Origin of the sequence: Streptomyces sp. NPDC048462 (genome assembly GCF_043200175.1) — a bacterium.
Classification (GTDB): domain Bacteria; phylum Actinomycetota; class Actinomycetes; order Streptomycetales; family Streptomycetaceae; genus Streptomyces.
Window position 1 is genome coordinate 1 of record NZ_JBICXG010000040.1, and the last position, 55,650, is coordinate 55,650.

The 55,650-nt window shown below is 68.1% G+C and carries 51 protein-coding genes and 4 pseudogenes; 28 read left to right on the plus strand and 27 right to left on the minus strand.

The annotated features are described in order from the left end of the window. Positions 1-193 precede the first annotated feature (193 nt). Positions 194-1,018: an oxidoreductase gene (locus tag ACGFU6_RS36555; RefSeq protein WP_393616879.1), complete on the minus strand. Its 825-nt coding sequence runs from the start codon at positions 1,016-1,018 to the stop codon at positions 194-196. Between the two features lie 182 nt (positions 1,019-1,200). Next, positions 1,201-2,196, minus strand: a pseudogene (locus ACGFU6_RS36560) (aldo/keto reductase). A 127-nt stretch (positions 2,197-2,323) separates the two neighbouring features. On the opposite strand from ACGFU6_RS36560, the gene ACGFU6_RS36565 reads away from it, so the two are divergent. Beyond that, positions 2,324-3,199: a helix-turn-helix transcriptional regulator gene (locus ACGFU6_RS36565; RefSeq protein ID WP_393616880.1), complete on the plus strand. Its 876-nt coding sequence runs from the start codon at positions 2,324-2,326 to the stop codon at positions 3,197-3,199. Positions 3,200-3,327: 128 nt separating this feature from the next. Then, the gene (locus ACGFU6_RS36570; RefSeq protein ID WP_393616881.1) at positions 3,328-5,163 is read left to right on the plus strand and encodes a Tn3 family transposase; all 1,836 of its coding nucleotides are present in this window, start codon (positions 3,328-3,330) and stop codon (positions 5,161-5,163) included. 99 nt (positions 5,164-5,262) lie between these two features. On the opposite strand, the gene ACGFU6_RS36575 is transcribed toward ACGFU6_RS36570, so the two are convergent. Further along, a complete protein-coding gene (locus ACGFU6_RS36575) occupies positions 5,263-6,072 on the minus strand; it encodes a DUF6461 domain-containing protein (protein ID WP_393616882.1) in 810 nt (269 codons plus the stop codon). An 80-nt stretch (positions 6,073-6,152) separates the two neighbouring features. Next, entirely contained in the window at positions 6,153-7,394 is a 1,242-nt protein-coding gene (locus ACGFU6_RS36580) for a hypothetical protein (protein WP_393616883.1), read from the minus strand. 401 nt (positions 7,395-7,795) lie between these two features. On the opposite strand from ACGFU6_RS36580, the gene ACGFU6_RS36585 reads away from it, so the two are divergent. Both ACGFU6_RS36585 and ACGFU6_RS36590 read left to right on the plus strand, forming a co-directional pair. Next, complete coding sequence (locus ACGFU6_RS36585) at positions 7,796-8,704, plus strand: recombinase family protein (RefSeq protein WP_393616884.1); 909 nt, start codon at positions 7,796-7,798, stop codon at positions 8,702-8,704. A gap of 149 nt (positions 8,705-8,853) precedes the next feature. Continuing rightward, positions 8,854-9,054 (plus strand): hypothetical protein, encoded by a 201-nt coding sequence (locus ACGFU6_RS36590; protein ID WP_393616885.1) that lies wholly within the window; start codon positions 8,854-8,856, stop codon positions 9,052-9,054. A 43-nt stretch (positions 9,055-9,097) separates the two neighbouring features. Here ACGFU6_RS36590 and ACGFU6_RS36595 read toward each other — a convergent pair whose 3' ends face one another. Next, positions 9,098-9,481: a DoxX family protein gene (locus ACGFU6_RS36595; protein ID WP_393616886.1), complete on the minus strand. Its 384-nt coding sequence runs from the start codon at positions 9,479-9,481 to the stop codon at positions 9,098-9,100. A 156-nt stretch (positions 9,482-9,637) separates the two neighbouring features. Next, positions 9,638-10,111, minus strand: a complete 474-nt coding sequence (locus tag ACGFU6_RS36600; protein WP_393616887.1) for a nuclear transport factor 2 family protein — start codon at positions 10,109-10,111, stop codon at positions 9,638-9,640. Between the two features lie 135 nt (positions 10,112-10,246). Here ACGFU6_RS36600 and ACGFU6_RS36605 point away from each other — a divergent pair, with 135 nt between their 5' ends. Further along, positions 10,247-11,137 (plus strand): LysR family transcriptional regulator, encoded by an 891-nt coding sequence (locus ACGFU6_RS36605; protein WP_393616888.1) that lies wholly within the window; start codon positions 10,247-10,249, stop codon positions 11,135-11,137. 268 nt (positions 11,138-11,405) lie between these two features. After that, positions 11,406-11,750, plus strand: a complete 345-nt coding sequence (locus ACGFU6_RS36610) for a hypothetical protein (RefSeq protein WP_393616889.1) — start codon at positions 11,406-11,408, stop codon at positions 11,748-11,750. A 459-nt stretch (positions 11,751-12,209) separates the two neighbouring features. On the opposite strand, the gene ACGFU6_RS36615 is transcribed toward ACGFU6_RS36610, so the two are convergent. Next, positions 12,210-12,464: a Txe/YoeB family addiction module toxin gene (locus ACGFU6_RS36615; protein WP_393616890.1), complete on the minus strand. Its 255-nt coding sequence runs from the start codon at positions 12,462-12,464 to the stop codon at positions 12,210-12,212. After that, entirely contained in the window at positions 12,461-12,742 is a 282-nt protein-coding gene (locus tag ACGFU6_RS36620; RefSeq protein ID WP_393616891.1) for a type II toxin-antitoxin system Phd/YefM family antitoxin, read from the minus strand. Before ACGFU6_RS36620 ends, ACGFU6_RS36615 begins: the two co-directional genes overlap by 4 nt. 397 nt (positions 12,743-13,139) lie before the next feature. Here ACGFU6_RS36620 and ACGFU6_RS36625 point away from each other — a divergent pair, with 397 nt between their 5' ends. Together ACGFU6_RS36625 and ACGFU6_RS36630 are read left to right on the plus strand one after the other, a co-directional pair. Beyond that, positions 13,140-13,415: a hypothetical protein gene (locus ACGFU6_RS36625; protein ID WP_393616892.1), complete on the plus strand. Its 276-nt coding sequence runs from the start codon at positions 13,140-13,142 to the stop codon at positions 13,413-13,415. Further along, entirely contained in the window at positions 13,412-13,819 is a 408-nt protein-coding gene (locus ACGFU6_RS36630) for a PIN domain-containing protein (RefSeq protein ID WP_393616893.1), read from the plus strand. Before ACGFU6_RS36625 ends, ACGFU6_RS36630 begins: the two co-directional genes overlap by 4 nt. A gap of 379 nt (positions 13,820-14,198) precedes the next feature. Here the strand turns inward: ACGFU6_RS36630 and ACGFU6_RS36635 are convergent, their stop codons facing one another. Continuing rightward, positions 14,199-14,792, minus strand: coding sequence for a TetR/AcrR family transcriptional regulator (locus ACGFU6_RS36635; protein WP_393616894.1), 594 nt, complete (start codon positions 14,790-14,792; stop codon positions 14,199-14,201). 129 nt (positions 14,793-14,921) lie between these two features. Between ACGFU6_RS36635 and ACGFU6_RS36640 the strand changes: the two genes are divergently transcribed. Next, complete coding sequence (locus tag ACGFU6_RS36640; protein WP_393616895.1) at positions 14,922-15,569, plus strand: peroxiredoxin-like family protein; 648 nt, start codon at positions 14,922-14,924, stop codon at positions 15,567-15,569. Positions 15,570-15,580: 11 nt separating this feature from the next. Here ACGFU6_RS36640 and ACGFU6_RS36645 read toward each other — a convergent pair whose 3' ends face one another. Further along, positions 15,581-16,543, minus strand: coding sequence for a helix-turn-helix domain-containing protein (locus ACGFU6_RS36645; protein ID WP_393616896.1), 963 nt, complete (start codon positions 16,541-16,543; stop codon positions 15,581-15,583). Between the two features lie 71 nt (positions 16,544-16,614). Here ACGFU6_RS36645 and ACGFU6_RS36650 point away from each other — a divergent pair, with 71 nt between their 5' ends. Beyond that, positions 16,615-17,442, plus strand: coding sequence for an alpha/beta fold hydrolase (locus tag ACGFU6_RS36650; RefSeq protein WP_393616897.1), 828 nt, complete (start codon positions 16,615-16,617; stop codon positions 17,440-17,442). Positions 17,443-17,552: 110 nt separating this feature from the next. Then, positions 17,553-17,798, plus strand: coding sequence for a hypothetical protein (locus ACGFU6_RS36655; protein ID WP_393616898.1), 246 nt, complete (start codon positions 17,553-17,555; stop codon positions 17,796-17,798). A gap of 81 nt (positions 17,799-17,879) precedes the next feature. Here the strand turns inward: ACGFU6_RS36655 and ACGFU6_RS36660 are convergent, their stop codons facing one another. The 6 genes and pseudogenes from ACGFU6_RS36660 to ACGFU6_RS36685 form a co-directional block, all read right to left on the minus strand. Continuing rightward, a complete protein-coding gene (locus ACGFU6_RS36660; protein ID WP_393616899.1) occupies positions 17,880-18,116 on the minus strand; it encodes a hypothetical protein in 237 nt (78 codons plus the stop codon). Between the two features lie 249 nt (positions 18,117-18,365). Beyond that, positions 18,366-18,776, minus strand: a pseudogene (locus ACGFU6_RS36665) (hypothetical protein); the annotation flags it as partial. Beyond that, positions 18,758-19,043, minus strand: a pseudogene (locus ACGFU6_RS36670) (hypothetical protein). The pseudogenes ACGFU6_RS36670 and ACGFU6_RS36665, both read right to left, overlap by 19 nt. A 657-nt stretch (positions 19,044-19,700) precedes the next feature. Continuing rightward, positions 19,701-21,385 (minus strand): annotated as a pseudogene (locus ACGFU6_RS36675) (N-6 DNA methylase). Further along, positions 21,382-22,884 (minus strand): restriction endonuclease subunit S, encoded by a 1,503-nt coding sequence (locus tag ACGFU6_RS36680; RefSeq protein WP_393616900.1) that lies wholly within the window; start codon positions 22,882-22,884, stop codon positions 21,382-21,384. The pseudogene ACGFU6_RS36675 and the gene ACGFU6_RS36680 overlap by 4 nt, the downstream one beginning before the upstream one ends. Then, positions 22,881-25,772 carry a DEAD/DEAH box helicase family protein gene (locus ACGFU6_RS36685; protein ID WP_393616901.1) on the minus strand — a complete coding sequence of 964 codons (2,892 nt, stop codon included), beginning with the start codon at positions 25,770-25,772 and terminating at the stop codon, positions 22,881-22,883. Before ACGFU6_RS36685 ends, ACGFU6_RS36680 begins: the two co-directional genes overlap by 4 nt. A gap of 194 nt (positions 25,773-25,966) precedes the next feature. On the opposite strand from ACGFU6_RS36685, the gene ACGFU6_RS36690 reads away from it, so the two are divergent. The 4 genes from ACGFU6_RS36690 to ACGFU6_RS36705 are packed head-to-tail and all read left to right on the plus strand — an operon-like array spanning position 25,967 to position 28,431. Next, positions 25,967-26,749: an AAA family ATPase gene (locus ACGFU6_RS36690; RefSeq protein ID WP_393616902.1), complete on the plus strand. Its 783-nt coding sequence runs from the start codon at positions 25,967-25,969 to the stop codon at positions 26,747-26,749. After that, on the plus strand, positions 26,746-27,336 hold the full coding sequence (locus tag ACGFU6_RS36695) for an AAA family ATPase (RefSeq protein ID WP_393616903.1): 591 nt from the start codon (positions 26,746-26,748) through the stop codon (positions 27,334-27,336). The genes ACGFU6_RS36690 and ACGFU6_RS36695 overlap by 4 nt, the downstream gene beginning before the upstream one ends. Beyond that, positions 27,333-28,127, plus strand: a complete 795-nt coding sequence (locus ACGFU6_RS36700; RefSeq protein ID WP_393616904.1) for a hypothetical protein — start codon at positions 27,333-27,335, stop codon at positions 28,125-28,127. Before ACGFU6_RS36695 ends, ACGFU6_RS36700 begins: the two co-directional genes overlap by 4 nt. Positions 28,128-28,167: 40 nt before the next feature. Next, positions 28,168-28,431 carry a DUF6000 family protein gene (locus tag ACGFU6_RS36705; RefSeq protein WP_393616922.1) on the plus strand — a complete coding sequence of 88 codons (264 nt, stop codon included), beginning with the start codon at positions 28,168-28,170 and terminating at the stop codon, positions 28,429-28,431. Positions 28,432-28,447: 16 nt separating this feature from the next. Here the strand turns inward: ACGFU6_RS36705 and ACGFU6_RS36710 are convergent, their stop codons facing one another. The 3 genes from ACGFU6_RS36710 to ACGFU6_RS36720 form a co-directional block, all read right to left on the minus strand. Continuing rightward, positions 28,448-32,842 (minus strand): hypothetical protein, encoded by a 4,395-nt coding sequence (locus tag ACGFU6_RS36710; protein WP_393616905.1) that lies wholly within the window; start codon positions 32,840-32,842, stop codon positions 28,448-28,450. Positions 32,843-32,927: 85 nt separating this feature from the next. Further along, on the minus strand, positions 32,928-33,458 hold the full coding sequence (locus ACGFU6_RS36715; RefSeq protein WP_393616906.1) for an NUDIX domain-containing protein: 531 nt from the start codon (positions 33,456-33,458) through the stop codon (positions 32,928-32,930). A gap of 1 nt (position 33,459) precedes the next feature. Continuing rightward, entirely contained in the window at positions 33,460-34,815 is a 1,356-nt protein-coding gene (locus ACGFU6_RS36720) for a tetratricopeptide repeat protein (protein WP_393616907.1), read from the minus strand. A 202-nt stretch (positions 34,816-35,017) separates the two neighbouring features. Here ACGFU6_RS36720 and ACGFU6_RS36725 point away from each other — a divergent pair, with 202 nt between their 5' ends. The 5 genes from ACGFU6_RS36725 to ACGFU6_RS36745 all read left to right on the plus strand — a co-directional run bounded on the left by ACGFU6_RS36725 (position 35,018) and on the right by ACGFU6_RS36745 (position 39,365). Next, positions 35,018-35,767: a hypothetical protein gene (locus ACGFU6_RS36725; RefSeq protein ID WP_393616908.1), complete on the plus strand. Its 750-nt coding sequence runs from the start codon at positions 35,018-35,020 to the stop codon at positions 35,765-35,767. 78 nt (positions 35,768-35,845) lie between these two features. Beyond that, on the plus strand, positions 35,846-36,757 hold the full coding sequence (locus tag ACGFU6_RS36730) for an aminoglycoside phosphotransferase family protein (RefSeq protein WP_393616909.1): 912 nt from the start codon (positions 35,846-35,848) through the stop codon (positions 36,755-36,757). Continuing rightward, positions 36,758-37,450: a class I SAM-dependent methyltransferase gene (locus tag ACGFU6_RS36735; RefSeq protein WP_327329718.1), complete on the plus strand. Its 693-nt coding sequence runs from the start codon at positions 36,758-36,760 to the stop codon at positions 37,448-37,450. Between the two features lie 15 nt (positions 37,451-37,465). Further along, the gene (locus ACGFU6_RS36740; RefSeq protein ID WP_327329717.1) at positions 37,466-38,050 is read left to right on the plus strand and encodes an HAD domain-containing protein; all 585 of its coding nucleotides are present in this window, start codon (positions 37,466-37,468) and stop codon (positions 38,048-38,050) included. 208 nt (positions 38,051-38,258) lie between these two features. Then, positions 38,259-39,365 (plus strand): hypothetical protein, encoded by a 1,107-nt coding sequence (locus tag ACGFU6_RS36745; protein ID WP_393616910.1) that lies wholly within the window; start codon positions 38,259-38,261, stop codon positions 39,363-39,365. 73 nt (positions 39,366-39,438) lie between these two features. Here ACGFU6_RS36745 and ACGFU6_RS36750 read toward each other — a convergent pair whose 3' ends face one another. The 4 genes from ACGFU6_RS36750 to ACGFU6_RS36765 all read right to left on the minus strand — a co-directional run bounded on the left by ACGFU6_RS36750 (position 39,439) and on the right by ACGFU6_RS36765 (position 43,810). Beyond that, positions 39,439-41,142 (minus strand): relaxase/mobilization nuclease domain-containing protein, encoded by a 1,704-nt coding sequence (locus ACGFU6_RS36750; protein WP_393616911.1) that lies wholly within the window; start codon positions 41,140-41,142, stop codon positions 39,439-39,441. Further along, positions 41,132-41,701 (minus strand): hypothetical protein, encoded by a 570-nt coding sequence (locus tag ACGFU6_RS36755; protein WP_393616923.1) that lies wholly within the window; start codon positions 41,699-41,701, stop codon positions 41,132-41,134. The genes ACGFU6_RS36750 and ACGFU6_RS36755 overlap by 11 nt, the downstream gene beginning before the upstream one ends. 315 nt (positions 41,702-42,016) lie before the next feature. Further along, positions 42,017-43,468 (minus strand): DUF3631 domain-containing protein, encoded by a 1,452-nt coding sequence (locus ACGFU6_RS36760; protein ID WP_327329714.1) that lies wholly within the window; start codon positions 43,466-43,468, stop codon positions 42,017-42,019. A gap of 147 nt (positions 43,469-43,615) precedes the next feature. After that, positions 43,616-43,810 carry an AlpA family transcriptional regulator gene (locus ACGFU6_RS36765; RefSeq protein WP_265693247.1) on the minus strand — a complete coding sequence of 65 codons (195 nt, stop codon included), beginning with the start codon at positions 43,808-43,810 and terminating at the stop codon, positions 43,616-43,618. Positions 43,811-43,930: 120 nt separating this feature from the next. Between ACGFU6_RS36765 and ACGFU6_RS36770 the strand changes: the two genes are divergently transcribed. Beyond that, complete coding sequence (locus ACGFU6_RS36770) at positions 43,931-44,431, plus strand: helix-turn-helix transcriptional regulator (RefSeq protein ID WP_393616912.1); 501 nt, start codon at positions 43,931-43,933, stop codon at positions 44,429-44,431. Between the two features lie 24 nt (positions 44,432-44,455). Continuing rightward, positions 44,456-45,574 (plus strand): tyrosine-type recombinase/integrase, encoded by a 1,119-nt coding sequence (locus tag ACGFU6_RS36775; RefSeq protein ID WP_393616913.1) that lies wholly within the window; start codon positions 44,456-44,458, stop codon positions 45,572-45,574. 108 nt (positions 45,575-45,682) lie between these two features. On the opposite strand, the gene ychF is transcribed toward ACGFU6_RS36775, so the two are convergent. Continuing rightward, entirely contained in the window at positions 45,683-46,771 is a 1,089-nt protein-coding gene (gene ychF, locus ACGFU6_RS36780; protein WP_393616914.1) for a redox-regulated ATPase YchF, read from the minus strand. A 357-nt stretch (positions 46,772-47,128) separates the two neighbouring features. Between ychF and ACGFU6_RS36785 the strand changes: the two genes are divergently transcribed. Further along, positions 47,129-47,674, plus strand: a complete 546-nt coding sequence (locus tag ACGFU6_RS36785) for a DUF6542 domain-containing protein (protein WP_393616924.1) — start codon at positions 47,129-47,131, stop codon at positions 47,672-47,674. Positions 47,675-47,808: 134 nt separating this feature from the next. Here ACGFU6_RS36785 and ppgK read toward each other — a convergent pair whose 3' ends face one another. After that, positions 47,809-48,546 (minus strand): polyphosphate--glucose phosphotransferase, encoded by a 738-nt coding sequence (ppgK, locus tag ACGFU6_RS36790; RefSeq protein WP_393616915.1) that lies wholly within the window; start codon positions 48,544-48,546, stop codon positions 47,809-47,811. A gap of 89 nt (positions 48,547-48,635) precedes the next feature. Further along, the gene (locus ACGFU6_RS36795) at positions 48,636-49,625 is read right to left on the minus strand and encodes a 4-hydroxy-3-methylbut-2-enyl diphosphate reductase (protein WP_185092206.1); all 990 of its coding nucleotides are present in this window, start codon (positions 49,623-49,625) and stop codon (positions 48,636-48,638) included. Positions 49,626-49,773: 148 nt separating this feature from the next. Between ACGFU6_RS36795 and ACGFU6_RS36800 the strand changes: the two genes are divergently transcribed. From ACGFU6_RS36800 to ACGFU6_RS36815, 4 genes are all read left to right on the plus strand, one after another. After that, positions 49,774-51,210, plus strand: coding sequence for an APC family permease (locus ACGFU6_RS36800; RefSeq protein ID WP_393616916.1), 1,437 nt, complete (start codon positions 49,774-49,776; stop codon positions 51,208-51,210). A 159-nt stretch (positions 51,211-51,369) separates the two neighbouring features. Further along, entirely contained in the window at positions 51,370-52,581 is a 1,212-nt protein-coding gene (gene xseA, locus ACGFU6_RS36805; protein WP_393616917.1) for an exodeoxyribonuclease VII large subunit, read from the plus strand. Positions 52,582-52,669: 88 nt separating this feature from the next. Further along, positions 52,670-52,933 carry an exodeoxyribonuclease VII small subunit gene (locus ACGFU6_RS36810; RefSeq protein WP_393616918.1) on the plus strand — a complete coding sequence of 88 codons (264 nt, stop codon included), beginning with the start codon at positions 52,670-52,672 and terminating at the stop codon, positions 52,931-52,933. A 159-nt stretch (positions 52,934-53,092) separates the two neighbouring features. Beyond that, positions 53,093-53,683 carry a malonic semialdehyde reductase gene (locus tag ACGFU6_RS36815; RefSeq protein ID WP_393616919.1) on the plus strand — a complete coding sequence of 197 codons (591 nt, stop codon included), beginning with the start codon at positions 53,093-53,095 and terminating at the stop codon, positions 53,681-53,683. 78 nt (positions 53,684-53,761) lie between these two features. Here ACGFU6_RS36815 and ACGFU6_RS36820 read toward each other — a convergent pair whose 3' ends face one another. Beyond that, positions 53,762-54,280, minus strand: a complete 519-nt coding sequence (locus ACGFU6_RS36820; RefSeq protein WP_393616920.1) for a DUF4245 domain-containing protein — start codon at positions 54,278-54,280, stop codon at positions 53,762-53,764. Between the two features lie 141 nt (positions 54,281-54,421). Here ACGFU6_RS36820 and glpX point away from each other — a divergent pair, with 141 nt between their 5' ends. Beyond that, positions 54,422-55,453: a class II fructose-bisphosphatase gene (gene glpX, locus ACGFU6_RS36825; protein ID WP_393616921.1), complete on the plus strand. Its 1,032-nt coding sequence runs from the start codon at positions 54,422-54,424 to the stop codon at positions 55,451-55,453. Positions 55,454-55,650: the final 197 nt, after the last annotated feature.

Consider the following 55,650-nt stretch of genomic DNA (forward strand, 5'->3'; position numbering starts at 1 on the left):
TCCACGGTCGAGTACCCACACCCTCACGAACGGCCGAATCATCACACCGGTTACGCCTCACCAGCCAACATCAACAAGATCGTGTTACGAGCTCTGAAGGCCGGCGAAAAGACGGCAGGTTCCGCCGCATTTCCCGAATCGGCCGGAAGCGGAACCAGGGAATCGGAATCACGGAACAGGAATACCGCGGGGCTCAGCCCCTGGGGAATTCTCCGCCGTCCACGATGAGATTGCTCGCCGTCAGCCACTGCGCCCGGTCGGAAAGCAGGAACAGCACCGCGTCGGCGATGTCCTCGGCCCGGCCGTCGCGCCCCAGCGGCGTGGTGTCGGCTGCGTTGGTCGGACCGGGCGCCCCTCCCATGCGCGCGGACACCTCCGCCCACTGTTCGCGGGTCGCCTCGCCGCCCGGAGTGGCGGTCCTGCCGGGCGACACGGCGTTCACCCGGATTCCGAACGGGGCCAGCTCCACCGCCAGGCCCTGGCTGTACTTCTCCAGCGCCGCCTTCGCCGCCACGTAGTGCAGGAACGGCCCGACCGGGGTGAGGACCGCCGCCGAGGAGATGTGCACGATCCGCCCCGAACCGCGGTCCCGCATCCCCGGCACCAGCAGCGAGTCCAGCCGTACCGACGCCAGGAAGTTCAGGTCCAGCGCGTCCTGCCACTCCTCGTCGGAGATGGCCAGAGCGCCTTCGTGGGGCCGCGCGCCGCCCGCGTTGTGAACCAGGATGTCCACCCCGCCGAGCACCTCCCGCGCCGTCGCGGCGAGCGCCTCCGCCCCGGCCCGTGTCCGCACGTCGGCCGCGACGAACCGGGCGCCGTCCGGCACGGTGCCCGTCGCCGACCTGGCGGTCGTCAGGACCTCGGCGCCCGCGTCCAGGAGCTGGCGCACGACGGCCGCCCCGATTCCGCGGGAACCGCCCGTGACCAGAGCCCGCTTTCCGGCGAGTTCCGGAGTCCCCGATCCGTTCCCGGATTCCTGCACGGATTCTTTCCCTGATCCATTCTCGACTGTGGTCATGCCACCGGCCCTCTCGATCGTTGGTGAGTCCGCTCGACGGGACGGTTCGCCGTGCGCAGGGCGCGAATTCCGAAGAAATGGCGGCGCTTATCCCGTCGAGCTGGTTCACGGTACGACCGAAATGGAGCGCGGGACAAAGACGAAAAGGCAGCAGACGCTATAGGGAATTCCTATGCCGCCTCTCAGTTGCCCGCGCCGAGGCCGGACATGAAGGCGGACGGGTACCGGTCTCCGCGGGCCGCGCCGAGCGGAACCGCCTTCTCGATCTCGGCGAGGTCGTCGGCGGTGAGGCGCACGTCGAGCGCGGGCAGCGCCTCGGCCAGCCGTTCACGGGTGCGCGCGCCGACCAGGGGCACGATGTCCTCACCCTGTGCGGCCACCCACGCGATGGCCAGCTGGGCGACGGTGCAGCCCTTCGCCCCGGCAACCCGGCGCAGCGCCTCGACGAGGGCGAGGTTGTGATCCACGTTGGCCGCCGAGAACCGGGGACTGTGCCCGCGCGCATCGCCGGGCCCTGCGGCGTGGCCGGCCGACCAGTGCCCGGAGATCAGGCCCCGGCTCAGAACGCCGTACGCGGTCATCCCGATGCCCAGCTCCCGCAGGGTGGGCAGGATCTGTGCCTCCACCGCGCGGGAGATCAACGAGTACTCGATCTACAGGTCGGCGACCGGGTGCACGGCGTGCGCCCGGCGGATCGTCGCCGCGTCGACCTCTGAGAGGCCCAGGTGGCGCACGTGTCCGGCGTCGATCATCTCCTTGATCGCGCCCACCGTCTCCTCGATCGGGACCTCCGGGTCCAGCCGGGCCGGCCGGTATACGTCGATGTGGTCGACGCCCAGCCGGGTCAGCGAGTAGGCCAGGAAGTTCTTGACCGCCTCGGGGCGGCAGTCCTGCCCGCCGAACGCCGGGCCGGGCCCGCGCAGCATGCCGAATTTGACGCTCAGCCGGTAGCTGTCCCGGTCACGGCCGCGCAGCGCCTCGGCGAGCAGCAGTTCGTTGTGGCCCATGGCGTAGAAGTCGCCCGTGTCGATCAGCGTCACACCGGCGTCCAGCGCGGCGTGCACCGTGGCGATGCTCTCCGCGCGGTCCGCCTCGCCGTACGCACCGGACATGCCCATGGCTCCCAGGCCCAGGGCGGAAACGGTCGGGCCGCTGTGGCCCAGGGTTCGCGTCTGCATCGCGCTCTCCTTCGTCGTCGGTCCTTCCTTCCACTGTGGGCGGGATCAGCCGTGCACGGGAGAGGAGCGTTCATCCAGGGAGCGGCGCTCCCTGGATGGTCTGCCGTCCGGGCGCGACCATGGAGGTATGCAACGTGAACAGCTCGCCGACTTCCTGCGCCGCCGTCGCGAGGCGATCCGTCCCTCGGAGGCGGGCGTCACCGCCGGCCCGCGCCGCCGCACCAGTGGCCTGCGCCGGGAGGAGGTGGCCATGCTCGCGGGCATGTCCACGGACTACGTCGTCCGCCTGGAACAGGGCCGCAGCAGCCAGCCCACGGTGCAGCTCCTGGGCGCCCTGGCCCGGGCGCTGCGGCTGTCCGATGACGAGCGCGCCCACCTGTTCCACCTGGCCGGTCACCAGCCGCCGCCCGCCGGCGGGGCCGACCGGCCGGCCCGCGCCGGCCTGATCCGCATGATCGATCTCCTCGGCGAGACCCCCGCCATGGTCCTGTCCGACCTGGGCGAGATCCTCGCCCAGAACCGGACGTCCGCCCTGCTCACGGGCGATGCCGATTTCACCGGCGACCGCCGCTACACCGTCTACCGCTGGTTCACCGACCCGGCCGCCCGTAGCGGCGCTCCGGCAATGGAACGGGAGCATCACGCCCGCCAGCTGGTGGCGGACCTGCGCGCCGCGGCCGGCCGCCGCTCCGGCGACCCGACGGTCACCGGTCTGGTCGATCGGCTGCGGGCCGCGAGTGCGGACTTCGGCCGGCTGTGGGACGAGCACGAGGTGGCGGTCCGGCGCGCCGACCGCAAGATCATCCTGCATCCCCGGGTGGGACCGATGCTCATGGACTGCGAGACCCTGCTCACTCCGGACCAGCGCCAGCAGCTGCTGGTCCTCACCCCGGCGGACCCCGAGACCCGCGAGCGGCTGGACCTGCTGCGGGTACTCGGCACCCAGTCGTTCCCCACCGAGCCAAGCGAGCACTCCGAGCGCACCGACCCGCCCGCCGGCTGACCTGCCGGACCGGTGACCGGCCGCCCGGTCGGAGCCGTACGCGCGTGCGCATCCGGGCCCGCATCCGCAACCGTGTACGGCTCCGTGGCCGGTGCACGACCTTCAACACCCCTACATTCCTTGGTTACTTGCTCGCACCCGACAGGCAGGGGTGCGCGCCCGCGACGCCGCTGATCGAGGCCCTTCAGATCCTGCGGGAGCTGAACGCCACCGGCGCCCGCAACGTCCCCGACGGCGCCCCGACGCTGTTCGTCCCGACCCGCTTTCAGGGCTACCTGGATGAGGCCGCGGCGAAGGGGGACGCGACCGCCTACCGGCACTACTGGGAGCTGTGCACGCTGCTCGCGCTGCGCGACGGGCTGCGCTCGGGGGACGTGTACGTGCCCGGCTCGCGCCGCTACGACAACCCGGCTGCCTACCTGTTCAAGCCCGCCCAGTGGGTCACGCACCGGGCCGAGTTCTGCCGTCTGGTCGGGAAGAGCCCCGACGCCTCCGAGGCGTTGCCGCTGGTGATGGACGAACTGGACGAGGCTCTCACCGACCTGGAGGGCACCCTCAAGCAGGGTGACGGGCCGGTCCGGCTCAACGACGCGGGCGAGCTGGTGATCTCGCCGCTCACCGCGGAAGACATCCCGTCCGAGGCCGAGGAACTGCACGGCGAGCTGGAGCGGATGCTGCCGAACGTGCCGATCGTCTCGCTGCTGGTGGAGATGGACCGGCACACCGGCTTCCTGGACTGCTTCACACACGCCGGCGGCAAGCAGGCCCGCTCGCCGCAGCTCAAGCGGAATCTGATCGCCTGCCTGATCGGACTGTCCACGAACATGGGGCTGCACGGGATGGCCTCCTCCTGCGGCATCCCCTACGACGTGCTGGCGTGGACCGCAGAGTGGTACATCCGCGAGGACACGCTGCGCGAGGCGAACATCTGCCTGGTCAACTACCACCACCAGCTGCCCATGACCGCGATGTTCGGCTCCGGCACCCTGTCGTCCTCGGACGGACAGAGGTTCCCCACCCGCGGCAAGTCGATCACCGCGCGGCACCTGAACAAGTACTTCGTGAACGAGGGCATCTCCACCTACACGCACGTCTCCGACCAGCACTCCACCTTCGGCACGAAGGTCATCGTCGCCACCCACCGCGAGGCCCACTACGTGCTCGACGAGATCCTCGGCAACGCCACCGACCTGCCGATCACCGAGCACGCCACCGACACGCACGGCGTGACCCTGGTCAACTTCGCCCTGTTCGACCTGGTCGGCAAGCAGCTCTCCCCGCGCATCCGAGACCTCGGCAAGATCACCCTGTACCGGATGGGCGGAAAGGACGACTACGAGGAACGCTTCCCCACTGCGGGGCCGCTGCTGACGAAGAAGGCCAACCTCGACCTGGTCGCCGACCACTGGGACGACCTGCTCCGCCTCGCCGGATCGCTCAAGTACGGGCACGCCACCGTCTCCCTGATCGTCGGCAAGCTCTCCGCGTCCTCCCGGCAGAACGCGCTCGCTGCGGCGCTCAAGGAGTACGGAGCGATCCGCAGGACGATCTACGCGGCGAAGTATCTGTCCGATCCGGTGTACCGGCGCAAGATCGCGAGGCAGCTGAACAAGGGCGAGTCGATCCACGCGCTGCGCCGTCAGCTCCACTACGCCCGCGAAGGCAAGGTGAGTCGGCGCCAGCCCGAGCAGCAGAACGCGCAGGCGTGGTGCCTGACCGTCGTGACCAACGCGGTCGTGTGCTGGCACACCGAGTACATGGGCCTGGCCGTGGGCGAACTGCGCGGTGCTGGCCGTGAGGTGGACGCCGAGGTCCTGGCCCACATCTCCCCGGCCCGCAGCTCGGCGGTCAACTACTACGGCTCCATCACCGTCGACTACGACCGAGAACTCGCCCAGCTCGACGACCAGGGCCACCGGCCCCTGCGGACCGTGTCCGTCGACGAGCCCGGAGCCGGGCTGTAGGGCGCATGACCGCGCACCAAACAGCGCCAAAGGCAGTCGGGTTGGGCGTGTCGGCGCCTGGGGAGCTGGCCGAGGAGCGAACGGACGCGTGAGCCAAGGTCAGTTCTTCCGTGCGGTGAGTACCGGCCCGAACCTGAGCCGGCGGCGCAGGGACCAGTCTTCTCTATTCCTCGGTCTTGGTGCCGTATGTGTGCTGAATGGTGGGGACGTTGGGGGCGCGCCGCATGGCAGGCGGCAGGGGCGTCCCAGGCAGGGCCGGTCGGCCCAGCATGCGCCCTGGCGGCCTCGGGGCTGCAGGGTGGGGACGGGGTGGGGGGTCGGGGGGTCGGGGGTTCGACTGCTGTCTTCGAGCCGCAGGGTGAGCAGCGGGCCGTTGACGGTGTCGGCGTCGAGTTCGGCCCCGGTGTGGTGGGCTACGGCTCCCAGTACGGGAACCAGGCCGGGGTACTCCTCGCTCGATGCATCGAGTCGTTCCTGCACCGCATCCCACCAGGGGTGCGGTGGATTCGGTTTGGTGTGGGTGAAGCCGGGCTCGAACCGCTCGGTGCACTGTCCGTCACGCCAGTGAGCGAAGCCGTTCATGCCGTCCCCGCCGAGCAGGACGCTGAAGGTCTCTGTGCGGTGGGACAGTGCGGACAGGGGGCCTGGCATTATGCCCATGACCCCGTAGTCCTCAAAGCAGAACGACCAGTTACCCAGCGCCCCGGCACGCAGAACTGATCCCTCCGGCAGGCTGCTGTCGTTCAGCTGGGCGGCTTGCTGTCGGGTGAGGACCTGGGCGGTTGGTGTGTCAGCCCCGTACCGGGCGAGCACGTCTTCCGGCGTGATGCCGCGGGTGAAGGTCACGCACCACATCACGGCGTGCGGATCTTTGGCCCATGCCCACGGCCTGGTCGTGGAGTCTTCCACGAGTGTCTCCTCTGGCTGCTACGGGTCGGGGCCCCGAGAGCCATCCTCGGGGCCCCACCGTGGTGGTGCTGTGAAGTGTGTCAGGCGACGATGTTGACGTTGTACTTTTCGGTGTCGAGGACGCGCTGGTTCTTGACGAACGCACCGTACTTGCCGCCAGCGGACTCGTTGGCGTCCAGGGCGACGTGGCCACGCACGCACGGCTCGGTGCAGGTGACCGGTTTGTCAGCGCGGGCCTCGTAGATCATCCACTGGCCGTTCTCGTAGAGCGGGAGGATGTCAGCGCACTGGGCACCGTCGGTTCCCCCCTCGAACGAGCCGGCGAAGGGGAATTCGTCACACGAGTCGTTCGGGACGTAGTCGGGCATGGGCACGAACGGGTCGCTGCTCTGGGAACCGCACGTGCGTGCACGGTTGGCGGCAGAGAGGCCATCTGCCCGGCTCAACGGGGCCCAGTCACGCAGGTAGCCCTGAGCGAAGCTGTAGACGGCGGCGGCCGAACCGTGCTTCGGGTCGGAGAGCGAGTACTCCAGGTAGGCCCGCCGCTCGGGAATGACGCAGCCGGGCGTGGACAACTCGGCGTCGCAGCGGAGCTTCGCCTCGGCCGGGCTGTCCCAGTTCACGTTCGGCTGCGTGGGGATGCTGCCGGTGGTGGTGACGTACATGTGGTACTTGGTCTGGAAGCTGTCCCGCGTACCCGATGCCACGTTGCTTTTGTAGGTCACCGAACCCGACGCTTGAGCACCGAGACCCAGCGTCTTCGCCCCGGCCCAGGGGCGGTTGCTGGTCGGAGAGCAGGCGGAGGTGCAGTTCACGTCGAAGGCGATGTTGAGGTTCTTCACCTGGCCGGTCACGGCGGTCACCTTGACGGTGAGCAGCTCGTTCCAGGTGGTGCTGGTGGAACTGAGGTCCATGCTGCTCTTGACATCCATCCGGCCGGTGCCGAGGACTGCGCCCTTGTCGCTGTAGAGCGTGTATGTGGTCTGCATACCGTTCAGACAGATCCCACCGGTCCGGGTCCAGCCCCAGTAGCCCGGCTGAGTGATGGCGCAGGCTTCAGCAGCGGCGACCTGCTCGGCAGTCCGCGCGGCGACGGTGCTGGCGCTCTCCAGCGGCTTGGTCTCGACGCATGCCTTGACCGCGCCGCCCAACGCAGCCCGGGCGGAGGACGCGATGGGGGAGCATGACTCGCCGGTGGAGACCTTCACTTGGTTCTGTTCAGGCTCCGCTGACGGGAGGTCAACAGGCTTGATCGCGCCGAGCGCCTGCTGTCTGTTCTCAGGCTGCTGCCCCTGGTCGGCGGCCGTGGCACTACCGGCCACGGCGAGGGAGGCTACTGCTGCCAGCGATGCGGCTGCCGAGAGTATTCGCCAGTGTGGCGATTCATCAGTTTCCGTCCGCGGAACAATGATTCATGTTATCCGCACAAATGTGCGGGCGTCGTGAGGGACCCTACGGATGGAAGTCGCATACGCGCGGGGACTGGCTGAAGGACGGCGCTCGACGTTCGATTCTTGGCCTACGTAACGGTCTTGCGGACAGGCGGTCCATGCGCTTTGCGAGTGTCGGCAAACGATCGAATGACGACAGGCCGGGTGTGCGTCCAATCGACCCTGGATTTTCTGGGGTTCGGGGCGGTGCGAATCCAATCGGGTCCGATGGCCGTTGATGACAGGGTTAGACGACAGGCAAGATCCGATCCACCGTATGGAAGGGCCCCAAGATGGCGAACCTGGTCTACAAGCGGGTCTCGACCGACCAGCAGTCGACCGACCGGCAGAACCTCGTCCTTACCGGGGCCGGGATCGACGAGCCGGTCGTCTTCGAGGAAGAGGCCGGCACCTCTAGCCGCCTCCACCCGCTCCAGCGGACGAAGTTCGCCGAGCTTCTGACGTACGCGCGGCCCGGCGATGTCGTCCACGTCTCCGAGATGTTCCGCCTCGTGCGCGGCACCGGCCACATCCTCGACGTGCTCGACGTCCTGCACCGCGAGCGCCTCGCCCTGCAGATCCACGACGGCGCGTTCTCCGCGATGGACCTCACCGCCCGTCACCCGCGCACCGGAGAATTGGTGTCCACGGTGAAGTTCATGGTGCAGACCCTCGCGGCCGCTGGCGAACTCCAGCGCGACCTGCAGAGGGAGCTGACCTTCGACGGACTGCGGGCCGCCGAAGCCAAGGGCAACAAGGGCGGACGCCGCCCCGTGGTCACCGCGGCGACGGCCGTCGCCGTACGCGCCGCCTACCTGGAAGGCCGGTCCATCGCCGCCCTGGCCCGAGACCACCACGTCAGCCGCGGCGCCATCCGTACTGCCGTCGCCGACCTCATGCCCGACCACACCCCCGACGCAGCGCCCGCCCCGGCTCCAGAGGTGCCGGTCACCCTCGACATGCCGGGCAAGGTCGCTGACTACCTCCGCGCCGCCGAACTCGACGACGCCGAGCGCGCCGCGCTCGACCAGGGCGTCGCCGTACGACGCGGCCAGGGCTACACGCTCCGCGTCCCCGCCGTGCCCGCGGTCCATCGCCAACTCCTCAGCCGCTGCCAGCCGCTCGACGCCCCGGCGTCGATCCCGGCCCAGCGCAAGGCCCGCCGCGAGTACGAGAACCGCGTCAGCACCCTGGACCGGTGAACAGCCCCGCTGCGGCTACGCTGATCTGCCGTCTGAGCTGGACCGCAGCCGCATAGCGTTGTTTTCTCCGCGAGAACTACTGGGACCCCGAGGAGGGCGCGCGGAAGCTGGTCGCGGAGATCCTGGCCGACCCGACACAGGACGACCAGATGGGCGGCGCGGGCCTCGTCTCGGACCTCACCGTCCTCACCGGCGTCCTCACCTTCCTCCGCCTGCACGTCAACTTCCGCTTCAAGCGCGACGACGGACGCAACACCGTCGAGTTCCGCCTCGAGAAGAAGCCCCTCACCGACGGCACCCTCACCGCCCTCGTCCGCACCGTGCTCAGCCTGATGAACCGCGAGCAGTGACGGGAGGCCCGTCCTCGTACCCGTCGGCAGCCGTCCCCCGCCCTCAGCCGCCGAAGGACCAGGGCCCGAAGCGTCCCCAGGCCGTGAGGACGGCCAGGGCGAGATAGACGGAGTTCAGCAGCACCAGCCCGGGCTGACCGAGGCGCCCGTGGGTGATCATCGCGCCGGTCATGAGGACGACCCAGCAGCCGGCCGTCACCGGCACCATCACCGGTGCCGTGTCGAGCGCGGCAGGCAGGATCAGGCCTGCCGCCGCCAGGAGTTCGAGGACGCCCAGGGTCTTGATGTAACCCGCGCCGACATCCCGCGTCCACTCCCCTCCGTGCTGTGCGGCCAGCCTGGCCCTGGGAACGAAGGTCTTGCTGATGCCGCCGGCGAGGGCGACCGCGGCCAGTAGTCCGGCGGCGATCCAGAGGGTGAGGTTCATGGGTGGACTCCTGGTCCTGTGTGACGGCCTTGCGGGAAGTGAGCGACGTGAAGCGGCTGCCGGCCGATGAACGTCGGCATCGACGCCGATGCCGATGCCGACGTCGGCATCGGCATCGGCATCGGCATCGGCATCGGCATCAAACGCAGGTGATCGTCAGAGCTGCCCGGGCTCGTGGCGCACGGGCCCGGGATGCGAAGCCGGCGCCCCTGTGAGCGGCGTGGCGTCGGCGTACCTGACCTCGTAGACGCGTTCGCTGAACTTCCAGCCGTCGGGGGTACGCCGGTAACGGTCGTGGTACAGGGCCCAGTTGCCGTGCGAACTGCCGTCACGCATCCGCCCGAACTCGTGGATGTACACGCGTCCCCGCGCGGTGTCGCCGTCGATCCGGACGGCACCGGGGTGGACGGTCTGCACGAAGAACTCCCACAGCCCCTGGCCCCACTCGATCGCCTCGCGGATCTCCTCGCGGCCGACGAACTCCTTGCCGATGTGCGGCCACCGCATGGCACCGTCGGGTGTGAACAGCGAGGCGAAGCGGTCGAACTCGCGCATCATCACCGCATCGGTGACCTCGGCGCACAGCGCCTCGATCTCGACTCGATCGGCGACCGCCTGCAGACTGCTCATCGGGACTCCCTGCCTCATCGATGCGTCGGCCAGGCGCCGTTCGCCTGCCCTGTGGATGGTGTGTCCAGCATCGATGCATGTCAGAGGCGGAACAAGGACGAGCCCGTGGGGCGGTCCATAACACGGGGGTTATGCATGGAGCTTCGGGACATCGACATCTTCCTGACGCTGGCCGAGGAGCTGCACTTCGGCCGCACGGCGCAACGGCTCCACGTTTCCCAGGCCCGCGTCAGCCAGGCCATCGGCAAACAGGAACGGCGCCTGGGCGTGACCCTGTTCGACCGCACCAGCCGGCGCGTGACCCTGACCCCGGTCGGCCGACGGCTGCGCGAAGACCTCCAGCAGGCCGTCGATCTCCTCCACGCAGGACTCGCCCGCGCCCAAGCGGCGGGCCTCGGCGCGGGCCGGACCCTGCGCCTGGGCGTCTTCGGCCACGCCGGACACGAACTGCGGCCCCTCGTGGACGCGTTCCGCGTGCGTCATCCCGGCTGCGACATCCAGTTCGGCGAGATCAACGGCAACGACGCGTTCACCGCCCTGCGCGACGGGAAGCACGACGCGCACGTGCTGTGGCTGCCCGTCGCCGAACCGGACCTCACCGTCGGCCCCACCGTCCTCACCGGAGGCCGCGTGCTGGCCGTGTCCGCAGACCACCCGCTCGTCGCGCGCGGCGCCGCGTCCCTGGAGGACCTCGCCGACAACCAGGTCGTCGACCTGGGCCCCGAGCCCCCCGAGTACTGGGTCGCCGCCATGGTCCCCCACCGCACCCCGCTCGGCCGCCGCATCCCCCGGGGCCCGGCCGCACGGACCTTCCACGAGATCCTCTCCCTGGTCGCCGCCGGGCACTGCGTCCACGTCCTGGGCGAGATCGCCGCCCGCTACAACAAGCCCCCCGGCATCGTCTTCCTCCCCCTCCACGACGCCCCCGCCCTCGAATGGGCGCTCACCTGGCGCACCAGCACCGACAACCCGGCCCTCCACGCCCTGGCCCGGACAGCGGCCGCCCTCGGCCCGACCGCGCTGTAGAAGGCGGAACGTCGACGCGGTGGAGCCTTCCCACGGCCGGGCCGCCCGTCCGACATCCCCCGGCCGGTCGTCCGGCACCGGCGTCCGATCGGCCGGACATCTGTGAGTTGCAAGTTCCACCCCCCCCCAACGACCCACTATGGGTGACCTTTTGCGCACCTGGGGGACACGCGGGGACATCTCGGAAGAGCCGTCAACACCTGCACGCTGTCCGGCGCCACGGCTCCGCGGTCCATCCCGGCCTCCTCCGTCCCTGAAAGGGTGGCTGGTGATCGAGCTCACTGATCCTCGGTTAACGACGTACGACATAGTCCTGAGCGCCGATGACCCCGCGCGAGGAACCGGACAAGGACCCGCGGAGGGCGCCGAGCCCGAGGCCCTCGCCGGCCGCTTCCGGCTAGGCGGACCGCACTCCGTCCGGCTGCCCCCCGACGAACTCGCCGCAGACCCCGAGCTCGCCCGGTACGCCGAGGAACAGGCAGCCCTCTACGAGCACCACCTGGTGCGGCTCTCCCTCACCTTCGTCCCCCAAGCGGGCGGCGCTCGGATCAAGTGCGGCGCCTCGGCCCGCAGCTCTCCCTGCTCGGCGCGGACGCCTCCCTCGGCGAGCTGACTCGGACGGTCGGCTACATCACCAATCAGCCACTCGTTCAGGCACTCGACCTCGGCGGATCGACCCCGGCCCGGGACTTCAGGGTCACGCAGAACTCGGAGGTCTGGGGTTATGCGACTGACTGGTGCGAGGCGGCCGGACGGCTCGTGGACCCTGCCCTGTTGCTCGGCCAGAGTCGGTTCGCACCGGACTCCGTGGAACGAAAAGCCTTTGGGGCATCCCTGTGTTTCCGTCACCGGGGCTGGACGCTCTCGTGACCATTGAGCCGTGCATGCACAGAGAGGGGCATTGGCTCGCATACAGGTTCCGCCCTGAGTGGGGGGAGGAGCTTCACGCCTGTCTCAAGCATCTGGACAGCAAGGCGGTCACGGAATTCGCCCGCACACTCGCCGCCACCTCTGCTTACTTGATCACCAACGCTGATCCTCATACCGAGTAGCGCTTGAGACCGTGCGGTACTCAGTAGTGGTAACGAGCTGCCAGAATCACGATCTCCTTGTCCGTGACCAAGTAGACGAGACGATGCTCGTCGTCGATCCGCCTCGACCACGCCCCGGGCAAGTGATACTTCAGCGGCTCCGGCTTGCCGATGCCCGCGAAGGGGTCGCGTTTGACGTCCACGATGAGCTTGTTGATCCGAGTGAGCATTTTGCGGTCGTTCTTGAGCCAGGACGTGTAGTCCTCCCAGCCCTGGTCCTCGAAGACAAGCCTCACTCGGCACCCGCATCAGAGTCCGCTGCATCCGGATCGATCAGCACGCGCTCCGACACGTTGACGTTTCCCAGGGCGTTCTCGTACGCCTTGAGCAGTCGCCGTGCGTTCGCGGGCGAGCGCAGTAGGTACGAGCCCTCGCGCAGTGCCGCGTAGTCCTCGGCCGAGACGAGCACGGCGTTCCCGTGCTTGGACACGATCTCGATGGCCTCGTGATCGTCGTTGACCTGCTTGATCAGCGGAAAGAGAGCCTTGCGGGCTTCGCTCGCGGTTATCGACATGACTTGACCCTTCCCATCATGTGGTACGCAATAACGTACCACTCTCGACGCCCTTCGGTGGGGCCTGGTAGCTGACGGGGTAACAAATCCCCCAGCGCCATCCCAGCCCGGGGAACGTCATGGGGTCGACTCCCGGAGGAGCCGACCCCATCTGACCTGCAGGCTTGCCAGGTCGCCGACGTGGTGTTATTTCATCCGCTCACACGTTGAAGCGAACTCCACCACAACAGCTCTGACCTGCGGTTATGTGGGCGCATCCCAGCACCATCCCAGCACGGGATTCACTGCAAAGTACAAGAAGATCCAGAAGCGCCAAGACTACGCGCCAGCGCCGCCCCGGATACAGGCCGCGCAGCACTCCAGACGCTGTAATAGTTCCTGTACTAGACTTACGGCCATGAAGTCACCTCGCCCCGGCGGCACGGAGAACATCTCCGTCTCAATGCCATCGGAACTCCTCGGTGCTCTGCGCACCCGTACCGGTAAGCGCGGCGTGTCCGCGTACGTGACGGCGGCGGTGCAGCATCAGCTCGCCATGGACGGCCTCGCCGAGATCGTGGCCGCCTACGAAGCCGAGCACGAACCGCTGAGCGAAGCCGAGATCCAGGCCGCGCAGCACGAACTGTTCGGTGACGCACCGGCGCCGTACGCGTCGAACGACAGCGCCGCATGAAGGATCCCGCGGCCAGGTCCCTGGTTCTGGACTCCCAGGCACTGTCGCTGCTGCTGCGTAACGACCGCCAGATGGCCACCCGGATCGAGGCCGCGCGGCGCGTAGGCGTGCCCGTCCTCGTGTCGGCCCTGACGGTGGTGGAGGCCGTCTACGGGAAGACGGACACCGCCCGGCTGCGCTGGCTTCTCTCCCGCCTTGAGGTCCGGGACGTCACCCAGGCGGACAGTCTCACCGCGGTGCAGCTGCTGAGCGACGCCGGCGGCCTGCACGGCCACAAGTACGCCATCGACGCCCTCGTCGCCGCGATGGCGCTCCGCTCCCCAGCGCCCGTCCTTGTGCTGACCTCGGACCGCGACGACTGGTCGAAGCTGTGCGGCGACCGCGTACAGATCAAGGATGTCTGAGCTCGGCGCCTACCCTTTGTCGGGTCGCGCAGCGGAGCTGGCTTCCCGGGACGTCAGGGATTCATATCCCGCCACCCCGGCAGAGAAACACCAGGTCAAGGGTCCGATTCGGAAACGGATCAGGCCCTTCCTGCGTCTCCGGTAATCGTTTGGGAGAAATCTGGGAGAAGAGCTTGGTCGGAGTCTTCCCGTCAGGAGGTCCGGGGTCGCCCTGCCCGGCCTGCCGAGCCCGCCCCTGAATGTGCGCGGCAGCGAATCCACGCCGCGCGGCGCCCCGACCCTGTCACCACTGCTCGTCGACGCGGGCGTGATCACCCGTTTCATCGGGCGGTCTCCGCGACAGCCGGCACGGCCACCGCGAAGTGAAGCCCCGGCGCTCTCAGCCCGGGGCTCGGAGCGAGTCGAGAGCCGCATCGACGGTGCGGCTCAGGGAACGCGCGTCGCCACCCGCCTGCGACCGCGTGTTCACCCCGTACGCGAGCAGCGCGAGCAGATCAGCCGCAGAGACCGGATCGACAGAAGGCGCCAACTGTCCATCTCTTCTTGCTGCTTCGAGCGCGGAGCGCAGCGCGGCGCACAGCCCTTGGTGGTGCCGGTCGAGGACAGCCCGCACGTCCAGGTCGCCGCTCTCCGCGCCCGCGTGCGCGTTGGACACCAGGCAGCCCCAGCGCGCGTGCTCTCCCGACGTGCGCGCGCTGATCAGGCTGCGGAAGAAGTCCGCGACCGCGGGCAATCCCCGCCTGTCCTCGGCGAGCTGCCGGAAAACGGGCTGCGAGCGAGCCGCCACATAGCGGTTCAGTGCGGCAAGGTACAGCTGCTGCTTGCCGCCATATGTGGAGTAAAGACTGGAGCGGTTGAGCCCCGTGGCGTTCACGATGTCCTGCACGCCGGTAGCCGCCACACCCTGCTTCCAGAACAGGCGGACCACTGCCTCCAGGGTCGCGTCCGGATCGAAGTGCTTGATGTCCGCCATTCCTCACCTCACCACCATCTTGGAACAGTGGTTTCAAGATACCGCCCCGACCGCTATCTTGAAACGACCGTTCCAAGTTCTCGGGGCGGGCTCTTCACACCTGCCCCCCACAGGAAGGACACCGCCCTCATGACTCTCAACGCAGAACTGCGCGCCTTCTACGACGCCCGCCAGCAACAGATCCCCGCCGAGGTACGCGAGATCATGCAGCGGGCCGGCGCTGAACTCGCCGCGTCCGGTCAGACCCACCGCGCCCTCGCCGCCGGAGCGCAGGCTCCGCGTTTCACGCTCGCATCCGCGACCGGCGAGACCGTCACCCTCGACCGGCTCCTCGCCCAAGGCCCGGTCGTGCTCACCTTCTACCGCGGCGCCTGGTGCCCGTACTGCAACCTCGCGCTGCGCTCCCTGCAGCAGCACCACACCGGCATCACCGACCGCGGTGCCCAACTCATCGCCGTCTCCCCGCAGATCCCCGACGAATCGCTGTCTCTGACCGAGAAGCACGCCCTCGACTTCACCGTCCTCAGCGACGTCGGCTCCGTCACCGCCAAGTCATACGGCCTCGCCTTCGACCTGCCGGACGACCTCGCCGCCGTCTACGACAAGCTCGGCTTCGACCTTCACCGGGTCAACGGCGGCCACCCGCGCACCCTCCCGATCCCCGCGACGTACGTCATCGACCAGAGCGGCACCATCCGCTGGGCGTTCGCCGACACCGACTACACCAAGCGCGGCGAACCGGCTGACATCATCGCCGCGCTCGACGCCCTGCACTGACGCGCCGTCCTTCAGGCAGCCGCCCTGGACTGGCTGAAGGTGCGCCGGTAAGCACCCGGCGTGGTGCCCAGATGCGCCCGGAAGCGGCGGCGCAGGTTGACAGCCGAGGTGAGGCCGACGCGGGTGGCGATGGCCTCGACCGGCAGGTCGGTCTGCTCCAGCAAGACCCGGGCTGCATCGAGGCGTTGGCGCAACAGCCACTGCCCCGGGCTGACGCCAAGCTGTTCGCTGAAACGCCGGGCGAGGGTCCGGCTGGAAAGACCGGCTCGTTCGGCGAGCCGGTCCAGGGTCAGCGGAGAGTCGAGTCGGGGCGCGACCCACTCAAGGAGGGGCGCCAGTGACTCGTCCGCCCTCGCCGGGGCGGGCTGTGCAGCGTACTGGAGTTGGCTGCCCTCCCGGTGCGGGGGCAGGACCATGTTCCGGGCGATCTGTGCGGCGTAGGCGGCGCCGCGGTCGCGGCGCACCAGGTGCAGGCAGAGGTCAATGCCCGCGCCGGTTCCGGCGCTGGTGGCCACGTCGCCGTGATCCACGTACAGCACGTCGGGGTCGACCTCGATGTGGGGGAAGGTGGCGGCGAGCCGGTCCGCGTGGCGCCAGTGAGTGCTGACACGGCGGCCGTCGAGCAGTCCGGCATGGGCGAGAACGAACGCCCCCGTGCAGATGGCGACGATCCTGACTCCGCGCCGGTAGGCGGCCTGAAGCGCCGCGATGACGGTCGGCGGCACCGGCGCACTGGGCGTCTGCCAGCCGGGGACGATCACGGTGTCCGCCTCCTCCAACACCTCAAGCCCCGCGTCGACGAGCATCGGGTAACCGACAGTGGTCCGCAGCGGTCCGGGGCGCTCGGCACAGATCTGGAAGCTGTAGCGGGCCGGTACATCCGGCAGGACGGTGCCGAAAACCTCGGCAGCGCAGCCGAGTTCGAAGGGCGACTGCGGCGCATTGAGCAGCGCCACCACCCGGTGAAGACTCATGGCAAGAATGTACCCTCAGATGTCTTTTTGGACTCTCGGCGGGAGAGATCCGCTCCGGCCACAGTGGTCCCATGAGTGAACCCACCGAAACGACAGTGGTCAGGAGCGCGGTCCAGGTCGACGGCGAATCGGCCAGCTATCTGACCGCCGGGCGGCAGGACGGCCGGCCCGTGCTGCTGCTGCACGGAACGTACTGGAGCCGGGTCTGGCTCCCGGTACTGGACCACCTCGCCGACGCGGGGCTGCGGCCGATCGCGGTCGACCTCCCCGGACTTGGGCGCTCGGGCGGGGAACTCACCCCGGAAACGGCCACGGTCCCGGCCCTCGCGGACTGGATGACACGGTTCGCGTCCGCGCTGAAGCTCTCCGGACCGATCGCCGTGGCAGCCCACGACATCGGCGGCGCCGTCGCCCAGTACCTCCTCGCCCACGACCGGCTGGACATCTCCCGATTCGCCTTGGTCAACTCGGTGCTCTATGACTCCTGGCCCGCGCCCCACGTGGGCCGGTTCCGGGGCGGGGACACCACCGAGGACGTCCTCACCAACCGCCGGCAGGCCGTGACGAGGGTGCTGGCTCGTGTCGTCACCGAGCCGCTGATCGCGGACTACGTGGACCCATGGACCGATGCGCGGGTTCGCCGCTCCTGGACGGCCCTGGCGGGCGCGGCCGACAACCGCTACACCCTTGACCTCATCCCCGCGCTGCGGCGGTCCACCACACCCAAATTGCTCATCTGGGGCGAGGACGACCTCCACGAAACGGTGGAGTACGCCGAGCGATTCACCTCGGAGATCCCGAACACCGCGCTCATCCGTATCCCCGATGCGGATCACATTCCCACCGAGAACGCTCCTGACCAGATCGGCCGCGCGCTCGCCGACTTCTTCACGGCGTAGCCCTTGGACCGCGCGCCAGCGACGCACCTACTGGTTCCAGGCTGGAGCCCCGAAGGGGCTACGAGAGCAGGCGAGGTGCCGTCCCCCGTGCGCCCTCTTCCCGGCCGACTGTGAGCCATCTCCTCATCACCGCCACCGAAGCACAAGGCCACAAGGCAGCGCTCGGAACCACACAAGGCGCGCCCCCGCCCCATCGGCGCCGCAAGGCGCCACCGCACTTCACCATCACCGCCCAAGGCGAAAGCAACGGATTCCTCGTCCTTCAAGAACAGGACCGCAGCGAACACGTCCCCACGGACAAGGAACTCGCCGACGCCAAGGAGTACTCATGGATGCGCATCGCCCGCTTCGACTAAACCCCCTCCAGCCGGCTGCGTTTCATGCTCCGCGACAGCAGCCCGCACCGTGCAAGCGAATGGGCCGACCTCCCCGACCGGCTACTGGAAGAACAACTCGCCGAGATCGTGCAGGAGGTCGGTCTCCGTGGCGAAGCCGCGGAGCGTAAACGCCTTGCAGGCCAGCAAGCCAGAGAGGTACATCAAAAGCGCTGGAAAGTCGCCACGCAGGAAGCCCGCGCCGCCTACGCCTACCGCGTCAAACACCTCGGAGAACAGGCAGACGCCTGGTACCAGGCCAGCCGCCTTGCCAAATACATCGCAGCAGTACGCGACCACGCCACATCACTGTCGCCCGGGCAGGAACGGACCGAGATCGAGGAGTGGCTCGCGTTCGCGAACACGTACCTCCAACACCTCACCGAATCGGCCTCAGCACCGAAACTGCCCGCACCACCGAAGCCCAGCGGGAACGATCTCAAGCCCCCTCGGCCACTGAAGCCCCTACGGGCCCCACTCCTACTAAGCGGCAACGTAGCGGGGATCGCCGGTTACCGAAACCGGCGATCCGACGAATACTGGCATCTCCACCGCCACGAGCCGGACCCGCTCGCCGCACAGCTTGGCCATGTCGTCGATATCGGAAGTCAGCATGACCACGGGGCGGCGCTGTCGCAGCGCGGCCTCGGCGACGGCCGCATCAATCGCGTACTTGTGTTCGTGCAACCCGGCATCCATCAGCAGCTTCGAGGCCGCCCTCGCCTCCTCATCACCGACCGGTACGACCCGCAGTCCGGAAAGCACCCAGCTCAGGCGAGACTTGTTCGTACGGGCGTTGACGGCTTCGATGATGGTGAGCGCACTGATCACGACCTCCATGCCGCGCGAGCGCGCCTCAGCAACCAGAGCCACCACCCGCTCGTCCTCGACGAGCAGCTTCAAGAGTCCCTCGCTGTCGAGGGCCAGCGTCCCCTCGTGACTCAGCCTGCGGCGGGCCACTCGGTCTCCTCGGCGAACACCCCGTCGAAGACCTGCCGCGCCCGCTGACGAGCCGGGTCGGAGACCGGCCCCTTGCGGCTCTCATAGTCCGCCAGGTACTCGTCCCAGGACCTGCCCGCGTAGCTCACGCTCGACCGCCTCGGCGATGAACACAGAGAACTCCCGCTTCCCCACCCGCGCCCGGATCGCCTCCGCAGTCCCCTCCGGCAGCGACAGGCTCACCCGCGTCGCCGGGCCTTCCCCGATGCTGTACGTCGCCTCAGCCATGCCCCGATTGTGTCAAATGAGTAGGAAAAGCGTCACGGATCGAATCCGCACGGACCCCGGAATCGTGAAGAAGTCGTGCGGATGGAGCCCCACCCGCCCGCCTGTCGTATCGGGAGATCGCCGCCCGAAACCCAGCACAGGCTCCTCGTCCCATCCCAGCACAAGCCCAGCACGGTACGGATGACCAGGGATGACGACAGGTGACGAGAGGTCAGCTATCCCAGCACCATCCCAGCACGGGAAAACGCAAAGGGCCCGACCCTGAAGAGCCGGACCCCATCTGACCTGCATGTTTGCCAGATCAGCGACGTGGTGATATGTCAGCGGCTACACGTTGAAGCGGAACGTCTGCGGGCCGTTCCTGACCTGCGTCGGAGATGTACGCAGCGCTCTGACCAGGTGTTTCTCCGTTGGCGTGCGTTGGATCCCGACGGTCGCTTACGGGTGTCCTGCGGACTCTCTGCGGACTGGCCCACGGGGTATTGACGGAGTCAAGGTGCCTGAGCAGCTCTGCAGCGATGTCTTCGTTGCCACCCTCGCTGGGCAGCGACCAAGGACCGCGCTCGCCCTTCGCAACAGCGAGGCTGCTCGCGAACCGCGCGAAGACGGCTGCTTCGCCCGCAGCCACTTCAGTCAGTGGCGTAGGCATAGTCGGGCTTAGGTATCGATGCCGTCCCGTCCCCTCGGGGCCGAGGTGGTTGCCGCGCCGTCCTGCATACCCGTGGCCCCGACTGAGGGTGAGGGGCTGCGCGCTTCAACTCGCTCCAATACCGTAGCGAGGTCGACGCCGAGATCCTTCGCGAACGCCTCGATCTCGGCCAGGGCCGAACGGAGGTCTCGGGCCACAAACCGGGTCAGTGCGTCAATGGATGCCGGGGGCTCCTTGGCCGCCGAGGCTTCGGGGCTGAGGCGTGCGATGTCCAGATTCACCTGCTTCCCGGCAAGGAGATCGGCCGCCCGGTGGCGACGGAACCGGTCGGACTCCTTACGGTGCCTGCGGTCCAGGTCGGATGGCGCAAATGCCTGTTTCTCGAAGTCGGCCAGATGCTCGGGCTTCATCGGGTTCTTCTTAAGAGTGAAGCGGCTATCGGTGCGGAGGTCGTACGTCCACAGGTCAGTGGTGTGCGGCGGGTCGTCGTCCACGCGATGTCCGGGGACTGCTTCGAAGAAGAGGACGTGGGCCTTCACCCCACCGGCGTAGAAGATGTTCTCCGGCAGACGCAGCATGGTGTGCAGGTTGTAGCCGGTGAGCAGTTCGCGGCGGACCAGATCGCCCACGCTGCCGGGACCACCCTCGTACAGCACGCCGTCAGGGACGATCACGGCTGCCCGTCCCCTGTCGGTGAGTTGGGTTCCGATGTGCTGGAGGAAGTTCAACTGCTTGTTGGTCGTGGTTTGCTCTCCCACCCAGAAGTCCGGGCGGTTGTACGTCACGTTGTCGCGGTCGTCCGCCTCGGCATCGGCTTCCTTGCCTGAGACATTGATGCCAGATCTGCGGCCGAAGGGCGGGTTGGCGAGGACCAGGCTGGCATGCCGCTGGGGGGCCTGGCCAGGGCATCGCCGACCTCGATGATCGGCTCCCCGGTCGGATCCCCGAGCGAGTGCAGGAGGCAGTTCATCGCGGCGAGGCGCGCGGTCGCGGGCACGATCTCGTGACCCCAGATCGCCTTAGTGCGCAGGCGGTGGAGGTCGTCATCCGGGAGGTCGTCGCCGTACTCCCGGGTGATGTATTCGTACGCGGAGATCAGGAAGCCGCCGGTGCCACAGGCCGGGTCGGTGATCGTGTCGTACGGCGTCGGGCGCATGCAGCGCACGATTGACTCGATTAGCGGACGGGGGGTGAAGTACTGGCCCGCTCCGGCCTTGGTGTCCGACGCGCTGCGGGCGATCAGGGCCTCGTACGCGGCGCCGTTGATGTCCGAACGGGAGTCGCGCCATTTCTCCTTGTTGATGAGGTCGGCGATCAGCCGGCGTAGGTGGGTCGGGTTCTCGATGTGGTTGCGGGCCCGGTTAAAGATCAGGCTGAGGGTGGTGTGATCGTCCTCAGCGCTGCGGCGGCCGAGGTCGGCGAGGAGCTTGCTGTACGCCTCCTCCAGAGGGTCGCCTTCGAGGTCGATGAGCTCGGGCCAGCCGCGGCCCTTCCACTCGGGAGCGGTTGGCAGCATGTGCTCGTGATCGCCCACCGGCCGGTGGGCGTTGAGCTTTTCCGTCTCATCGGCCATCTTGAGGAAGACCAGCAGACTGAGCTGCTCCAGATAGCTGGAGGCCGAGACGCCATCGTCGCGCAGGACGTTGCAGTAGTTCCACAGGCGGTCTACAAGCCGGCGGGCTTCCTGATTCACGAGTTGAACTCCAGTGGGAGGGTGGTCTGTTCGCCGTCGGTGAGGATGGTGTCGTCCGGCCTGGCAGGAGGCGGCGCAGCGGTCTCCGCTTTGTCCTTTCGGCCGGCCCGGGCTGCTTTGCGGGCCGCCTTCCGCTCGGCCTCAGCTACCTCGCGCTCGACACGGATCCGTTTGAGCAGTTCCTCCGCAGGCTCGTCCTCAGCGTCCTGGGGGACGAGGCGGCCCGAGAACGCTTCGGCGAGGAGGGTATTGCGCAGGGCAGTGATGTGGCCGAGAGCGGACGCGGCGGCGTCTCGCGCCTGTTCGAGATGCGCTCGGGCAATCTGGGCTGCCGTCACCAGCGCGGCCTGGTCCTCTCGCGTAGCTACAGGGAGTTCCAGCTCCTTGAGCTTTCGCGTGCTGAGCGTGTAGAGACCGCTGGTTGATACCGATGCCTTCTGCAGGCGGCGGGACATCGTCGGCGAATTCCACACGAATTCTAGATATTCCGGAAGCAGGTCGGCTCCATGGCGCACTCGGATCAGGTGGTTCTGGTGGACGCAATCCTTGATCTCGCTGCGCCAGATGGCAGCTCTTCCGATTTGGTCAGCGCTGCCGTTGCCCTCTACGACTAGCAGGTCTCCGTCTTCGAGGCGGTAACGGTCGATCTCGTCCCCGAAGAGCTCAACCTCGTGTACATCGGTGAGATCGAGGGTGCCGCGGCCTACGTTGGCAACGCGCAGGAATGGATAGGGATTGTCCGCCGGGCGTCGACGTGACTGTTTCTGAATTCCGCCGCGCACTTCGGCGACAGTCTCGACCGGGCGGTCCACGAGGGTAGAAGTAGCCACTCCCGGCATGCAACCGGTCGCTACTGCATCCAATACTGCAGCCCACGTACGGTCAACGTGGTCGAGCGTGACTCGCAATTTGGATTCAATGGCGTAGAGCCGGGCCATGCGGGTATCGAGGGCAGTGGCGATCCGGTGCTGTTCGGCGGTGGGGGGAACGGGAATCGGCAGTTGCTTGATCTTAGAGATGCTGATCGATGCCAGATTCACGCTCTGTTTGGCATTGGCTTCGAGCCAGGGGCGCGCAACGGAGTTGAGGTAGAGGGCAAGCAGCTTCGGCTCGATGGAAGAACCGGTGATACGAGCCCGGAACACATGGTTCTGATGGATGCAGGTGTCGATCTGCCCCTCCCAGATCCACCCTCGGCCGAGCTTGTCCCGGTCTCCGCCCTCGGTCATGAGGACATCGCCTGGCTGCAGTCGGTACCGCTCGACAGCTTCAGCCGGGACTCGAATCGTTGTCACCTCGGCGAGGTCAAGCCACATGCGCTGAACGTTCGCCACACGCAAGTACGGAACTCCGGGGAGCGCGGGGTCGCTCTGTCGCTTGGAGTCTTTGGTGACACCGCCCACGACCTCAGCCAGGTCGTCTAGCGTCGCCCACGCCCACCCCTCCGGCAGCCCTGCTCTGCCAACCCCGCCGCCGTCCTCAACCCTGCTCGCGCTCACGCACCCAGTTCCCTATCCAACTCGTCCACCAGCTCACCCGGTTTCCACCGGCTGTCCTTGAAAGCGGCCACGAAGTCGCCGTAGCCACCGGCCTCCGCTCGGCGGCCCACGTCCAGCGAGGCGACCGTCAGCGTGGCGTTGGCCGCCACCACGTTCACGACCTGTCGCAGCCATGTCCGCTGCCGGTCGTCGAAGGTGACGCCGACTGTCTCCTGGCGGGCGAGCCACGCTTCGAGACGGCCCTCCACCGTACTGCGATATGGCCGAAACTCATTCCCGTCGAGCCCCAGCTCATACCGCATCACGGACAGGAACTCGACCAGTCCGGCGTTCCGCCTTGCGGCACCCCGGGCGATATCAAGGTCCACGTACGCCTTCCAGAGCCTGGCCTCGGTCCATTCACGCTGGGTCGCCCGAACCTTTTCGATCAGCACCTTCAGCTCACGGAGCACCTCGCGGGGCGGCCGGCGCTCCTGGAAGGCGATACGCAGCGGCAGTACCTCGTCCGCGTGCTCGGCCAGGTATGCCAGCCAGTCGTCGACGACCTTTTGGGCCTCTTCGCCGTCACGCAGCCCACGCGCCGCGAGGAGCTGATCCCGACTGAGATGGTCGATCAGCAGCCAGCTGTCCCGGGCCACCCTGAGCAGCGCGGCGCGAAGCTCCTCGCTCGCGGCCAGCAGGCCCACGGCGTCGATGGTCCCCGCCTCCTCGTCCGGGGCACCGCTGTCGGCACTCACCACCGTCGGCTGCTCGGTGTCGGCGGCCCGGACCAGCGAGCGGACCAGCCCTTCATACGTCCGGCCGGTCTCCAGATGCTCCTCAATGGCTGCTCGGCCCCTCTCGTCCAGGCGGCGTCCGAGACGGCTGAGGCGGCCGGCGAGAGTGGCGATGTCGTCGGCGTGGAGCAGCTTGCCCTCCTCGCAGGCGCGCAGGAGCCGCTCCAGGCTCGGCACAGGTGGGGCATCGTCCCGCACCAGCGGGCGTGCATCGGTCTTCGGGTGCTCAGCGACGCCCACCGTATCGACGATCACGAAACGGTCCTTGTGGACTGCGTCCGCCGTGACCTTCATCAGATCGGGGTCCTTAACGGTGCGGGCCCCGCGCCCCTTCATCTGTTCGAAGTACGACCAGGTCTGGATGTCTCGCATGAAAACCAGGCACTCCAGGGCCGGAATGTCCGTGCCTGTCGCGATCATGTCGACGGTCACGGCGATGCGCAGGCCGCGCTTGTTGCGGAATTCGGACAGCGCCTCGTCGGGGCGGGAGGCCTGACTGGTGATTTTCCGGCAGAAGCCATCTCCGGCTCCCTCGAACGCAGTGCGTACGGCCTCGACGATCGCGTCGGCGTGCAGGTCGTTCTGGGCGAAGAAGAGAGTCTTGGGGACGATCTCCCGGCTCCGGATCTCGCCGGTCTCCTGATCGACGGTCGGCGGGAAGATATCGGTGAAGAGCTTGTCCCGGAAGGTCTCCACGACCAGGCGGATCTGGTCCTTTGAACGCACCCGCTGGTTGATTTCGGTGCGGACGTAGGGGTCGTCCTCCTCCATGCTCTGCCAGTGCTCGGCACGGGTCAGCTTGTGGACCTTGGCAATGACGGAGTTGACCTGCTGGATCGTTCCGTCGGGATGGGCCTCCGTGCTGAGCGCGGGAATGGTCGACCCCTGCCGGGTGATCCGTGTGTCGATTTTGTAGATGTCGTAGTCGACGTTGACGCCATCGGCGACGGCCTGTTCGTTCGTGTACTGGCTGACCAGGTTGTTGTCGAAGAAGGCAAAGGTCTGCTGGATCGGTGTTGCGGTCAGCCCGACCACATGGGCATCGAAGTACTCGAGGACCGGGCGCCACCGCCCGTAGATCGACCGGTGGCACTCGTCGACCACGATCACGTCGAAGAAGTCGGGCGGCAGCTCGGGGCAGTAGCCCACGGACGCCACACTGCCCGCCAGCCGGTCGGCCCGCTCCGTCTCGAAGTTCTCGTCGTCCTCGGCCGGCACCGGGATCCCTGTGAGTTTGCACCACAGCCGCTGGATAGTGGAGATCACGATCTTGTCCGAGTCCGCGACCGCTCCCTTGCTGAACAGGCGCAGTGGCATCTGCTCGTGCAAGGGCGTCCTGGCCCCCAACGGAACGAAGTCCCGGTACGCGTTGTACGCCTGCCTGCCCAGGTTATTGCGGTCCACCAGGAACAGCACCCGACGGGCCCCCGCGTGGCGCAGCAGGCGGTAGCTGCTCTGCACGACGGTGTAGGTCTTGCCCGCGCCGGTCGCCATCTGGATCAGGGCACGCTGGTCGTCGCGGGCAAGGGACTTCTCCAGCGCCTTGATGGACTTGTACTGCACGGCCCGCAGCCGCTTGTGGTCGAGGCGCGATGCGGGGAGCTTCCGCAGGCGGGCTCGGAAAGTCGGAGCGGTCGGCATCCGCTCGGCCTCCCGCATCCAGCGCTCCACCGTGGTGGGCTGGTGCGGGGCGAATACTCGACGGCTGCGGGCACCGCCCAGAGGGCTGTCGGGGGCGGGGGTGCCATCGAAGTGCTCAACGTCGAGCGCGTTACGGAACCTCCAGGTGACGCCATTGGTGGCGTACTGGAACGGCAAGGGGTGGGCGCCTCGCCACGCCCGCTCAGCGTGACGGCCCGCGATCCGTACGCCCTGTTCGGCAGCGGCATCGAGTAGGGCCTGTTCGTCGCCCTGCGAGGGACCGGCGGCGACAATCCCGCAGAGTCGGCGGTGCACGTACAGAGTGAAAAGGACCAGCTCCGGCGAGACCGGGGAGCGCACCGCCTCATGGGCGACACCCAGCTCTCGCTCCTCGGGTCCGTAGACCCGCCAGCCCGAGGCGGCCAGGGCCGCCTCCACCGTCTTGGCCCACTCCGGTGCGTCGCCGCTCATGGTCCCTCCCCAGCAGTTCCCAGTCCGGACCGGTCGATTGTCCGTACGCCGATTACAGCAGCCGGTGTACGCGGCCTGGGAGCATACGCAAAGATCAGGCCCGGGACTGCTGCTGTCACCAACGGTCCGTACAGTGGGCGACATCACACACGGCGCATGGAGCGTCACGCCGAGGGAAGGACGGGCTGGTGTATGTGACGGGGCTCGGAGTCGACGGGGTGCGTGGATTCCACGGACCACGCGCTTGCGACCTCGATTTCACCAGGCCCGGCGGCGGATACGCGGGCTGGACGGTGATGGCCGGGCGGAACGGCTCAGGCAAGACCACCCTGCTGCGCATGCTCGCGCTCGCCTTGACCGGGGGGCGCCGTGCACACCAGGTGGAACCGGAGCTCGAAGAGTACCTGGCCCACGGTGCCACCCACGGCTCGGTGGTCGCCAAGGTCCTCGCGGACCGGGCCGCCGACACGATGGCTCCGGACGGGTCCGGACCGGTGGAGGCGCGGCTCGACTGGCGGCCCGAGCAGGACTCCGGCCTCTTCGACGAGCTCGTCGAGGGCTTCGAGCCGCCCACCGAGGTAGTCTTCTCAGCCCCCCGGCCTCTCACCTCCGCTCTATGGTCCTCGGCCCCGCCGCCCGGCTGGTTCTGCGCCGCATACGGGCCCTTCCGGCGCCTCACCGGCACCGGCCTCTACGAGCGCACTCCGCAGCAACTCGACCGGACCGCCGCGCTCCGCACTCTCTTCGAGGAGCACTCGGCCCTCACCGAGGCCTTCGACTGGCTGCTCTCCCTCCACCTGCGCTCCCTGGAGGAGCGCCCCGGGATCGCCGAGCTCAAGGCCGGGGTGCTCAGGCTACTCAACGACGGACTGCTGCCCGGTGGCTACCGCATCGAGGACGTGGACTCGGACGGGATGTGGCTGCGGCAGCAGGGCGACAGCGGCCCGGGGGCGCCCGGATCGAACTGCGGCGGATGAGCGACGGGCAGCGGACCGTGATCGCCCTAGTCCTGGACATCGTCCGGCAGATGCACTCGGCATATGGGGTCCTCACGTTCGAGGAACGGGACGGAGGCACGGTCGCACTGCCGCACCCGGGCGTGGTACTCATCGACGAGATCGACGCCCACCTACACATGACCTGGCAGAAGAGCATCGGGCAGTGGCTCACTGCGCACTTCCCGGCAATCCAGTTCATCGTCACCACCCACAGCCCCTACATCTGCCAGGCCGCGGACCCGGGCGGGCTGATCCGGTTGCCAGGCGTGGGAGAGCAGAAGCCACCACAGGTGGTGGACGAAGACCTGTACGGACGAATCGTCTACGGGACGGGGGACGACGCGGCACTCTCGGACTTGTTCGGCCTGGACTCGCCGTATTCCGACGAGGCACGTGAACTCCGGGGCAGACTAGCTGAGTTGGAGTACGACGTCTTGCTCGGGCGGGCTGATGCCGGGCAGACCGAGGAATACCTGCGGCTGCGCGAACGCCTTTCCAGTTCGCCGGTGGCCCGTGTCGATGAAGTGATGGAGCGGTACCGGCTGTCCCGGGAGCGCGACGCGTGATCCCGATCCAACGTCTCGCGCTGCCCGAGGCCGTAACGGCACGGATGACGGTACTCACGGAACGGATCGGCCTCCGGGACACAGCGAGTGGCGCGCGCAAGAAGTACGCGGACAACCTGTGGAACGACGAGGCCGACGTCAAAAGGGGACTACGTGAAGTACTCCTCAAGATGGCCCCGGGCGTCCTCGGCTGCTGCATGTACTGCGGTGGCTTTACCGCGACCGACATCGAGCACTTCGAGCCACGGGAACACAACGCGCTCAAGTCCTTCTTCTGGCCCAACCATCTTCTGGCGTGCGGCCCGTGCAACAGCACGTACAAGCGGGACTGGTGGGAGTGTGACGAGAAAACCGGCGAGCCCCTGCTGCTCGATCCGACCCAGGACGACCCCTTCGACCACTTGCTGCTGAACCTCAGGGAGGGCGAGTATCGCGGTGAGACGGACAAGGGACGAACAACCATCAACGTGCTCGCCCTCAACCTCCCCGAGCGGCGTTTGGTGGCCGGCCGAAAAATTGCGCGGCTGAACATTCGGACCGTTTTGAGAGATTGGGGCCGGGCCCGGCAGCAGGAAGACGCGGAGGCCGAGCGCGATGCCCTTGACGTGCTGAAGGGGCAGCCATTCGCCGATGTGTGGCAGGCGATGCTGCGCCAAGCCGTGCTCCCGGGAGCCGCCTTGATCATGAGCGACGAGCCGCCCGAGATTCTCTCCCTCCTGCGGAACGAAGAACTGCGTGCGGCGACGCTAATCCGGTTCCCTCTGCAGCCGACACCGGCAGAGGGAACCTGAGGGCCTCCGGAGATCACTCGGCACGCACGCGGACGCCGAGATCGTCACCGCCTACCTCGAACGCAAACTCCCCCACACCGACCTCGCATACGCCCAGCTGGCCACCCTCGGCGGCCTCCTCCGCCTCGACGCCCACCACATCGACCGCTTCACCAAGCCGGACGGTCTCTGGGACCAGTGGGTGCAAGCTCTGCTTCACGTCCGGGACCAGCTCGGCCTCACTCCGGCCGAACAACACCGCTGGACGGACCTTTTACTGCCACTTCGCCAACGCCTGGTCTTGCCCGTAGCCGCAGCTCAGTAGGCGTCGCTTCGGGCTCCTACTTTGGCTTCTGAACGTTGAACGCCATGGGTCCGTCGTATCTAAAGGCGATCAGTACGGTGACTGGCTCATTCTCATCGCTTCCACGGAGCAGTCCCGAGGCCGAGGGGTTCATGAACACCTCCAAGCCGTTCGCGATGCTTATCGTGCCTGCGGTGGGCGTGCTAATCGACTTTACTCGGCCAGGAACTCGTTTCAGGATTGACGGTTCCGGGCTTCCGCTTCTGCGATCCCAGCCAGCAAGGTCCGAATGGTGAACCAGACCCGCGATCCCGTCGCCTTCTCCTAGCCATTCGTAAGGGAACCGCCTGTTACCAAACCACGCAGCGCGTTCGCGGCTTCGGTCAAGCTTGCGCTGATAGTCGGCGACGGCCGCACCTTGACCCGACATAGCCAGGAGGAACGACATGACATAGTCATAGAAGAGCGCCTCGCGGGTTCCCTCGGAGCTGGCCCAGCCGCCTACCAGGTCGGCGGCCTGATCCAGAGAAGCATCAGTAAAGCGGGCGGACCAGAGCCACTCCAAAAGACTCCGCGAATCTCGCGGATTATCCCGGAGATTCTCTTGAAGCAACCCCACAGCCTGCTTGACATCCTTAAGCGGCGCCTTGCGCCAAGAGCCCGCTCGATTCCGGTAGGCCCGTGCCAACCTACGACGGATTGGCGGCTTTGCCAGGTCAGCTCGCTCTAGAAGATTCCGCCACCCCTGGAGCAGCCCGGAATAATCGTCGTAAAGCTCCTTCAGCTGATTCTCCGCTCGTTCAGCAGAGACCGAAGCGCGATCGGATCCTCGGATCTCTCTAGCCGCTTCAAGGCTACCCTCGGCCTCGGCAAGAAGATCGCGGTAGATACCGGTCGACGGTCGCGCCAAGAATTGAGCATACTTGCTACATCCAGAAACTTCGTAGCCAAACCGGATAACAGAAATATTCGTCTGCGCCAGCGCAATGTGACCGTACTCAGTGGTGTCGTCAAGCTCGGACACGGCACGAAAAGCATCGCCGGCCGATTGGCCGAGACCGAGAACCTTCTCTTCTTTCTCCGCGCCGCTGACATTCCGGTCGCGAATACGCGCACGCATCTCGTTACGGAAAACCATTCCACGCATGTGGTGTAGCAGCGGATCCTTGGGTGAGAGCACAACCGCCCGATCCATTGCTTCAAGCGCTTCTATGAAGTCACCTGCATCGTACGAAAGAAGGCGCCCCAGATGCGCCCAGTAGTGCGGCTCATCAGGAAATGAGGAAACAAGCTCTCGGAGGATCTGGATCCGCCCCGGAGAGGATACATTCTGCATAAATTCGGTGTAGGTTGCGTTCGCCGGACTCTCAATTTCAAGCGAATCTCGACTCTCACGCGTCGTAAAGAGACGGTCCAGAATCACCTTCATATCGCTCGGTAGACGCTGACCGAAGATATCGGCAGTCAACTCGATGAGCTGAAGGCTCCAGGTCGGCAGAGCCGCCTTCCAGTCCTCGCGCCCGGGCGCCGAAATGGTCGGCGCGAGCAACTGCCGCAGTATTTCCTCGGCGATAAGACTATGCGAGGTGCGCCAAGATCCCTTTGGCTCCTCGACCAGGAGAGCAGCCAATGTCGAAGTAACTTCCCTCTCCAAGCGGACCGGCTCAGACAATGGCACATTTAGGCTCTCTGCGAAGAGTTCCGCCGGCACCGGAACGCCACAGAAGTGGTGAGACATGCTGATGAAGATCGCGATCTCGCGCTCAGCCTCGGACAGGTTTTCCATGAACTGCTCGACGTAGCTACGGAGCCCTTTAAACTCCGCGCCGAAGGCCGCCAAGGCATAAAAGAATGGGACGTTGTTGTCGCCTGCACGTGCTGCAAGTTCGAATAGATCGGCCCCCCGGTCCGGGGCCAACTCACTGAATCGCCGGGCCATCTCGTGTCGCTCAGGTCGACTCTCCATCGCACCGACGTGCTGGCTTCGATATCGACGCTCCCCCTCCGGGCTCCGGGAGGAAGCCTGCCCGCCGCGGCTTGAGCCGCGACGAGTGGTGATGAGCAACACTGCAGGAACCGAACTCGCACGCAGCGCTTCAAATACGCTGCGAAGAGTGGAATCTGGAACCAACTCGGCCACCACCAGGACAGAGGTGTCGCACAGTTGCGCCAGCTCGCCCACGGCCTGGACCAGCACAGTCTCATCAACAGAGCCGCGAACGTAGACGGTAGGAAACTCGCTCCTTAGGTCCCAAGCTGCCCGACGAGCGATTGTAGTGCCGCCTGCCCCTGGGGCATGTGTCAGCGTTACCCGAAGAGTGTTGCGTTGCCGAAGGCTTGGTCGTAGCACATCGTCGATAAGACTTGCCGTCTCCGCACGATCGACGTCAAAGCCCAGCCCTAGCTCGAACCACGTGATGGGCCTGCCTTTATAGAAGGCATCGGATTCCGCATCGCGTTCACCGGTGACACCGACCTCGGAGTGCAGAAGGTCCATCCAGTCGGAATACCGACTGATCAACTGCTGTGGTAGCACAACCGGGCCACTTTGCCCCGGAAGAGTGGCCGCGCGTACGGCCTCAACGACGGAAGGCACCTCTGGGACAGCGAAAAGGAGTTCGTCTGGACTGCACGAGATGGAATCCGCAGCGTATTCAGAGAGATCTCCGGAATCCACTGCCGAAACTACGAGAACGCTGACTCGCTCACCGAAGGCATCAACGCAAGCTTCCACGACGGCACGTTCCGCACCACGCGGCTCACCCAAGCACACCACGGTTGCCGGGTGCGACATAACCTTCGACACCGCCTCGATGGCCTGGGCCACGAATCGGCGATGCCTGAAGCGCCACCCTCGGAGTTCGGCTACAGGGTCGATGGGGTCCATGTCACTGAGACCTGCCGCTGCGAGCCAAACCGTGCTCGCGCGGCCGAAAAGCGGATCCTGCCCCATGGTGACCAACCGCCGATCGCCAGGCATGCCCTGCGCGGCCGCCCAACCACCGTCAATATCAGTTGACGAATTTAGGTCTACTACGACCCTCCAGCGCAACGACGAGATCTTCGCCTGGGATTCTGGAGTGAGTCGAGCTGAATCGACGACCAAGATCGTGGTGTGCGTTGCCGACCATTCTGTGCATGCCGTAGCCAGCGTTTCGAAGGCTCGCGCGGCGTCGAAGGGGGCTGGCTCTTGACTCCCAATTAGGGAAGCGCTCGGTGCATCATTTGGTGCCTCGATTCCCCGGGTAACACAGAACCTTCCTAGCGCCTCACAGGCCAGGTCGAAGCACCACTGCTTCATCGATGCATCAGGCAGTCGCGCAGCGAACATCAACGCATTCGCGGCAAGTGCAATCTGAGTCTGGTCCTGCCAGTGGTCAAGGAGGCCCAATTGGGCAGCGAACTGTTCACCGACTCTGGCCACTTCCTTGATCAATACGAGCAGCCCGGACACCTGCAGATATTCGGACTGCCCCACCGACGGGTCAAGGAGAAATGTTGATACGGCCTGGCGTTTAAGTTCGCCCAAGTCAGCGATCTCAGCCATCAGCATTGAAAGCAACAGGTGGCTGGGGTCTCGGGCCAATGGAGCGTCTCCCGCGTATGCGGAGAGATCGATCAGCCGGTACCCAGACGGGTTGGGTAGGGGCTTCTGCGGAATCAAGATGTTGTCGGCATGCAGATCCCCATGTGCGCATCCCAAGACAACCATGAGGTGCTCGTCACTAAGTGCCTCTTGCCAGGAATCCGTCGACGCCCAAGCCAGGGCATTGGGGACGACGTTACCGGTTCGGCCTGTGACCCACAGCGGTGCGATCTCCCCAGGATCCAATCCGTATGTCACCTGTTCGGCAAGCTGGTCCAGCGGACCGCCCTTGTCGATTCTGCTACCTAGCAACTCACGGAAGAAGTCCACCGCGGTGACTCGCCGAGTCCTGGGAGCGGAATTCCAATCCGACAGGACGGAACTGACCACAGTTGCAGTCACCTGAGCGAGATCGACGCCTTGGATCGACGAGAGGGGTCGAATTGTTCGTAGCGACCCACCAGCAACCTCTTGGAACATGATCGACCAGCCGCGCGAGCCGCGGATGGGCTCGACGGGCTGGGTCACCAGATGGGTGGCGGCGAACTCGGGGGACACCTCGAGTGCCTCGGCGTGACGTTGAGCCTCTTTGCCAGTCACTTTGCCAGGTGGGCAGATCTTCATAATCAGACCGACGGCCGCACGTCCAGGGACATTTAGAACCACGGTAGCGAGGAGGGCACCGCTCAGCCCCGGAGTGATCCACCGGTCAAAGTGCAGGACCGTCTCGGACTCGCTGAGCCACTTGGCCAGTGCTGTCTGGACAGCCGGATCAACCGCAATCGTGATCTCTTGCGGGACAAGCCCCTGGCCAACGGTCGAATCGCTCTTGTCTGAGTCCGACACGGACCGCCTCACAGTCTGACGCAGGATCACTTGATGGAGAGCATAGGGCAGAGAGCCAAAGGCCGAGCACGATTCAGCAATACACTTAGTGCCAGCCGCTCAGGGATACCTCAGGGCCGCCAGCAAGGGCCTCGCGCAGGGCACTTGCCGTGCTCGGCACGAAGGCATCGGGGATTGCATCGGCGTCAACCCAACAGACTCGCGAGTGCTTGCGGGGTTCGCGGTTTTCGGGTTGGCCGGTCCATTCGTGGGTTGCGAAGACGACCGTGAGGAAGCCATTGGGGGACTCAACGCCCCAGGCTCCGTGGATGATGTGGGCGACCTTGAGGGACTCGGGCTTCACCCTGAGGCCGGTCTCCTCGTAGAGCTCCCGGACAGCCGTCTCAGTGATCGGTTCGCCCGGTTCGCTCTTGCCGACGGGCAGGTCCCACATCCCTTGGGCGAACTTCGCATTCTCGCTGCGCTGGAGGAGGACCACCCGGTTGGTGGCCTTGTCGTGGACGATGACGGCCGCGACCAGCAGCGTCATCGAGTCGAGCGCCGGCTCCAGGGCTGGAGGGCGGTTGTCGGTCTGCTGAGCCACGGGGTTCCCTTCGTCGGGCAGGTTGTTGGGCATGTTAGGCGAGGGCCTCGCGGGCTCGGCGGGCGAGATCTGCGGCGCCGGGGACGCCGCGGCGCTGGTAGATCGCGAGCGTGGATCGGATCGAGGTGATCGCCTTGCGTGTGCGGTCGGAGGTCATGCCCTCCATGAGGACCAAGGCCTGGGTCCATGCAGCGACGGCCTCGTCGGCGCGAGCCTGGGCGGCGAGGCTGTCGCCGAGATCGGCGTGGGTGAGGGCGTGGACGCGCTTGTACTTCTCCGGGTCCCAGCGGGTGAGGGCGTCACGGTGCTGTTGCTCGGTGCCGATGTGGTCGGCGAGGTCGGTCAGCGTGCGTGCGGTGTGGCTGGCCACGGTGCCGGCGGCGGGGCCGCTGACGCGGGAGAAGCTGGGCTGGGGACCGTCCTCGCGCAGGAGGGCGTCTTCGGCGGCGAGGAGAGCGCGGGCGGCCAATGGGTTCTCGCCGACCGCTGCGTAGGCGCGGGCGTGCGTGATGCGAAGAAGGGCTTCGGTCTGTCCGTCGACGTGGCCGAGGCCGCGGGTGAGGGCGCCTTTGACGAGGTCCACGCAGTGGTGGGGTTGCTTGAGGCTGAGGGACTGGTGGGCGAGGGCGCGCATCATCCAGGCGGCATGGCCGTGGGGGTCGGCTTCGCAGGCGAGCTGGTAGCCGACCTGGTAGTAGCGCTGGGCAGCGCCTTCGTGTCCAAGGTCGTGGTGCTTCCACCCTGCGAGGTAGGCGAGTTCGGCGACGGCGCCGAAGGCGGCCTGACGTAAGGGCTCAGAGGGGAAGCGGCCCCGCAGCATGGGGGCCGCCGTGTCGGCGAGGTACGCGGTGACCGTGGTCAGGCCGTGCCCGCCGCCGAGCCGTTCATCGGCGGCGCTGAAGGCTGCCGTGATCTGTCGTACGACGTCGATGTCGTCGCTGCCGACGAGGGAGCGGGCGGTGCGGGCGCGGAGCATCCGCGAGGTGGCTTCGTGGTCGTGCAGGAGCGGCATGGCCACGCCGGCCGTGGTGAACGCGGCGATGGCAAGGAAGCGGCGGCGCTCGACGTCCGCGCGGCCGAGGTCGGTGACCGCGGTGACGGGGTCGGTGTCCGGTAGCAACTCCGTGTCCGGTGAGTGGAGGCCGAGCTCGGTTCGGGTAACGACGCGGCCCAGCCGCCGGGAGAGGGCTTCGGCGAGGTACTGGCCTGCCTGGCCGGATGGCGTGCGGGCACCGCCCACCCAGTGGGAGATGGCTGACTTGTTGGTCTGGAGCAGTTCGCCGTTCTCGGCGGCGATGCGGCGTACGTCCTTGGCGAGCGCGTCGTACGTGCACCCGGTGGCGTTGATCGTGTCGCGTAGGCGGGAGTTGGCGCTGGTCGGTGTCGGCACGATCGCCTCCGCTCCGAGTCCGTAAACCGTGTATACCGCTTGACCCCGGTCACACCGTACCCACTCTGCGTAGCGGGCGGTTCACTTATCGACAGCCGCCCCACTCACGGCATCGCGGGCCGGGCGGCCCCCAAGTTCCGTACGCCCCACCGGGCTCGGGCATTCCTGTGCCCCGGCCCGGACGATCAGAGACGGAGACACGGTGACCACCATCGACACTGCGACCATCACGGTCGAGCTGCCCGACGCCTTCGACCCGCGCTGGAACCGCCTGCCCGGCATCCAGGTGGACGGCCGGCGCATCACCATCGACCCAGCCGAGTACTTCTTCCGCTTCGAGTCCAACACCTGGCTCGTCGCCGACTGGGAGTTGGTGAAGGCCCAGCTCCTGGACGTGGACGAGACCACCGAGAGCACGGTCGAGCAGCTCGCGCTCGACTTCATCAAGAACCACGGCGAGTCCACCTCCGACGCGGCCCGCGTGCTGGCGACGGCGGACGGGGTGTACTCGTACCTCTTCCGCGAGGAGCACCTGGCCGGCCTCGGCCTCCCGCAGATCACCGCCGACCACCTGCGCATGCTGCGCGAGGCAGCGACGTTGATGGCGCTCAACAAGGTCGAGCTGGACGGGCACATCTCCAACGTCGGCCCGTGCTGGTTCTTTCCTGCCGCCACCTCCGTCGTCTTCGACCTGGACGACGCGACGGGCGGAATGCTGGACGAGGTCTACCACGGCGGCTGGTTCAACGAGCACCGCCGGATCGAGTCCATCAAGGCCCACGCCGCGCTCGGCGGCCGACTGGTGCACGGCTGCCAGTCCGTGCCGGACCAGTCCGGCGGCGTCGTCGCACCCTACGGTGCCTCGATGGCCAACTTCCGTGACGACCTGGCCGAGTTCAAGGCGGGCTGGATCGAGCAGGTCTACGCCCACCGCGTGACCGCAGCCGAGTAACCCTGCCCCCGGTACGGCTCCGGGGCGGGCCAGCTCGCGCGCGCCCGCCCCGGAGCCCACCAGTCCCCTGGAGACCCCATGGCCCAGAGCCTGTCCGCCACCCTGCTGAACGACCTGTGCGCTCTCATCGGCAAGCCCCTCCCCGAACGTACCGAGATTCGCGTCTGGGGCATGTCCGGCGTCGAACGCGTCACCTTCCCCGACAGCACCACGGCCGTCTTCAAATACGCCAAGGAACCCTTCGACCGCGAGGCCCAGTCCCTGCGATTGGCCTACCAGCGACGGCTCCCGGTCCCCGCGCTCCACGCCACCGCCATGCAGGACAAGTGGCTCGGGATGCTCATGGACGACCTCGGCAACCCCGTACGGGATGCAGACGACCTCGACGGCGTCGCCGCCGCCGTCATGCTCCATGCCGCCCGCCCGGCCAGCGGTCTGCCCCTCCTCGACGGCGAGGGCCTCGCAGCCCTGCCCGGCCGAGCCCTCGATCACCTCCAACGGCTACGGAAAGCTGACCGCTGGGCGGACTGCGATGACGTCGAGACCGCGCTGGGGAAGATCTCCGCCGCGGCCGAGGCCCGTGTCCAGGGTGCGACGCTCGACCCGTTCGGATGGGTCCACTCCGAGTTCCACCCCACGAGCGTCCACATCGGGGAGAACGGCTGGCACCTCCTCGACTTCGCACGCGCCTTCACCGGACCCGGCCTGATCGACCTCGCCTCCTACCACGGCACCACCGACGTGCCGAGCCCCTTCCGCATGCGGGTGTTCCTGGAGCAGTACGTCACCGCAGGCGGTCACGCGGACGCCCTCGCCGCCCGGGGCGGCCTGGCCGCCGAGGCATGGGCCCTGGGCTGGCATCGCATGTGGGCCGTGGAGTGGTTCATGGAGCAGGCCATCCGCTGGATCGACGATCCGGCCAAGGACCCCGCGTACATCCCCGTCGTCCGCCGCCACCTCAACGACGTGGTCCAACTCCTGGAGGTCTAGGTGCTCGCCCAGGTCTCCCCCTGGTACGCCCACGCAGCCCAGCGCACAGCCGCTGCCCCCGCGCACGCCCTCGCCGCGCCTACCCGGATGGAATGGAGCACCCACGCGGGCATCGGTCCCGGCGCCGAGATCCTGGGCCGGGATCTGTGCGGGAAGCACGTCCTGGAGCTGGGCTGCGGCCCCGGCCACAACGTGGCCCACCTCGCGAAGCACCACCAGGCCCGCGTCACCGGCGTGGACCTGGTCGGCCTCCAGGTGCGCCGGGCCCGCTCCCACTATGGCCACATCGACGGCGCCACCTTCGCCGCCGGCCACGCACTGCACCACCTGCAGGCCACCGGCCGGACCTTCGACGCGATCTACTCCGTCTTCGGCGCCGTCGGCCTCGTCGCCCCCGAGCTCCTCCTCACCGCCGTTTCCCGACGCCTGAAACCTGGCGGCGTCCTAGCCTTCTCCGTCCCTCACCCGGCACGGGCCGGAAGACATCCATCCACGGACGACCGTCCGCGCGAGGACTACGTCACCATGCCCGACCGCACCCGACTGCCCCTCGCTCGATGGGAGTTCGACGCCAGCCGCTGGGGAGCTCACCTCTCCCGGACCGGCCTGCGCATCACCTCGACGGTGGAGCTGCGGCACCCGCGCCGCGACCTGTGGCCCACCACCCTCCTGATCACCGCCCGCAAACGCTGACCGCCGGAGGCACCAATGTCCCTGCCCTACCTGCTCCTGGACATCGACGGCGTCCTCATCCCGTTCCCGGCCGCCGACGGCAGCACCCCGCCCACCCACGTCCGCCACACCATCGTGCCCACTGGTCGGCACCCCGACGATCCCGTGCCCATCTGGCTCGACCCTCGCCAGGGCGGCATTCTCACCGACCTCCTGACCAGCGGACTCGTCACCCCCGTGTGGTGCACGAGCTGGCGCAGGGACGCCACCACGATCATCGGCCCTCTCCTGGGGCTGCCCGACTTCCCTTACCTCGACCTGCCTCGCCCCCAGATCACCACCAGCCACCCCGACGGCTACCTCTGGAAACGCGACTACGCCGACACCTGGCTCGGCAGAGCTCCCGCCGTCTGGATCGACGACGATTTCACCAGCCTCGACCATGCCTGGGCGGCGGAGCGAACTGCCAAAGGAGTGGCGACTCTCCTTGTCGAACCCGATCCACATCTTGGGCTGCAAGCCGAGCACCTGGCCGAAGTCACGACGTGGATCTCGCAGCTACCCGCAGCCCGCGCTGCTATGGGAAGTGGGGGCCGCGGGCGCTCTGTGGGCCCCGTCTGAGTGTCGTTACCTCGGGGAACGAGTCGGGCGAATCCATTCACGAAAACGGCCTCTTGATCGACTTGGAAGCTTGGGTATGCCCCTCATCTCGCCAACCGAGAACGCGTCAGCGCTGGGTGGCAGGCGCCGCTCCCGCAACGGCGGGTAAACATGTTGGCTGGGTGCCGGCGAGCTGCGAAGATGTCTCTGCTTCCCAAGTGGAGGACTCTTGTTCGTTTTCGTGTGTGCGGGATGTGGCGCTGAGCTGACTAGCCCTCTGTCCCAGGTCTCACTGCCCATCCACGCCCGTCAGAAGTACGGGAACGGGGCTCAGCTTCCGGTGCTCATGCACTCAGGGACGTTTGCCGTGGACCCGGATCCCTGGGGCGGGCCGTGGCGAATGTGGGACGAGATCGATCCGGGCGAGGCGGAGGCACGCGGCATTTATGCGCCAGTCCACGCACTGTCCCACGGCATGCCCGGGGCGAGTGTCATCGCGCCCGGTGATATCCGTGGAACCCGGCTGATTCCTGAGGCACGCGGTGGTGCCTGCTGTGGCCTCGACGGAGCCGACGGGCCCAACATGGCCTGCGAGGCATGCGACCTCCCCGTGGCAACCAGGGTCGACGACTGTTCGCTCTGGCAGGCAGTGCGGCTCAGCTCGGACGCCGTACACCGCGTCCCCGTCGACGGACACCACGCTGCGCCCCGCTCCTGGACGGAGCTGGCAGAGAAGGGGGAGGAAACGCCCCCGTTCGAGCCGATTGCCACGTGGGGAGGACGGTTGGGATCGAACCACTACTGGTCGTGGAGTCCGCAGTGGGAGGCGGCAGTCGGCCATGCGCTCGCCCACCTGCTGGTGGCCTCCAAAGGGCAGCCGGTAAAGGTCCCCGGCGGCCTGACAGCAGGCGTGTTCCAACGCGCGCTCGCTGTGTTATTGCCCGCAGGTGCCCCGAAGCGGCGTGCCGTCCTGGCTGGACCGGGACGACCTTCCCCCGACGCAGACGTCGACATCCTCCTCGTGCCAGTCCATCCCCAGACGGGGCAGACCTGGGCCCCCGAGAGGCCAACCGCGTCGGCGTACCTGGTGCCCCTGCCGCTGGGGGTGTGGCTGTGGCTGGTCTCGCCCCAGCCATACTTGCCAGTTCCCGCGTCGGGCCGCATACCCCAAGACGTTCTCCGCGACGACCCGCTCCCGCCGCTCCCCCACTATCTGTTCAGGGCCGACCGGGGAACGTTCCAGCACACCTTGGTCCGCCTACCAGCCGTTCGCAGCCCGTGGCTGCGCACGATCCTCGAGAACCTCACGCACGGCACCTCGGCAGACCCTTTCTAGGGTGCTGTCTCGTGAACGGGTTCAGCGCCCTGGCTTCCCGCTGCTGAAGTAGCTGAAACTTCCGGCCTCGGTGCTATCGGCCCTTGCTCCGGGATTCTGGCTTGGAGCGATCGGCCGCGGGCTTGGCCGAAGAGTATGACGTGGCGGATATGGACGACGTTCCGCTGATGGTGCTTCGGTTGCGAGCCGCTTGCGTCCGCCGGTTCGGCTGAGTGGTGATGCGCCAGTTGAGGATCTCGGCGGGGTGCTCGGCGCTGTCGAGTTCCCGCTGGGCGCCCACCTCGGCCAGGAGTCGTCGGGGGTTGTGGCCGGCGGTCTCGGCTTTGGCGAGGGTTGTGGTCAGGGCGGTCCACGTGGGGTCGGCGAGGATCCGGTCGGCGTAATCGGGGAGGGCCGCGCGAACGTCCTGCTCGAAGCGACGAGCGGTTGCGGCTCGCGGTGCGCGGCGGTTCAGGTCAGCCAAGATGGGTGTGGCGGCCTGCTGGTACGCCACCTGAAGGTGCCGGACGGTTTCCTCGGCTGCAGCAGCCTGCTGTTGAAAGCCGCGTTGCTCGTGCCATGTGGCGGCCGCGCGGGCCAGGTGCACGGTGGCGAAGAGCAGGGCGATGGCGAATCCTCCGGGCGCGTTGGAGGCGTAGGCGAGTTCCTTGGCGGCCTTGCGCAGGGCAGTGGCGGCCTGGTGGTCGGCGCGGGTGGCGGAGCGGCGGGCGCGGTTGAACGCCATTGCCGCCGCTCGTAGTTCCGCCCGGCGTGGGCCGGTCGTGGCGCTGGAGAAGTTGTAGAGGGCATCGCCGAAGGCGGCGAGGTGGGCCTGGGCGCCGGCATCGTCGTCGGAGTCGAGGGCGGTGTGCGCCGTCTGTATCGCGGTGATGGAGTGCCGCCACGGCTCGGCGGGATCTGCCGCGAACCTGGGGCGGTCGGCTATCTCCTGGTCAGGGAGGCGTTCGCGGAGGCGGTTGATGGAGAGGTCGGGGGCGAGCTTCGAGCCGCCGTACCAGACGGGTTCGCCGACGCTGTTGGTGTCGCCGGGTGCGGCGAGGCTGTAGCCGATCACGTCGCCGCTCTCGGGGCCGAGGCGCGTCTTGAACTTGATGCCGAGGGACTGCAGAACGGTGAAGTAGTCGGCCTCGGTCTGCACGGCGGCGGCGACGGCGTATGCCCGCTCGCGCAGCCACTGTCGTGCTGTCACGGTCTGGCCTTGGCGCTCGGCCTTGGCGCGTTCGGCACCGGTGGGGGTGCGAGGGGCTGTGAGGTCGCCGGACTTCAGGCGGCGCAGGCCGAACTCGGCTTCGACCCGGCGGCACTCGGCTTGGGCCCGTCGGCCGTCCTGGTGGGTGCGTGGGCGGCGTCCGTCGGCGCGGACGGTGGTGGCCATGATGTGGATGTGGTCGTCGGCGTGGCGTACCGCGATCCATCGGCAGGCCCGCTCGTCGCCGTCGGGTGCGATGCCCGTGGCGTGCACGACGCGGCGGGCGACCTCGGCCCACTCGGTGTCTGTGAGGTAGCGGTCGCCGGGCGCGGTGCGGACCGGGCAGTGCCAGACGTGCTGCGGTGGCTTCTTGCCGCCCAGCTCGCGGGTGCGGAGGTCGACGTGGTGGTCGAGTCGCCTGGCGAGCTGGGAGTAAGTGGCTGCCGGGTCGCGGCCGGGGTCCGGGGCGCCGGCCATGTTCCAGGCGGCGACGATGTGGGGGTTGGTGTGCTCGTCGCGGCGGCCGGGGCCGAAGAGGTAGGCGATCAGTCCGCGGCTGTCGGAGCCGGTGGAGACGTCAGGAACCATGAGCCGTGCCGTCCGACAGGAGCTGGTCGATGAGGTGGAAACTGTTCTGTGCTGCCTCCTCGACGCGGTCCAGAACCGCCTCGGCGCGCTCGGGGACGGTTCCTCGGTTGATGGCTGCGGTGATCTGGTTGAGGTTGCCGCCGATGCGGTTCAGCGCGACCGTGTGCGCCTCGACGGCCTCGATCAGCGGGCGCAGAGGATCGTCTTCCGGACTGCCGACCATCCTCGCCTTGCCCACCGCAACGGCCAGGGCCGCGTCCCCGACGAATCCGGCGAACCTCTGACCGCGCTGGTGAGCGGCGGCGCTGATCACCTGGACCGCGGTGCGCGTGAAGCGGATGGTTTTCTCCTGGTCGCGCTTCTCCACGGTGCGCTTGCGGTTCATCTGCGCGGGCAGGGCGGGGGCGTCGAGATCCCGCCATGAGGGCTGCTCGACAAGCGGTGGGGCATCGGCCGGCGTACTGCGAGGAGCGAAGTCGGCTGCGGGCTGGCCGGAGCCCTCGGCCACCCCCTCCTCCGGCTCGGGCGCCCCCTGGCGCTCGGCCTTGTCCTCCGCCACCCCTGGGGCGGGGGCAAGCGCGGACGAAGCCTCGTTAGAGGCTCGTTCGCTCCAGCTTGCTGCTGGTCGTCGGGTGAGCCTGAACAGCCTCCTGCGGCGGCGGGAGGTGGGGTCGTCGGCGTTCGATTCGGGCATGGTGATGCTCCGTCAGTCGTGTGGGGTGGCCCGTCGTCGCATCCGTCGCATCCGTCGCGTGGCTGGTCAGCACAGGTACGGAGAGGGCCGCAGGTACGGATCGATCCGTAACGGCGAGGAGATCCGTCCCCGCGCTGACCTGCGCGGGGACGGATGCGACGGATTGATGCGGACCTGGTGTCAGCGAGTGGGCCTGGGCCCTGCGGGCCTTCCCGGCGGGCCGGTGGGCAGCGCCCCGGACGGAGGGGCGGGCGGCCTGCCCTGGGCCGGACGTGCCGGGACCTCGGCGGTGGGTGCCGACGGGGCGGGGTCGGGGCAGTAGCGAGCCCATGCGTCCACGAACTGGTTGCGGGCGTACGCCTTGGCCTGCCGGCCGTTCTCGAACCGGTAGTTGGCCGGGCTGATGCCGAAGTCGCGCAGCAGATTCGCCAGGTGGTAGGCGTTCAACCCCTTCGTGCCGTACTCCGCCCACGGGGCCTCGGCGTCCTGGATCAGCACGGCCAGCAGGTCCTGGCTGCGCAGTGCCTCCCTGCCGCCCTCCTGGTCGAAGACACGGCGGATGTCACGCAGCAGCCGTGTCTTCAGCGTCGTCTGCTCGTCCTGGACCACCTCGTTGCGCGTCATCGCCAGACAGGCGGCACGTGCCCGCGCGGGCCAGTGCCCACCGGCGAGGTCGGCGACGATGACGAGCGGCTCCCATGTGTCGGCGGCGCGGTCCTCGACGGGCATCTTCGGCACCGCGCCCGCGACGGTGCCGCGCTGCGGGACCAGCCAGTCGGCCAGCCGGTCGCGAAGCGCGTGCAGTTCCGGTACGGAGTACCGCGATCGGAACGGGGTGATCCGCTCGCCCGGCTTGCGCTTCTGCATGCGGATGACGATTGCCCGGTCCATGATCGTGTCCGGCAGGTCACCGATACCGGCCAGCGCCGCCATCGCGAAGGTGGGGAATGCGGTCGGCTTGTGCTCCGGCCCGGAGATCCGCCAGGCGGGCCGGTTGCGCTGGTGCCCGGCGTTCAGCAGGCCGCGCAGGTCCTCTTTGTCGCCCGCTTTGGGGCCGAAGATGGTGTCGGCCTCGTCCACCAGCAGCGTCGGCGGGTTCTTGCCGATGACGCGGAAGACGACGGCGGGGGAGGTGTTGACCGTCATCATCGGCTGGTGGACGGTCTCGTAGAGAACGTCCAGGAGACGGGACTTGCCGCACCCCTTGGTCGGTCCGACGACCGCCAGCCGTGGTGCGTGCTGGAGGCCAGGCTGGATGTGGGAGGCCGCGACCCAGAGGGTGACGGCGGTCAGGGCCTCGTCGCTGGGCAGCACCACGTACCGCCTGATCGCCGTGCGGAGGTCGTCCAGCAGCGCGCTGCCTTCGCCTGCCGCCTCGCCGCCGTCTTGGGTTTCTGATCCGCCTGCAGCAGGATCGACTGCGCTGTCCGACGCGGTTGTCGGGGCGCTGACCTGAGCAGGTCGCGAACCGGGAGTGCTCCGATTCGGAGCATCGGAGGTCGCGCCTCCCGTGCCGGCACGTGGTTCCGTCCGCTCTTCGCGGTTCCGAGGCAGACCCTGGCCCGGGATCGCGATCGGTGGCCAGGCAACACCGGATGCCTTCGAGGTGGCGGGGGACGTAGGGTCCTTCATAGACGTTCCTCTCGGGTGAGGGGCGAGACGGGCTAGGTCTCGCCCCCACCGGTTCGTTCGTTCAGGGATGGGCGGCGTGCAGGGGGATCTCCGGCCCTCGGCGTAGGCGCGCCGAGGGCCTTTGCTGTGTCCGGACGGGCCGGCGGCTCATGAGGCCAGGCCCCAGTCCTCTCCGCCGTCGATCAGCGCGCGCTCGTAGCGCAGCAGTTCGGCCTCGGGGTAGAGCACCCGCTTGCCGACCTTGATGCCGCGGGGCCCCTTCTGGAGATGGCGCCAGTAACGGACGGTGCTCTCGGCGGTGCGGTAGCGCTCGGCGACCTCGGCGGTGGTCAGATATCGCATGCGTTCCCATTCGGCTAGGTAGCGATTCGATCTGCATAATCAGTACCTCATGATCGGCGGTTAGCCAAACCGGGAAGCCCGTGTTTCAATTTGGATAGCGACGGTCGCGATGGAGGTTCGATGGCAAGCGAGAAGGTCGAGGGTGGCGAAGTGCCGCTGCTCTACAGCGAAGGCAACGTGGCGGGCCGCGTGGCCCTGGAGCGCGAGGTCAGAGGGTGGAGCACGACCGAGCTGGCCGAGCGGGTGACCAGAGCGGGCGTGAAGATGAACCAGACGGCCGTGTGGCGCATCGAGAACGGCTCACCCCGCCGTCGGATCAACCTCGATGAGGCGCTCGCCTTCTCCCGCGTCTTCGAGCTGCCCCTCGAAGAACTCATGTCACCGCCCCTGGAAGGGCTCGACATCGATAGCCGACGGCTCGTCCAGGAAGCCGTCGAATCGTTCTACGAAACCCGTGACGCCCGCGACCGCCTGCACCGCGCCGTGGTCGCCGTGGCCGACCACATCAAGGCACACCCCGACAGCTCACGCGCGATCAACGAGCAGTGCCTCCGCCTCATGGGCGACGAGCGGGACGCTCGCACCCTCACCAGCGACATCGAGGACGGCGGCCACTACTGACAACCAGCACAAAGGAGAAGCCACTTGGCGAACATCCAGAAGCGACCCAACGGCAAATGGCGTGCCCGCTACCGCGACCTCGACGGCAAGGAACACGCCCGCCACTTCGACCGCAAGATCGACGCCCAGCGCTGGCTCGACGAGGTCACGACCAGCGTGGTCACCGGGCAGTACGTCGACCCGCGCTCGGCGAAGAAACCCTTCAAGGAGTACGCGGAGGAGTGGCGGGCCAGCCAGCCGCACAGGCCGTCGACGGCCAAGGCCGTAGCCCAGCACCTGCGTTGCTACGCCTACCCCGTCTGGGAGAAGCGGGCACTCGGCGCGATCAAGCCCGGTGACGTGCAGAGCTGGATCACCAGCCTGACGACCACCCACAAGCTGGCTGCGAGCACTTCCCGCACCGTCTTCAACACGGTCAACGCCGTCTTCCGGGCAGCGGTCCGCGACCGCATGATTCCGCACAACCCCTGCACCGACGCGAAGCTGCCCTCAGTTCCGAGGAAGAAGGTCGTACCCCTGGCCGTCGAACAGGTGCGGACGCTGGCCGAGGAGATACCCGGCCGCTACAAGGGCCTGGTCCTGCTGGGCGCATGCACGGGGCTCCGCCCCGGCGAGCTCTTCGGCCTCCAGCTCCGGCACGTGGACCTGCTGCACGCGACCGTCTCGGTCGAGCAGCAGATCCAGCAGACCGCCAAGCACGGCGTGTACGTCTGCCCGCCCAAGACTGCTCGCTCGCACCGCACGGTCCCGCTCCCCCGCATGGCGGTGGACGCGATGAAGGCCCACCTGCGGGACTTCCCCGCCGATGGGCCCGAGGGCTGGATCTTCACGGCGCCGCAAGGCGGGCCCGCGGTCTACACGCACTTCATGGACGGGTCCTGGCGGCCCGCCTGTGCGAAGGCCGGCATACCGAAGGGCACCGGACCCCACGCCCTCCGGCACCACTACGCCAGCCTGCTGATCAAGCACGGCGAGTCCGTGAAGACGGTCTCCGAGCGTCTCGGCCACACCAATGCGGCCATGACGCTGAACATCTACACCCACCTGTGGCCCGACTCCGAGGAGCGGACCCGGGCTGCCGTCGACAAGGCGTACGCGGACCAGTCCGCCGATACCCAGCCGCAGGTCGACGAAGCGGCATAGCCGCTCCCCCGCGCGCTGACCGAAGTCAGCACGCTGCGGACTCCGTGCGGACCGCAAAGGCCGCCCAACCCGCTCCGCCGCAGGTCAGACGGCCTTTCGCCGAACGTATTAGACGTTGAAGCGGAACTCCACCACGTCCCCGTCCTGCATGACGTAGTCCTTGCCCTCCATGCGCGCCTTGCCCTTGGCGCGGGCCTCGGCGACCGAGCCCGTTTCGACCAGGTCGTCGAAGGAGATGATCTCCGCCTTGATGAAGCCCTTCTGGAAGTCGGTGTGGATCACACCGGCCGCCTCGGGGGCCGTGGCGCCCTTCTTGATCGTCCAGGCGCGGGTCTCCTTGGGGCCTGCCGTGAGGTAGGTCTGGAGGCCCAGGGTGTCGAAGCCGACGCGGCCGAGGGTGGCGAGGCCGGGCTCTTCCTGGCCCATGGACTGGAGGAGCTCCAGGGCCTCGTCGTCGTCGAGCTCGATCAGTTCGGACTCGATCTTGGCGTTGAGGAAGATCGCCTCGGCGGGGGCCACGAGGGCGCGCTGCTCGTTCTTGAAGTCCTCGTCGACCAGCTCGTCCTCGTCCACGTTGAAGACGTAGAGGAAGGGCTTGGTCGTGAGCAGGTGCAGCTCGTGGAGGAGGCGGCCCTTCTCGGTGCCGGCGGTGATGCCTGCGTGGAAGAGGGTGTCGCCCGCTTCGAGGATCTTCTGGGCCTCCTCGACCGCGGCCAGGACGGCGACCTTCTCCTTCTGGAGGCGGGCCTCCTTCGTGAGGCGCGGGACGGCCTTCTCGACGGACTGGAGGTCGGCGAGGATCAGCTCGGTGTTGATCGTCTCGATGTCGTCCTTGGGCGAGACCTTGCCGTCCACGTGGACGACGTTCTCGTCCTTGAAGGCGCGGATGACCTGGCAGATCGCGTCCGACTCACGGATGTTCGCGAGAAACTTGTTGCCCAGGCCCTCCCCCTCGCTCGCGCCGCGCACGATGCCCGCGATGTCGACGAAGTCGACCGTCGCCGGGAGCAGCTTCTGGGAGCTGAAGATCTCCGCGAGGGTCTTCAGGCGCGGGTCGGGGACGCCGACGACGCCGACGTTCGGCTCGATCGTGGCGAACGGGTAGTTGGCCGCCAGCACGTCGTTCTTGGTCAGGGCGTTGAACAGGGTCGACTTGCCGACATTCGGCAGGCCGACGATTCCGATCGTGAGCGACACGTTGGCGACTTCCCTAGAGGGTGGGCGGGCTGGGCAGTGAGGTCCGGCCCGGTGGACCGATTCTCCAGTTTACGGGCGGGGGCGAGCGCCCGGCCACGGGTCCCGCCGGGGGCCGATCCGGTTCCCATTGGGCCGTGTGGCATCGAACTCATCGCCAAGGTCACCCAAAGCGCGTGTCCCGCACCTGATTCCTGCCGCTCGGCAACCTACGTTGTCCCGGTGGAGCAGCACAGGACACGTCCCCCGCAGCGCAGCCAGACTCAGCAGGCCCCGCTGTCCCCGCTCGGGACCAAGGGAGCCAACGGAACCAAGGGAGCAAAGGCGGCGGTCGGCGAGAGCGCCGCCGTCTACCGGGTGATGAGCACACCCGCTGGCCGGGCCCGCCCGGTGCCGCCTGCCGTGCTCGCCCTGCGGCGGCTGCCGAATCCGCGGCTGACGGGTATCGGGGCCGGGCTCTTCGCGGCGGCCACCATGTTCGTGCTGGCCTGTGTGGACTGGCTGCTGTTCGACGGCTCAGCCGTCGTGTTCGGTGTGCTGTTCCTGCCGGTCAGCGCCCTGACCGCGTTCTGGGTGCGCCCTGCGGACCTGGTGACCGCGCCGATCAGCGTGCCGATCGCGTTCGCCGTCGGGATCATCCCGATCTCGGGCGGCACGGGCGGCCTCGGCGGGCAGATGATGGCCGTCGTCACCGCCCTCGCCGTCCACGCCGGCTGGCTGTACGGCGGCACGCTCGTCGCCGGGCTCATCGCGACCGTGCGCAAGGTCCGGCTGATGCGGGCCCGGCAGCGACGGATGCTGCTGGCCGCACAGACCGCGCGGGCGGGCGCGCAGCCGCAGTCCCCGCGATCCGGCGGGCAGGCACCCCGGGCCGCTGCACAGGGACCACGGCGCCGGCAGCGCTGAGCCCCGGCCGGGAAACGGGCGGGACGGGCAAACGGGCGGGACGGGCAGGGAACCGGCCAGGGATAAGGGCGGGCGGGTACGGAATCCGGCCCGAGGAGTGGCAGGCCCGGTTGCGGAAGCGGTCCGGGAGCGTCTCAGCTGCCCGCTGCCGCCATGGCCGCGCCCACGATGCCGGCGTTGTTCTGCAGCTCGGCCGGCACCATCTCGGACCGTACGTGCTCGATCAGCGGCAGGAACTTGTCGGCCTTGCGGCTGACACCGCCGCCGATGATGAACAGTTCGGGCGAGAACAGCATCTCCACGTGGACCAGGTACTTCTGCACCCGGTGCGCCCAGTGGTGCCAGCTCAGGTCCTCGTCCTCCTTGGCCTTGGTGGAGGCGTGCTTCTCCGCGTCGTGGCCGTTCAGCTCCAGATGGCCGAGCTCGGTGTTGGGCACGAGCCTGCCGTCGATGAACAGCGCGCTGCCGATGCCCGTACCGAGTGTCAGCACGATGACCGTGCCCTTGCGGCCGCGCCCCGCGCCGAAGGTCATCTCCGCGACACCGGCCGCGTCCGCGTCGTTCAGCACGGTGACGGGCAGGCCGAGCCTGTCGCTCAGCAGCGTGCGGGCGTCCAGGTCGATCCAGCCCTTGTCGACATTGGCCGCGGAGCGGGTGACACCGCTGGTCACCACGCCCGGGAAGGTGATGCCCACCGGGCCCGACCAGTCGAAGTGCCCGACCACCTCGGCCACTGCCCCGGCCACGTCATCAGGCGTGGCCGGGTGCGGTGTGAGTACTTTGTGGCGCTCCCGCGCCAGGTCTCCGCGGTCCAGGTCCACGGGAGCACCCTTGATCCCGGATCCGCCGATGTCCACGCCGAAGATCTCCATGTGATCCACGTTACGGGCAGGCGGCCCCGCTCACTTCCCGGAGCGGAAACCCGGTACGGAAAGGCGGTCGGACGACCTTGGTCACCGGGTCATTCCGCCGACAGCGCCGCCGCCTCCGCGCGCAGGTCCCGGCGGAGCTCCTTGGGCAGCGAGAAGATGATGGACTCCTCGGCCGCCTTCACGATCTCCACGTCCTCGAAACCCCGCTCGGACAGCCAGGCCAGCACACCGTCGACCAGCACCTCGGGCACGGATGCTCCGGAGGTGACGCCGACCGTGGAGACGCCGTCCAGCCAGGCCTCGTCGATCTCGTCGGCGGAATCGACCAGGTGCGAGTCGCCCGCGCCCGCGCCGAGTGCGACCTCGACCAGGCGGACCGAGTTGGAGGAGTTCTTGGAGCCGACGACGATCACCAGGTCGGCGTCCGCGCCCATCTGCTTGACCGCGATCTGGCGGTTCTGCGTGGCGTAGCAGATGTCGTCGCTCGGCGGCGAGATCAGCAGCGGGAACTTCTCCTTGAGCGCGCCGACGGTCTCCATCGTCTCGTCGACCGAGAGCGTGGTCTGGGAGAGCCAGACGACCCGGGACGGGTCGCGCACCTCGACGTTCGCGACGTCCTCGGGGCCGTCCACCAGCGTGATGTGGTCGGGGGCCTCGCCGGAGGTGCCGATGACCTCCTCGTGGCCCTCGTGGCCGATGAGGAGGATGTCGAAGTCGTCCTGCGCGAAGCGGACGGCCTCCTTGTGGACCTTGGTGACGAGCGGGCAGGTCGCGTCGATCGTGGCGAGCTTCCGTTCGGCCGCCTCGTCGTGCACGGTCGGCGCGACGCCGTGGGCGGAGAACATCACGATCGAGCCCTCGGGGACCTCGGCGGTCTCCTCGACGAAGATCGCGCCCTTCTTCTCCAGCGTCTGCACGACGTATTTGTTGTGGACGATCTCGTGGCGCACGTAGACCGGTGAGCCGTACTGCTCCAGAGCCTTCTCCACGGCGATCACGGCACGGTCCACGCCCGCGCAGTAGCCACGGGGAGCGGCGAGCAGGACGCGTCGGGGTGTCGTAGCAGTCATGCGCCCCATCGTAACGGCCTCCCCCCGAGGCAGGGCGCGGAGCCGGAGGGCGCCTGGAGTCCGCTCCCCGGGGCAGGGGAGGCCGTTAGGCCGTACCGAACAGGCGCGGGGCCGACGGGGTCGGGAGACTGATCATCACGCGAACAACGGAGGACTCATGGCCGGCAGCGACAGCCGCAGCGATTCCGGCAGCGGTACGGGTTCCGGCAGCGGTACGGGTTCCGGCCGCCGCGACGCGGATTCCGGCGAGGTCTCCGGCAGCACCGCAGGCCGGGCGGGGCTGCGGCGGACGCTGGGCTTCCGGGATCTGGTGGTCTACGGGCTGCTGTTCATCGCCCCGATGGCCCCGGTCGGCGTCTTCGGCACGCTCGACGCCAAATCCCACGGCGCGGTGGCGCTGGTCTACATCGCGGCGACCGTGGTGATGGCGTTCACCGCCTTCAGCTACGCCCAGATGGTGCGGGTCGCTCCCCTGGCGGGTTCGGTGTTCGCGTACGCGCGCAAGGGGCTCGGGGAGGCGCCGGGATTCATCGCCGGGTGGATGGCGATGCTGGACTACCTGCTGATCCCGGCGGTCGCCTACCTCTTCTCCGGCATCGCGATGAACTCGCTGGTGCCGGAGGTGTCACGGTGGGTGTGGACCGCGCTGGCCGTGGTCCTCACGACGCTGCTGAACCTCTGGGGAGTACGGGCGGCGGCCCGGGTCGGCTTCGCGGTGCTCGCCATGGAGATCGTGGTGCTGCTGGTGTTCCTGGTGTCCGCCGTGGTGGTCCTGGTACAGGACGGGGCGCAGCGCGGCTGGCTGACGCCGCTCAACGGCGACGCGGGCTTCTCCGCGTCGGCCGTGCTGGGGGCGGTGTCCGTGGCCGTGCTGTCGTACCTGGGCTTCGACGCCATCGCCACGTTCGCGGAGGAGGTGACGGGCGGCTCGGCCAAGGTGGCGCGGGCGCTGCTGTTCTGCCTGGTGCTGGCGGGGTTCCTGTTCGTGGCACAGGCGTATCTGGCGGCGCTGCTCGAACCGATGACATCGGCCGAGCTGGCCGCCGACCCGGCCGCCCAGGGCTCCGCCTTCTACGACACGGTGGACTCCGCGGTCGGCTCCTGGCTGCACGATCTGGTGGCGGTCAGCAAGGCGATCGGGGCGGCGTTCGCGGCGCTGGCCGGGCAGGCGGCCGCAGGCCGGCTGCTGTTCGCGATGGCCCGGGAGCGCCGGCTGCCCGCGCTGCTGTCCAAGGTCGATCCGCGCTCGGGGGTGCCCCGGATCGCGATCCTGATCGCGGCGGTCGTGACGCTGGTGGCGGCGGTCTGGGCGGCCCGGCGCGACGACGGCCTGGACCATCTGGTGTCGGTGGTGGACGTGGGCGCGCTGACCGCGTTCGTGCTGCTGCACGCTTCGGTGGTCGGCTGGTTCGTGGTGCGCCGGATGGAGGGGCCGCCGAGCTGGTGGCGGCACGTCCTGATCCCGGTGGTGGGCGCCGGCGTGCTGATCGCGGTGATCGTGGAGGCGACGTCGAGCGCGCAGGTGGTGGGGGCGTGCTGGCTCGTGGTGGGGCTCGCGGTACTCCTGGTGCAGCGCGGACGGCGGGCGGCGTGAGGGACACGGCGGGCAGCGTGAGGGACACGGGCGGGCAGCGTCAGGAGCGCGGCGGGTGGCGCGCTCGGCGCCCGCAGGTTCGATGCCCGCGGGTTCCTTCTCCCGGGCTCCTTCCGCGGGACCGGCCGGTTGTCGGTGCCGACGGATACGCTCGCTCGCATGGCTCTCCAAACATCCGCGGAAGCTCCGCTGCCCGTCGGTGACGTGTCACGGCTCATCGGCGGCTGGATCGACCGGCTCGGTGCCGTCTGGGTCGAGGGACAGATCACCCAGCTCTCGCGGCGGCCGGGGGCCGGAGTGGTGTTCCTGACACTGCGCGACCCCTCGCACGACATCTCGGTGAGCGTGACGTGCTTCCGGCAGGTCTTCGACCGGATCGCCGACGTGGTCACGGAGGGCGCGCGGGTCGTCGTCCTCGCCAAGCCCGAGTGGTACGCCCCCCGCGGGCAGCTCTCGCTGCGTGCCACGGAGATACGGCCGGTCGGCATCGGCGAGCTGCTGGTCCGGCTGGAGCTGCTGAAGAAGTCACTGGCCGGGGAGGGCCTCTTCGCCCTCGACCGCAAGAAGCCGCTGCCCTTCCTGCCGCAGCTGATCGGCCTCGTCTGCGGCCGGGCCTCGGCGGCCGAACGCGATGTCCTGGAGAACACCCGGCGCCGGTGGCCCGCGGTCCGCTTCGAGGTCCGCAACACCGCCGTGCAGGGCGTGCACGCGGTGAACCAGGTGGTCCAGGCCGTGCAGGAGCTGGACGGGATCCCGGAGGTCGACGTGATCGTCGTGGCGCGCGGCGGCGGCAGCGTGGAGGATCTGCTGCCGTTCTCGGACGAGCAGCTGATCCGTACGGTCGCGGCCTGCCGCACCCCGGTGGTCTCGGCCATCGGGCACGAGCCGGACTCCCCGCTCCTCGACCTGGTGGCCGACGTACGGGCTTCCACCCCCACGGACGCCGCGAAGCGGATCGTGCCCGATGTGAGCGAGGAGCTGGACCGGGTGCAGCAGCTGCGGGACCGGGCGCTGCGGTCGCTGCGGGGCCTGCTCGACCGGGAGGAGCGGGGGCTGGCCCACGCGCTGGGGCGGCCCTCGATGGAGCGTCCGCAGCGGATGGTGGACGAGCGCGCGGCGGAGGTCGACGCGCTGATCGGGCGCGGCCGGCGGGTGCTGGGCCATCTGCTGGACCGTGCGGACTCGGAGCTCTCCCACACCAGGGCCCGGGTGGTCGCGCTGTCGCCCGCGGCGACCCTGGAGCGCGGCTACGCGGTGCTGCAGCGGGCGGACGGGCACGTGGTGCGCGATCCCTCGGACGCGGGGGCGGCCGGGGACGCGCTGCGGGCCCGGGTGTCGGGGGGCGAGTTCGTGGTGCGGGTCGACGGATGAGCAACACCTTCCGGTCCCTGCGGACAGGGCCCCGGAAGGCCGGCCGGGGCCGGAACCGACGGACATGCCGACGCATAGGGTGGATCACATGACGGACGACGGGACGACGGCGGCTGCGGCCACGGGCACGCTCGGATACGAGCAGGCGCGCGACGAGCTGATCGAGGTGGTGCGCCGGCTGGAGGCGGGCGGGACGAGCCTGGAGGAGTCCCTGGCCCTGTGGGAGCGGGGCGAGGAGCTGGCGAAGGTGTGCCGGCACTGGCTGGAGGGCGCCCGCGCCCGGCTGGACGCCGCGCTGGCGGGGCCGGCCGGGACCGACGGCGCCGAGGGCCCGGCGGCCGACGCCGGCTGAATCGGGCGGTGCACGGCCGAAGGGCCACCCGTCGCCGTCGCTGTCACCGTTGTGGAGTGGATCACTCCCCTCCAGTTTTAGTTGAAAGTTAACCTACCCCTCCCTTACGGTGACCGGAGTAGTTCGACACCCGTGTTCGTCCGGAAGGTAATACGCAAGATGTCCCTCGTTCTTGACCCCGCCGCCCAGGACCTCCTCTTCCGTGAGGCCCGCACCGCCAACACCTTCACCGACGAGCCGGTGACCGAGGAGCAGGTCCAGGCGATTTACGACCTGGTCAAGTACGGCCCGACCGCGTTCAACCAGTCGCCGCTGCGCGTCATCCTGGTGCGCTCGGACGACGCCCGCGCGCGCCTCGTCCAGCACATGGCCGAGGGCAACCAGCCCAAGACCTCGACCGCCCCGCTGGTCGCGATCCTGGCCACCGACAACGAGTTCCACGAGGAGCTCCCGGCGCTGCTGCCGCACTTCCCGCAGGCCAAGGACGCGTTCTTCTCCGAGCGCCCGGTCCGCGAGTCCGCCGCCGTGCTGAACGGCGCACTGCAGGCCGCCTACTTCATCATCGGCGTCCGCGCCGCCGGCCTGGCCGCCGGCCCGATGACCGGCTACGACGCCGCGGGCATCGAGAAGGAGTTCCTGGACGGCGACCACAACGTGCTGATGGTCGTCAACATCGGCAAGCCGGGCGACGACGCCTGGTTCCCGCGTCTGCCGCGCCTGGCCTACGACGAGGTCATCAAGAGCGTCTGAGTCCGAGCACGCCGCGGCATACGGGAAAGGCCCTGGAGCAGGTGCTCCAGGGCCTTTCCCGTATGCCGGAAGGCGCCGTCAGGACGTCTTGAGCGCCGCCGCCATCTCCGCCAGCCGCTCCGGCGAGGCGGAGCCGGTGACGACCGTGGTCGCCCCCTTGCCCTCGCGCACGAGGGCGTCGTACTTGGGGCCCTCCCAGTGCTGCCAGCTCTCACCGGCGACCTGCTGGGTGCGGCCGGTGTTCTTCGCGTCCTGACTGACAGCGGTGATGTACTTCTTCGCCGGCGACGTGGACTGCTCCACCGCGACGTACCCGCCGTCCGGATCGAGGAAGCCCAGGTGCCAGCTGTTGCCGGCCTCGCGCTCGTAGCTGACGGAGGTCGGCTTCCACTTCTGCGTCAGACCGCTGGGCGCCGCCACCGGGTACGGAGCCGCGCGCCGCGCCGTCAGGAGCTCGACCCGGTAGTCGACCGCCTTGACCGGATCGGCCTTGTCGTCGTGCGGGACGAAGATGTAGACGACCCCCGCCACGGCGGCGATCACCGCCAACGACAGGAACATGTCCCGCACTGTCTGCTTGCCTCGCTTGCTTGCCACGGGTCCATCGTCGCATCAGCCCCGACGGCACCGAACCGGGGGCGCCCGCTCATAAGTGACCCGGTCTGCTCATTTTATCGACCTGACGATAGAGTCACATCACCCTCATCCGGTCGTCGTCGTACAGAAAGGTGCGCTCCGATGTCCGAGCATCATCTGCCGTCCCAGCTGGAGGTCTCCCCGGAGGCCCCCGACCGCAACCTCGCCCTGGAGCTCGTCCGGGTCACCGAGGCCGCCGCCATGGCCGCCGGGCGCTGGGTCGGCCGCGGGGACAAGATCGGCGCCGACGGCGCCGCCGTGAAGGCCATGCGGACCCTCGTCTCCACCGTGTCGATGAACGGCATCGTCGTCATCGGTGAGGGCGAGAAGGACGAAGCCCCCATGCTGTTCAACGGCGAGCGGGTCGGTGACGGCACCGGCCCCGAGGTCGACATCGCCGTCGACCCGATCGACGGCACGACCCTGAACGCCAAGGGCATGCCGAACGCGATCGCCGTGCTGGCCGCCGCCGACCGGGGCGCGATGTTCGACCCGTCCGCGGTCTTCTACATGGACAAGCTGGTCACCGGCCCCGAGGCCGCCGACTTCGTCGACATCAACGCCCCCGTCTCGGTGAACATCCGACGGGTCGCGAGGGCGAAGAACTCCACCCCCGAGGACGTCACCGTCGTCATCCTGGACCGCCCGCGCCACGAGGGCATCGTCAAGGAGATCCGGGAGACCGGCGCGCGGATCAAGTTCATCTCCGACGGAGATGTCGCGGGCTCGATCATGGCCGCCCGCGACGACACCGGCGTCGACCTGCTGATGGGGATCGGCGGCACCCCGGAAGGCATCATCTCGGCCTGCGCCATAAAGTGCCTCGGCGGTGTCATCCAGGGCAAGCTCTGGCCGAAGGACGCGGCCGAGCGCCAGCGCGCGCTGGACGCCGGGCACGACCTGGACCGGGTGCTGTCCACGGACGACCTGGTCAGCGGCGACAACGTGTTCTTCGTGGCGACCGGCATCACGGACGGCGAACTGATGCGCGGTGTGCGCTACCGCGCGGAGACGGCGACCACCGAGTCGATCGTGATGCGGTCCAAGTCGGGCACCATCCGGAAGATCGACTCGACCCACCGGCTGTCGAAGCTGCGGGCCTACAGCGCGATCGACTTCGACCGCGCGAAGTGACGCAGGCGCGTACGTCGTAGACGCCTGCGTCGCGTACGTCGTAGACGCCTACGACGCAGGCTCGTTCACGTTCGCGTGAGAGGGGCGCCCCCCATGTGCGGTGGATGCTGTTGGCGAATGCCCCTTCGTTCCGCCCCATCGGATTTATCCGGTGGGGCGGAGTGCTGCGAAGTGTGAGGTGCGTGTTGGGGCGAGTG

Excerpts from the sequence above, each read along its gene's own strand:
- ACGFU6_RS36590 (WP_393616885.1), top strand. The coding sequence starts at position 8,854 with ATGGGCGGCGCGGGCCTCGTCTCGGACCTCACCGTCCTCACCGGCGTC.
- ACGFU6_RS36625 (WP_393616892.1), top strand. The coding sequence starts at position 13,140 with ATGAAGTCACCTCGCCCCGGCGGCACGGAGAACATCTCCGTCTCAATG.
- ppgK (WP_393616915.1), bottom strand. The coding sequence starts at position 48,546 with ATGGAGATCTTCGGCGTGGACATCGGCGGATCCGGGATCAAGGGTGCT.
- ACGFU6_RS36810 (WP_393616918.1), top strand. The coding sequence starts at position 52,670 with ATGACGGACGACGGGACGACGGCGGCTGCGGCCACGGGCACGCTCGGA.
- xseA (WP_393616917.1), top strand. The coding sequence starts at position 51,370 with ATGGCTCTCCAAACATCCGCGGAAGCTCCGCTGCCCGTCGGTGACGTG.
- ACGFU6_RS36595 (WP_393616886.1), bottom strand. The coding sequence starts at position 9,481 with ATGAACCTCACCCTCTGGATCGCCGCCGGACTACTGGCCGCGGTCGCC.
- ACGFU6_RS36600 (WP_393616887.1), bottom strand. The coding sequence starts at position 10,111 with ATGAGCAGTCTGCAGGCGGTCGCCGATCGAGTCGAGATCGAGGCGCTG.
- ACGFU6_RS36565 (WP_393616880.1), top strand. The coding sequence starts at position 2,324 with ATGCAACGTGAACAGCTCGCCGACTTCCTGCGCCGCCGTCGCGAGGCG.
- ACGFU6_RS36800 (WP_393616916.1), top strand. The coding sequence starts at position 49,774 with ATGGCCGGCAGCGACAGCCGCAGCGATTCCGGCAGCGGTACGGGTTCC.
- ACGFU6_RS36815 (WP_393616919.1), top strand. The coding sequence starts at position 53,093 with ATGTCCCTCGTTCTTGACCCCGCCGCCCAGGACCTCCTCTTCCGTGAG.
- ACGFU6_RS36740 (WP_327329717.1), top strand. The coding sequence starts at position 37,466 with ATGTCCCTGCCCTACCTGCTCCTGGACATCGACGGCGTCCTCATCCCG.
- ACGFU6_RS36715 (WP_393616906.1), bottom strand. The coding sequence starts at position 33,458 with ATGCCCAACAACCTGCCCGACGAAGGGAACCCCGTGGCTCAGCAGACC.
- ACGFU6_RS36770 (WP_393616912.1), top strand. The coding sequence starts at position 43,931 with ATGGCAAGCGAGAAGGTCGAGGGTGGCGAAGTGCCGCTGCTCTACAGC.
- ACGFU6_RS36630 (WP_393616893.1), top strand. The coding sequence starts at position 13,412 with ATGAAGGATCCCGCGGCCAGGTCCCTGGTTCTGGACTCCCAGGCACTG.
- ACGFU6_RS36585 (WP_393616884.1), top strand. The coding sequence starts at position 7,796 with ATGGCGAACCTGGTCTACAAGCGGGTCTCGACCGACCAGCAGTCGACC.
- ACGFU6_RS36685 (WP_393616901.1), bottom strand. The coding sequence starts at position 25,772 with ATGAGCGGCGACGCACCGGAGTGGGCCAAGACGGTGGAGGCGGCCCTG.
- ACGFU6_RS36695 (WP_393616903.1), top strand. The coding sequence starts at position 26,746 with ATGAGCGACGGGCAGCGGACCGTGATCGCCCTAGTCCTGGACATCGTC.
- ACGFU6_RS36730 (WP_393616909.1), top strand. The coding sequence starts at position 35,846 with ATGGCCCAGAGCCTGTCCGCCACCCTGCTGAACGACCTGTGCGCTCTC.
- glpX (WP_393616921.1), top strand. The coding sequence starts at position 54,422 with ATGTCCGAGCATCATCTGCCGTCCCAGCTGGAGGTCTCCCCGGAGGCC.
- ACGFU6_RS36650 (WP_393616897.1), top strand. The coding sequence starts at position 16,615 with ATGAGTGAACCCACCGAAACGACAGTGGTCAGGAGCGCGGTCCAGGTC.
- ACGFU6_RS36760 (WP_327329714.1), bottom strand. The coding sequence starts at position 43,468 with ATGAAGGACCCTACGTCCCCCGCCACCTCGAAGGCATCCGGTGTTGCC.
- ACGFU6_RS36645 (WP_393616896.1), bottom strand. The coding sequence starts at position 16,543 with ATGAGTCTTCACCGGGTGGTGGCGCTGCTCAATGCGCCGCAGTCGCCC.
- ACGFU6_RS36795 (WP_185092206.1), bottom strand. The coding sequence starts at position 49,625 with ATGGGGCGCATGACTGCTACGACACCCCGACGCGTCCTGCTCGCCGCT.
- ACGFU6_RS36555 (WP_393616879.1), bottom strand. The coding sequence starts at position 1,018 with ATGACCACAGTCGAGAATGGATCAGGGAAAGAATCCGTGCAGGAATCC.
- ACGFU6_RS36765 (WP_265693247.1), bottom strand. The coding sequence starts at position 43,810 with ATGCGATATCTGACCACCGCCGAGGTCGCCGAGCGCTACCGCACCGCC.
- ACGFU6_RS36620 (WP_393616891.1), bottom strand. The coding sequence starts at position 12,742 with ATGTCGATAACCGCGAGCGAAGCCCGCAAGGCTCTCTTTCCGCTGATC.
- ACGFU6_RS36750 (WP_393616911.1), bottom strand. The coding sequence starts at position 41,142 with ATGGTTCCTGACGTCTCCACCGGCTCCGACAGCCGCGGACTGATCGCC.
- ACGFU6_RS36635 (WP_393616894.1), bottom strand. The coding sequence starts at position 14,792 with ATGGCGGACATCAAGCACTTCGATCCGGACGCGACCCTGGAGGCAGTG.
- ACGFU6_RS36640 (WP_393616895.1), top strand. The coding sequence starts at position 14,922 with ATGACTCTCAACGCAGAACTGCGCGCCTTCTACGACGCCCGCCAGCAA.
- ACGFU6_RS36785 (WP_393616924.1), top strand. The coding sequence starts at position 47,129 with ATGAGCACACCCGCTGGCCGGGCCCGCCCGGTGCCGCCTGCCGTGCTC.
- ACGFU6_RS36605 (WP_393616888.1), top strand. The coding sequence starts at position 10,247 with ATGGAGCTTCGGGACATCGACATCTTCCTGACGCTGGCCGAGGAGCTG.